Below are 57,671 nucleotides of genomic sequence, written 5' to 3'. Positions count from 1 at the left end.
AATGCCATATGATTAGTTTTAAAAACAAATATACTTTCTATTCTTAAAAGTTAGCTGCTAATTTGATTTGTTTTCTTTTAAAAGATAACAATAAACAGGGTAGTGATCACTATAACCTCCTAAATAATTACTCCCCGAAAAACTTCTTTTTGGACTTCCTTTATATTTACCTTTTTGCAAAGTCATGTAACTAGGGTTAAAAATGCCTGCCTTGTAAAATTTAAACTTTTGATAGTCTTTGTCTAAAGTGATATAATTTTCACTAAAAAAAATTTGATCAAACAAAAACAACTCACTTTTATAAGTCAACGTATTAAATCCTTCTTTAAACATTTTTTCGAAAGGATTATACAAATCTCCTGGTTTTAATTTTTTCTTAGAAGCTTTGGTATTTAATACTTTTTTAAAACTTTTATCAGTGGGACTGTCGTTAAAATCTCCCATCCCTATAATTTTAGCATTGGGTTCTTCTTTTCTGATTTTTGCGATAACATCTAAATTTCTTTGAGCAACATGTTCTCGTAAAATGCTGCTTTTTTTGGCTCCACCTCGTCTTGATGGCCAATGATTCACTAGTATATGCATCTTTTCATCCATTAAATAACCTGTAGTCCAAAGAATATCTCGAGTGTGAATTTTAAAATTATTGTGATAAAGATTGGCAGGAATGGCTTCGCTATGGGTAGGTTTAAAAATGTCTTTATTGTATAATAGAGCAGTATCAATTCCTCTTTGGTCGGGAGAGTCATAGTGAATAATACCGTAGTTATAATTGCTCAAAGGAGAGGTGGCTACTAAATCTTCTATAACTTTTCTGTTTTCAACTTCTGCAATACCAATGATGGTTGGAGGTAATTTGTTTTGCTCTTTCCCAATGTCACAAAGCACCTGAGCAAGTTTTGAAAGTTTGTCTAGGTAAATTTCTCTACGGTTAGATTTTATTTCCATCATGGGACTCAACTCATCCATTTTCTCAGGATCGTTAATCGTATCAAATAGATTTTCTAGGTTATAAAAAGCGACTGTTTGAACAATATAAGATTTCTGAGCAAACAAAGTGCTGCAACAGAAGGATAGAATAATGAGTGTTATTTGATTGATTTTCAGTAGCATTTTTTTTTAAGACTAAAAATAACTTAATTTTAGAAAAAAAGAAAAAGAAAATAAAATGCGATCAATTCACAACTTTTATTGTTGCTGTTTATGCTCTGTTATGATGTATGGTCAACAAGAAAAACAAGTTAGGGGAATGGTTAAAGATTTTGTCACCAATGAACCTTTAAAATCTTTTGAGCTAGAAATTCCCAACACAAGTAAACAATTTTTTTTCACGGAAACCAATGGGCTTTTTAAGCTCAATTTGTCTAATGAGGTAAAACAAATTATCATCAAAGCAAAAGAGTATCAGTCGCAAAGGGTTGATGTAAAGGAGTTAGAAATCAATACAATATTTTTAAAACCAATAGATAAAATTAAAGAGGAGTTTACTTTATTGAACTTAACGGATGATCAATTAGAAGATGAAAATGGAGAGGTAACTAACATTGCGGGAATTTTTTCAGCCTCGGATGATGTTTATTTAAATACTATAGGATTTGAGTTTCAAGGAGTTTTTTACAGTGCAAGAGGTTTAGGGTCTGATCAAAGAACTTTTTTATTAAATGGTGTACAGCAAAATCGATTGTATGATGATAGACCTGCTTGGAACAATTGGGGAGGAGTTGATGGAATTTATAGAAGCCAAGAAGTAACAGAGCCGTTGGCAGCTTCTGAAAAAACTTTTGGAAGGGCTTTGGGAGTTACATCACTCACTACAAGACCTTCAAAATATAGAACAGGAACAAGACTTGCTTATGCTCGTTCTGATAGATCATATCAAAACAAAAGCTCTTTAAGTCATGTAGGGAGTTTACCTAATCAATGGTATTATGTGGTTTCTGCTAGTAGACGTTGGGGAAACGAAGGGTATAGAGATGGAACTTTGTACGATGCCAATTCTTTAATGTTAAGTGTGGAAAAATATATGAATAGTCACAACAGTTTAACAGCTAGTTTTTTATATACGCCCAATAGGAGAGGAGTTGCAGGTTCTTATACAGATGAGGTGTTTCATTTAAAAGGAAATAGTTACAATGGAAATTGGGGATTTCAGAATGGAAACAAAAGAAATGCAAGAGTAAGAACTGTAGAGGAGCCTATGTTATTGCTTACGCATACCTATGAAAAAGAAAACAAAACGCGTTGGGAAAATTCATTCTTATTACAAAAAGGAAATATTGGCTATTCTAGAATAGATTACAATGGGGGAGCAAATCCTGATGCGGCTTATTATCAAAAACTACCCAGTTATTGGTTGTCAAGAAATAGGGTTGATTACGAGAATGTATATAGATACGAGCAAGCATTTTTAAATAATGGTCAGTTAGATTGGGATTTTATATATCAAGCCAATGCCGAAATGAAAGCCATCAATCAAAACGCTGCTTATGTTCTGTATGATGATAAAAGAGAGGAAAGCAGAATTCAGTTCAATTCTAACATCACTCAAAAAATAAAGGAAGATTGGCATTTCAATGCAAGTATAGATTATAGAAATACCAACGCTGAGAATTTTGCTGAGGTATTAGATTTGTTAGGGGGAGCAGGGTATTTAGATGTGGCAAGTTTTACGTTGGCACAGAGTGATTTAAACAATCCAAACAGAGTGGTTCAGGAAGGAGATAAGTTTAAATATCATTATAAGATCAACAGTTCAAGCCTAAGTGCATTTGCACAAACGAGTTGGAAAGGGAAAAGAATTGAATGGTCTGGAGCTTTAGGAACTTCCTACAGCTCACATCAAAGAGAGGGGTTGTACAATTATGAAAATTATGCAGATGCCGAAGGGAAAAGTGAAAAAGTAAGTTTGTTAGCCCACCAAGCCAAAGGAGAACTGCTCTATAAACTGTCGGGTAGAAATTTATTCAATGTCAAAACAGCTTATATACAAAAATCACCAAGTGTAAGACAAGTGTTTCCTAATGCTCGTGTGAGTAATGCTATTTTAGAAAATTTAGAAACCGAGAATTTATTTAGCAATGCGTTGAGTTATATCCATAGAGGCTTGAATTATAACATAAAACTAACAGGTTATTACAATTTGCAAAGCAATGTTACCGAAACAGGATTCTATTTTGCCGAAGGTTTTGGAACCGATGCAGAAGATGATCCTGATTCCGGTGATTTGTTAGATGAAAATAGTTTGTTTGTCCAAGAGGTATTGAATAATATTCAAAAAAAGTATGTGGGATTGGAGTTAGGAACTTCTTATGATATAACCTCAACTATAAAACTAACGGGAGTAATAGGATTGGGAGACTACACTTATCATAACAATCCTAATTTACTATTATATACAGAAGATGATGCAAGTGCACAAAATTTAGGATTTGTAAATGGAACTAAAGATTTAGGAACTGCAAACATTCAAGGAAAAAAACTGTCGGTTGGACCCCAAAAGGCATTCTCTATCATGTTGGCTTACAATGATCCAAATTATTGGAGAATTAGGGTGAGTGTCAATCATTTTAGAAATAATTATGTAGACATTGCTCCCATTCGTTATACTAGTAATTTTATCAATGAAATTAATGGAGATCCAATAGCCAATTTCAATGATGACTTGGTGAATTTGTTTAGGCAGCAAGAGCAGTTAAAGAATTTTACACTCGTCAATTTATCTGGAGGAAAATCATGGAGGATAAATACAGGTTATTTAAGTATTTATTGGAATGTTCAAAATGTGCTAGATATTAATTATAAAACAGGAGGTTTTGCTAGTGGGAGAGCCGCTAATTATAGCGAACAATTAAAAGAGTACAATCGTGAATTACCGCTGTTCGGAAATAGATATTTTGTAGGAAACGGAAGAACTTTTTTTACAGGTTTATACTATTCATTCTAAAATGAACATCATGAAAAAATATATTTTACTTTTTCTTTTGGTGCTGATGTTTTCTTGTGTAGAGGATATTCATCACAATGCTATTGATACAACAATTGTAAATCCAGATATGAGTCAAAAAACAGAAATTACTTTTAAACAACTCTATAACTTACATAATAATGAAATTGGAAAAGACACCATTGTTACAGGTTATGTGGTTTCTTCAGATCAGCAGGGGAATTTTTACAAAGAAATTTTTGTTCAAAATACTTTAGGTGTATCAGATTTAGGATTAGATAATCCTAGAATGGGAATGAGAATCCGTGTAGGGTTAACCACCACAAGTACAAAATATGCCAAAGGAAGAAAAGTAGTTATCAATCTTGAAGGGTTAAAGAGAACTACCAGCGATGATTTGTTAACATTAGGAAAACCAAGTGGTACATACATCAAAGATATTTTGGAGTTTGAGTTGGATGATTATATTTTAAAAACAGATGAAGTAGGAATTGTAATCCCTAAAACCTTAGAGCTATCAGATTTAAAAACTAATGATTTAAATACTTTGGTAAAAATACAAGAGGTGCATTTTAAAGAAAATCAAATAGGATTGCCTTTTTCGGGTTTGCCAACCGATAATTATGATGGGATTAGAACTTTAGAGTTTTGTAATTCAAAAAGAAGAGATACCATTCTTTTAGAGACTAGTAATTTTGCCGATTTTTCAGACAATATGATTCCAAATGCACAAGTAGATATTACCGCTATTTATAATATCAGTTTTGATAATGAACCTATTTTAGTGTTGAATCAAATAGAAGATTTAATAGAAATAGGAGCTTATGCCAATTGCGTTGAAATTGTAACCCCTAATTTAATGATTACCGAAGTAGCAGATCCCAAGGCGGGAACAGGGGAGGTGGTCAGATATGTTGAGCTATACAATCCTACCGAGAATACTGTTTCTTTAGAGGGATGGAGTTTAGTTCGTTATAACAAAACCAGTACGAATGATAATCTTTACAGCATTTCTTTAGATGGATTGTCCATTGCTGCTCATGCAACTTTAATCATTGCGAATAATGACGAAGATATTGTAACCAATAAAACTTGGTTTGAAGCTTATTTTGGTTTTGCTCCAGCCATGATCAATAGCAATGTGAATGGAAATGGAGATGATGCGTACGAATTGGTAGATCCTTTAAATGAAGTGAAAGATGTATATGGAGTTCCTAATGTTGATGGAACTGGACTGACTTGGGAATATGAAGATGGGGTAGCGGTAAGAAAAATAAATATATCAAAGCCAAAGGCTCTTTTTGATGAAGTAGAATGGATCATCAAAAAGGATGCTACTCAATTAAATACTAGCGGAGGAAATATAGATTTTACTCCTGGTATCCGATAGGTTTTATATCTTTGAAAAAAAGAAAAATTATGGCATTGACCCCTTCAAATATGATGAAAGTTGGAACTTTCGCTCCAGATTTTATGTTGCCCGATACCGTTTCAGGAGTTCAAATTCCTTTGGAAGCCATTCAGGGAGAAATAGGAACATTAGTCTTGTTTATTTGTAACCATTGTCCGTATGTAATTCACATCAATAAATTATTGGTCAAGTTGGCAAATCAATATCAGCCACAGGGAATCAATTTTATTGCCATTAGCAGTAATGATGTAGAAAATTATCCTCAAGACAGTCCAGAATTGATGAAAAAACATGCAATAGAGAACAAGTATCCTTTCCCTTATCTGTATGATGAAACTCAGGAAGTAGCAAAAGAATACAATGCTGCATGTACGCCAGATATTTATTTATTTGATGCGAATTTAAAGTTGTATTATCACGGTCAATTAGATGGTTCAAGACCCGGAAACAATATTCCGCCTTCAGGAGAGGATATCAAAACGGCTTTTGAAGATTTGTTAAATAACAAACGTTACACGCTTAGGGGAACACCAAGTGTAGGTTGTGGTATTAAGTGGAAAAAATAGAGTATTTCATTTAATTTTTTGGAAGGAATTTATCGTTTAGTATTTAGATTACTTGTTATGATGTCACTTCGAGTGAATTACATAATGTAATGAAGTAATTTGTATCGAGAAGGATCTATAAAACAAAAAGCTCGCTATGAAATTAGCGAGCTTTTTTATAGTGTAAAATAAATGTTATCCTAGAATTTCTAACTGACTGAAGTTTTTAGTAATTTCAAAAACTCTATGACCAATAGTAACTTCTTCTAAATTAATATCTTCATTATCAATTCTAACAGTCTTTACCTCAAAAGGTAGGCCTATCAAGTGAATCTTAAAAGTTTCATATTCAGTAATGAATGTTCCTGTCTTATGTTGTTTAATGGTTAAACTAGTTTTTTTACCAGTTGTGGTAAATTGTCTTAAGCTAAAACGTCCTTTGGTATAATCATAACCATCATTAGCATCTTCATAAACACTAGACTCTTCTTTACCATGTTTAAAATAAACATCAAGAGTTAATTGGTCAATCTTTTTTTCACCAACATATTGTTGTATAGGGTATTTAGGAATGATAGCACCTTCTTTTATAAAAATAGGCATGCTATCAATATCTGCATCTACCCACATTTCTTTTCCTCCTTCAACCATTTCATGATTCCAGAAGTTATACCAGTTTCCTCTAGGGATGTACATTCTTCTTCCTTTGGCATTTGGTTCTCCAATAGGACAAGCCAAAATATGTTCTCCAGCTAAGAATTCATCTGTTCTGTGGTGAGTTTGAGAATCTTCTTGATCAAACAATACCAAAGATTTTAACATTGGAATTCCTTCTTCAATGTACTTGTAAAATGTGGTGTACAAGTAAGGTAATAATTGGTAGCGAATTTCAATGAATTTACGAACCACATCAGTGATTTCTTGACCAAAAGTCCAAGGTTCTTGATCTCCGTGATCTCCTGAAGAGTGTGTTCTACAAAAAGGATGAAAAATACCTAATTGTATCCATCTTGCATATAATTCTCCGTTAGGTTGTTGTGCAAATCCACCAATATCAGATCCTACAAAAGAGAATCCAGACATGGCCATTCTTTGTGCTTGTACGTTGGCAATCCACAAATGTTCCCAAGAAGCTACGTTGTCTCCTAACCAGGTAGAAGTATAACGTTGTGTTCCTGAGTAAGCAGAACGAGTAATTACAAAAGGTCTTAATGGATAGTTGTATTTCTTTAATCCTTTATAAGTTGCTTTGGCCATTTGCATTCCGTAAATGTTGTGTGCTTTACGGTGCGAACATGGATTTCCATCATAGTCATGACGAACATCATCTGGGAAAGATTTTCCAGGAACGTCCATAACCGCAGGTTCATTCATGTCATTCCAAACTCCTTTTACGCCAATATCTTCAATTAGTTCTTGGAATAATCCAGCCCACCAATCGCGTACTTCTTTTTTAGTAAAGTCAGGAAAATAACATTCTCCTGGCCAAACTTTTCCTTTCATATAAGGTCCATCAGCCCTTCTACAGAAATAATCTTTTTCTAAACCTTCACGGAAGACATCATATTCCATGTCAATTTTAATTCCCGGATCAATAATAACAACAGTTTTGAATCCATCATCTGACAATTCTTTTACCATTCTTTTTGGGTCTGGGAAATAATCTTTACTCCAAGTAAAACAACGGAAACCTTCCATGTAATCGATGTCTAAATAAATAGCATCACATGGAATTTTTAAATCTCTAAACTTTTGAGTAACCTCTTTTACGTTTGATTCTGGATAATAACTCCATTTACATTGATGGTATCCTAAAGCCCATAAAGGGGGTAATTCAGGAGCACCAGTTAAGTTGGTATAAGATGCTACAACATCTTGCATGTTAGGTCCGTAAATGAAATAGTAGTTCATTTCTCCTCCTTCAGCCCAAAAACTGGTTACATTTCTTCTCTCAGAACAGAAATCAAAATGAGATCTAAAAGAGTTATCAAAGAAAACCCCATAGGCTTTTTTGTTTTGAATAGCTGTATAAAAAGGAATGGCTTTGTAAATAGGGTCTGTATGTCGTCCAAATGCATAGGAGTCTGTTGCCCAATTTTGGAAACGTTTTCCTTTTAAGTTGGTATGTTCGGGTTTATCACCTAATCCATAGAAACTTTCTCCTGTTGGAGAATTTTTAGTCATTTTTACGATGTTACCACCAAGCTCATAACTTTCTTCCCAGTGAAAACCTAGTTCGTCTTCAGAAATTAAAGTTTCGTCTACAGCATCGTAAATACGAGTTCTTAAATCTTCTTTAGAAATATAGCACACCAACTTAGAAGTAGTTACAATATACTTTTCTATGTCTTCAGTAATCTCTAATTTGTTATATCCCTTAACCGCTTCTTTAGAAATAGCGTATGAAAAATCAGGCTCAAATTTAGCATCAGTTGTAAATCTAAAACGTAACATACTATCTCTAAGTACAGTCATTTGTAGAATCACGCCATTTTCAGAATGAAAGTAAAGGGTGTCTACGTCTTTTTTGAAATCTATCACTTTGGCAGGAAAAGCATTCCCTTTATGTTCGATTCGTTCGTTTAAAATCATAGTATACAGTTCTTTATTGATTGTAAGTATTTCAATTTAGTAAAAAATGTTAACAAATATACGTTAATAAACTGTTTTTTATCAGGTATCATTTCTTTAACAAACCCTTGTAAATACTGGGCTTTTGTAATGAGTAAGAAACATTGTTAAATTGAGTTTTTAATAAAAAAACACTCTTTATTTTGTGTAATAAAGAGTGTTTAGGAATCTATTTTAAAAATATAATTTTATTTTACTTGAAAGATGACAATTCCTAGTGGAGGGATAGTAACTTCAGCAGAGTAGTCCTTCCAGTTCCAAGGTTTGTCAGAAACTTCAATTTGCTTGCTATTTTTGATACCACTACCTCCATATTTTTTCAAATCTGAGTTGAAAATTTCCTTCAATTTACCTTTTTTATGAACACCAATTAAGTAGTTTTCTTGAACAGTTGGTGTTGCATTACAAAGCACAATAATATCATTTTTTCCTTCGTGTCCTTTTCTAATATAACTTAAAACAGATTTTTCACCATCCTCGTGATTAATCCATTCAAAACCTTCTTGTGAGAATCCCTTTTCATATAAAGCAGGGGTCTCTTTTAAGAACTGATTTAAATCTTTCATGTAGGTTTGAATGGCTTTGTGTTCTGGGTTTTCTAACAAATGCCAATCTAAACTAGTAGCGTAACTCCATTCGTTTTCTTGTCCAAATTCAGCTCCCATAAATAATAAATTACCTCCAGGGTGAGAATACATGTATCCAAATAATAAACGTAAATTTGCTAACTTTTGCCATTTATCACCAGGCATTCTACCGATGATAGATCCTTTTCCATAAACTACCTCATCGTGAGATAGAGGAAGCATATATCTTTCAGTAAAAGCATAGGCCATGCTAAAAGTAATTTCATTGTGATGATATTTTCTATGGATAGGGTCTTTTTTAAAGTATCCTAAAGTATCGTGCATCCAACCCATCATCCACTTCATACCAAATCCTAAACCACCGTGCTCAACATCTCTGGTAACGCCAGAAAAAGCGGTTGATTCTTCGGCAATGGTTTGCACTCCTGGGAAGCTATTGTAAACTTCAGTATTAAAATCTTTTAAGAATTCTATGGCTTCTAAGTTTTCGTTTCCGCCAAATTTGTTAGGTTCCCATTCTCCTTCTTCTCTAGAATAATCTAAGTAAAGCATAGAAGCAACTGCATCTACTCTTAATCCATCAATATGATATTTATCTAACCAAAAACATGCATTTGAAATTAAGAATGAACGAACTTCATTTCTTCCATAGTTAAAAATCAAACTTTTCCAGTCTTTGTGATATCCTCTTCTTCTATCAGGATGTTCATATAAATGTGATCCGTCAAAGAATCCTAAACCATGGTCATCAGAAGGAAAGTGTGATGGCACCCAGTCTAAAATAACACCAATGTCATTTTTATGGAATTCATCCACCAAATTCATGAATTCTTTGGGGTGACCAAATCGACAACTCGGTGCAAAATATCCGGTTAATTGATATCCCCAGGACTGATCAAAAGGATATTCCATAATAGGCATAAATTCTACATGGGTAAAATTCATTTCTTTTACATATTGCACCAATTTTTTGGATGCTTCCCAATAACTTAAAGGTCTGTTTTCATCTACATTTTTCATCCAAGACTCAAAATGTACTTCATAAACAGCGTAGGGTTTGTCTAAATCATTTTTGTCTTTACGATACGTCATCCAATCTTTATCTTGCCATTCATAACCTTCAATGTCATAAGTTACTGAGGCGGTTTTTGGAGGGTGTTCGGTATGGTATCCATAAGGATCACATTTTTCAGTAACAATTCCATTGTTATTAGAGTGTATTTTGTATTTGTAAACTTCTCCCACTTTTACATGTGGAATAAATCCTTCCCAAATACCAGAGCTATCCCATCTAACATTTAAGACATGTTCACTGTCATTCCAAAAATTAAAGTCTCCAACCACAGATACTCTGTTTGCTGTTGGTGCCCATACAGAAAAATACATTCCATTTACGCCATCTACAGTAGCTGGATGCGCTCCAAACTTTTCGTAAAGTCTAAAGTGTTTCCCAGATTTAAAAAGGTATATATCAAAGTCTGTAAATAGACTGAATACTTGTACATGATTCATAAGCTGAATGATTATGTTGTTAAATAACACGACCAAGTAAGATTTACTTGGTCGCGTAGATTTGTTATTTTGTAATTTATATAATTACAGTTCCACTAGGCACGACGACACTACTTTTAATTACGACAATACCGTTTCTCACAGTATATAAATCGGTTTCAGTGTCTTGTAGATGATCTCCACCGTTAATCTTTACATCGTTACCTATAGAAGAGTTTTTATCGATGATACAATTGTTAATGTAACAACGTTCACCTATTCCTCGCAAAGGAATATTGTTGTATCGTTTATGAGCGATTTCATCAGCGCTTTCATATTTATCGTTACCCATTACATAGCAGTTAGATATAGTTGTTCCTACACCAATTCTTGCACGAATACCAATAATAGTTCTTTCTATTCTACTTGCGTTAATAATTCCTCCCTCTGCAATCAATGTTTTTTCTAAGGTGGTTCCAGAGATTTTAGTTGGGGGTAAAAAACGAGGACGAGTTAATACATTATTGTTGTTGTCAAACAAATCAAATTGAGGAATGTCGTCAGTAAGTCCTAAATTGGCTTCAAAGAAAGATCCAATGGTTCCGATATCTGTCCAATATCCTTCGTATTGATAACTAGATACTTTATTGGTTTTAATGGCTTGAGGAATAATTTCGCCTCCAAAGTCCATCGTTTCTTTATTCTTCATTAACTCAACAAGTAACTCTCGGTTAAAAATGTAAATTCCCATAGAAGCTAAGTATTCTCTTCCTTGTGATTTCATTTCATCAGTTACTTCAGAGGTCCACTCGCACAATTGTTCTGAAGACGGTTTTTCTATAAAAGAAGTTATTTCATTTGCTTCGTTGGTTTTTAAGATTCCAAAACCAGTTGCATCTTTTGCGTGTACAGGTAAGGTTGCTATAGATATATCTGCTTTGCTTTTTTCATGAGCTTTAACCATTTTGTTAAAATCCATTTGATACAATTGATCTCCTGAGAGAATCAAAGCATAGTCCCAGTCGTATGCCACAAAATGTTGCATAGACTGTCTAACAGCATCTGCCGTACCTTGGAACCAACCATCGTTTTCTGGAGTTTGTTCTGCTGCTAATATATCAACAAAAGCCCCTGAAAAATTCCCAAATGTATAGGTGTTTTTAATGTGTTTGTTTAAAGATGCAGAGTTGAATTGGGTTAGTACAAAAATTCTATCAATATCAGAATGTAAACAGTTAGAAATAGGAATATCAACCAATCTATATTTTCCAGCAATTGGTACAGCTGGTTTGGATCTTGTAGATGTTAGGGGCTTTAATCTAGATCCTTGTCCACCTCCTAAAATAATTCCTAAGACTTTTTTTTTCATATGCTTTTTTATTTAGCTATTAGGTTATATAATTCAATGTATTCTTTTGCTGAATTCTCCCATGAGTTGTCAATTTTCATAATTTCTTTTCGAATTCTTTTAAATTCATCAGTGTCATTATACAGCTTGTTAGCACGGGTGATTGCTAGAGCTACATCATCAACGGTTACATGTTCGTGGCGAATTCCAAATCCACCTTTTTCTCCAATATCTTTTACAGTATCTTTTAAACCACCAGTAGTTCTAACCACAGGAATGGTTCCATAACGTAATGCATATAATTGATTTAAACCACAAGGTTCAAAACGTGAAGGCATGATTAAAAAGTCTGCACCAGCATAAATTAAATGAGATAACTCTTCATCATAACCTATAAAAGTATTATATCTACCAGGGTATTTTTCTTTCAATTCGTTTAATAAAAATTCTGCATGAGGATCTCCTGAACCAAGTACCAATCCATTAATATCATTGGCATCTAAAGCCCTATCAAAAATTCCAGCCATAATATCTGCTCCTTTTTGATATACCAATCGACCGATAAAAGCAACTAAAGGTTTGTCTGGATTCAATCCGAATTTTTCGCAAAGAGCCAATTTATTCGCTTTTTTTCCTGCTTCAACAGTATTAACTGAATAGTTCTTAGCTATCATAGGATCCGTTGAAGAGTTCCAAACATCTGCATCAATTCCATTTAAAATTCCAACAGATTTTTCTCTTTCAGTGTCAAATAACCAATCTAATCCAGTTGAAGCATATGGGAGTTCATTCATATAGTTTGGAGAAACCGTGGTATATCTCCAGCAGGCTTTAATAGCAGCTGCCATCGGATTGATAGCATAATCCCACTCTAAAAGTCCAGAATATTCTAAATCGTATTCTGGAAGGTACGATAATTTTTCAAATGGAAATTCTCCTTGATACTCTGCATTGTGAATGGTAAACACAGTTGGAATACCTCTCATCGATTTATATTTAATGCATTGGGTTAGCATAAAAGGAATCAATCCTGTGTGATGGTCGTGACAATGAATAACCTCTGGAGCTTTTATAAACTGTAAAATCCAATCTAAGACTACTTTTTGGAAAGCAATAAATCGTTCAGTATCATCTTGGTAACCATAAACATTTTCTCTGTCTAAAAGGTCTTTTATTTTTACTTGATACAAGTGAAAGCCTAAATCTTCAAAACTATTTTCAACTTTGTAAACTACGGCTTTAAAGCTATTCTCAGCCAAATCGACATTACATTTAAAATCTGTAATGTATTTTGAGTTCTTGGCATACTTGTTGTTGTAGTACGGCATGATTACTGCCGACTCATAATCAAGATTGGTTTGGTATTTGGGCAGGGCTCCAACTACATCTGCGAGACCACCAACTTTAGCTGCAGGATAACATTCTGCACTAACGTGTATAACTTTCATAAAAAATCCATTTAATTCACATCCTAAACTTAATAAAAAAATCTGTTAACATATATTAATTCTTAAGTAAATTAATAAATAATTAATAGGGTTTTCATAGGAAGTGGATAAAACAGTGCTTAAAAATGAAGTATAAAAAAAGACCTTGCAAAGCAAGGTCTTTGATAATTAGTCGTTTAGTTTTAAAACGGCCATGAATGCTTCTTGTGGAATTTCAACATTTCCTACTTGTCTCATTCTCTTTTTACCTTTCTTTTGTTTTTCTAAAAGCTTACGTTTTCTTGAGATATCTCCTCCATAACATTTAGCAGTAACATCTTTTCTTAATGCCTTGGTGGTTTCTCTTGATATAATTTTTGCTCCAATAGCAGCCTGAATAGGAATGTCAAACTGTTGACGTGGAATTAATTCTTTTAATTTTTCACACATTTTTTTACCAATCTGATGAGCATTGTCTGCGTGAATTAAGGCCGATAGGGCATCTACAGAACTTCCGTTTAATAAAATGTCTACCTTAACTAGTTTTGAGGCTCTCATTCCTGTTGGATGATAATCAAAAGAAGCATATCCTTTTGATACGGTTTTTAACCTGTCGTAAAAGTCAAAAACAATTTCAGCCAAAGGCATGTCAAAACTCAATTCAACTCTTTCAGTAGTTAAATAAGTTTGGTTCACAATTTCTCCACGTTTTTCTATACATAAACTCATTACTTGTCCCACAAAATCTGACTTTGTAATGATAGAAGCTCTGATATATGGCTCCTCTACTCTGTCCATACTAGACGGGTCGGGTAAATCAGTAGGGTTGTTGACTAAAATAATAGTGTCTGGGTGTTTTTTTGTAAAAGCATGGTAAGATACGTTAGGTACTGTAGTAATCACCGTCATGTCAAACTCACGTTCTAAACGTTCCTGAATAATTTCCATGTGTAACATTCCTAAGAATCCACAACGGAAACCAAACCCTAGAGCAGCTGAACTTTCTGGTTGGAAAACTAACGAAGCATCGTTTAGTTGTAATTTTTCCATAGAAGCTCTTAGCTCCTCATAATCTTCGGTGTCTACAGGATAAATACCTGCATATACCATTGGTTTTACATTTTCAAATCCATCAATTCTTTCAGCTGTTGGATTTACCAAGCTAGTAATGGTGTCTCCAACTTTTACTTCAGAAGCAGTTTTAATACCTGTAATTAAGTATCCAACATCTCCTGTTTTGATTTCTTTTTTAGGACTTTGACGTAAATTTAAGGTTCCCACTTCATCGGCAAAATAATCTTTTCCAGTGGCCATAAATTTAATTTTTTCTCCTTTTTTAATAGAACCATCAATAATTCTAAAGTAAGTTTCTATTCCTCTGTATGAGTTGTATACAGAGTCAAAAATTAGAGCTTTTAAGGGAGCATCTGGATTCCCTGTTGGAGCAGGAACTCTTTCAATAATGGCTTTTAATATATTTGCAACACCAAAACCTGTTTTTCCACTTGCGTGGATCACGTCTTCGGGTTCACATCCTAAAAGATCTACAATATCATCAGTTACTTCATCAGGATTAGCACTTGGTAAATCAACCTTGTTTAACACGGGAATAATCTCCAAATCATTTTCTAAAGCCAAATATAAGTTAGAAATGGTTTGTGCTTGTATACTTTGTGCAGCATCAACAATTAACAAAGCTCCTTCACATGCAGCAATAGATCTAGATACTTCATAAGAAAAATCTACGTGTCCAGGAGTGTCAATTAAGTTTAAAATGTAATCTTCTCCTTCGTAATGATAATTCATTTGAATGGCGTGAGATTTAATGGTAATACCACGCTCTCTTTCCAAATCCATATTGTCTAACAATTGTGCTTGTTCTTCACGTTGGGTAACAGCACCAGTAAAACCTAATAGTCTATCTGCTAAGGTGCTTTTACCGTGGTCAATATGTGCAATAATGCAAAAATTTCTAATGTTCTTCATCTATCCTAAAATACTAGCTTGTTCAACTCGCAAAGATATAGTATTCAGTTGGGATAATAATCCCATCTAAATAAATTCCTTTATTAAAGGAATGAGATTTGTATATTAGCTCCAAAATAAATCATAAAAAAAATAATAATGAAAAAAGGACTTGTTTTGTTAGTAATGATATTGAGTTGTTTTGCTATAAATGCTCAAAGTTTTAAAGGATTAGATGTGAGTCCTATGGATGCGGTTTCTTATCCGATGAGTTATAAAACATCAGATAAAATAATTAAAATCATTTATAGTAGACCGCAGCTAAAGGGTAGAACAGTTGAAGCTTTAGCAAAACCAGGAGAGGTTTGGAGAATGGGAGCGAATGAGGCAACAGAAATTAGATTGTATAAAAATGTGGTTTTTGGAGGAGAAAAAGTTGAAGCAGGAACTTATTCTTTATTTGCTATTCCAGGTGAAAAAGAATGGACGATTATTTTAAATAGTGATACAGATGTTTGGGGAGCATATTCTTATAACGAAAAGCACGATGTAGTTAGAGTAAAAGCGGAGGTGTCTAAAAATGAAGAGAGTATTGAGGCTTTTACAATGGTTTTTGACAACAAAATGAATTTATATTTGGCTTGGGGAAATGAAATTGTAACCGTACCTATGAGCGAAGAATAAAAGATATAATTGTTTAAATGAAACAGCCTTTATAATAGGCTGTTTTTTTATGTCTAAATTTTAGCCGAAGGATAGCTTTCAACTCTCGTTTAAGAACTGTATTTTTGCCACTCGAAAAATAGTCTTTAGCCAATAGCTAACAGACAATAAGCTAAAAAATGGAATATAATTTTAACGAGATAGAAGCCAAATGGCAAAAATATTGGGCAGAAAACCAAACTTTTAAAGCAGAGAATACTTCTGACAAACCTAAGTTTTATGCTTTAGATATGTTTCCTTATCCTTCTGGAGCAGGGTTGCATGTAGGACATCCGTTAGGATATATTGCTTCAGATATTTTTGCTCGTTATAAACGTCATAAAGGTTTTAATGTATTGCATCCTCAGGGATACGATTCTTTTGGATTACCTGCGGAACAATATGCCATTCAAACAGGACAACATCCTGCAGTAACGACTGAAACCAATATCAATACCTATAGAAAACAATTAGATAAAATTGGTTTTTCTTTTGATTGGTCTCGTGAAATCAGAACATCAACACCAGAATATTATAAACATACCCAGTGGATTTTTACAGAATTGTTTAATGCTTGGTATAACAAAGCAGCAGACAAGGCAGAAAAAATAGATTCGTTAATTGCATTGTTCGAAGCAGATGGAACTGAAAACGTAAATGCGGTTTGTGATGAAGAGGTAGTTGATTTTACAGCATCTGATTGGAATGCTTTTTCAGATGTAGAAAAACAGCAAGTACTGTCAAAATATAGATTGACGTATTTGTCTGAAACAGAAGTAAACTGGTGTCCTGCATTAGGAACCGTTTTGGCAAATGATGAAATCATCAACGGATTGTCAGAACGTGGAGGTCATCCTGTGGTTCGTAAAAAAATGATGCAATGGTCTATGCGTATTGCAGCCTATGCACAGCGTTTGTTAGATGGGTTGAGTACTATTGATTGGCCACAACCATTAAAAGATGCTCAAACCAATTGGATTGGTCGTTCTCAAGGAGCATCAGTTAAATTTAAAGTTTTTTCAGAAGAACCAAGAACCAACAACCAACAACCAGCAACGATAGAAGTCTTCACCACCCGTCCTGACACTATTTTTGGAGTTACCTTTATGACTTTAGCTCCAGAACACGAATTGGTGTCGCAAATTGTAACGGATGAACAAAAAGAACAAGTAGAAGCTTATATACAGGCCACGGCAAAACGTTCGGAAAGAGATAGAATGGCGGATGTAAAAACCATTTCAGGGGCTTTTACAGGGGCTTATGCCATACATCCTTTTACAGGAGAAAACATTCCAATTTGGATTGGAGATTATGTATTGGCAAGTTATGGAACAGGAGCAGTGATGGCAGTTCCGTGTGGAGATCAACGTGATTACGATTTTGCAAAACATTTTGGAATTGAGATCAAAAATATTTTTGAAGGAGTAGATATTTCAGAAAGTGCTTGTGAAGACAAAACGGCTAAAATTGCCAATTCAGATTTCTTATCGGGCTTAAATGTAAACAAAGCAACCAAGTTGGCTATTTACGAAATGGAACAACGTGGTTTTGGAAAAGGAAAAATCAATTATCGTTTACGTGATGCAGTATTTAGCCGTCAGCGTTATTGGGGAGAACCATTTCCTGTATACTACAAAGATGGAATGCCTCAAATGATTGACAAAGAACATTTGCCAATTTTATTACCAGAGGTAGAAAAATATTTGCCAACAGAAGATGGACAACCACCTCTAGGAAATGCTGAGGTTTGGGCTTGGGACTGCGCAACTGCAGAGGTAGTTAATTGTGATAAAATTGATCATAAGACTGTGTTTCCATTGGAATTAAACACTATGCCAGGTTGGGCAGGTTCTTCTTGGTATTTTAATAGATACATGGATGCTAACAACGCTGATGAGTTTGCAAGTAAAGAAGCTTTAGACTATTGGAAAGAAGTAGATTTGTATTTAGGAGGATCAGAACATGCTACAGGACACTTATTGTATGCTCGTTTTTGGCAAAAATTCTTGTATGATTTAAATTATGTTCCCGTTGAGGAGTTTGCAAAAAAATTAATCAACCAAGGAATGATTTTGGGAACTTCTGCTTTTATACACTATGCAATAATTCATTTTACTAGTCCATCGACAGGAAATATAGCGATTGATACTAAAAGGCCTATTCTGGTTTTTTATTCCAAGAACACAGATTTAAAAAAATATGTTCAGGATAATTTTATAAAAGATTCAGATCTAGAATATACAATAGAAGATTTTAAAAGACATGTCGATGTTGTTTATGTTAATTCATCAGATGAATTAAATATTAAAGAGTTTGAATCAGATTCAAAATATTCTGATTTGTTTTCTGGAGTTTTTGAGTTTAGTTATTTGCTAGAAAATGATAAATATATAACTACTAGAGAAGTAGAAAAAATGTCTAAATCAAAATACAATGTGGTCAACCCAGATAGTATTTGTGAAGAATATGGAGCAGATAGTTTGCGTTTGTTCGAAATGTTCTTAGGACCTTTAGAGCAATCCAAACCATGGAATACAGCAGGAATTAGTGGAGTACATTCTTTCTTGAAAAAATTATGGAGATTGTATGCAAATGCAAACGATTTTAAAGGAGATGCAGGAGAACCAAGTAAAGAGGAGTTAAAAGTATTGCATAAAACCATCAAAAAGGTTCAAGAAGATATAGAGAATTTCTCATTCAATACTTCGGTAAGTACTTTCATGATTGCGGTAAATGAATTGGGAGCATTAAAGTGCACTAAAAAAGAAATTTTAGAACCTTTGTTGATTTTAATTTCTCCTTATGCACCACATATTACAGAAGAATTATGGTCTAAACTAGGAAATAATCAATCTATTGCAACAGCACCTTTCCCAGTTTTTGAGCCAAGTCATTTGGTAGAAAGCGCAAAGGAATACCCAGTTTCTTTTAATGGTAAAATGAGATTTAAATTAGAGCTGCCATTAGATTTATCAGCCAAAGAAATAGAAGATATTGTAATGGCTCATGAAAAAACACAAGATCAATTACAAGGAAGAACTCCTAAAAAAGTAATTATTGTACCAGGGAAAATCATCAATATAGTTGGTTAGTTTTTCTTGAATTAAAATAAAACAAAGGCGATGCATAGGCATCGCCTTTGTTGTTTATGGTGAGCTTTTGTGGTTATCTAAAATCAATTTCTTAGATTGGCTTGGCTTTTGATAACACTAAACCGTGTAAATAAACCAACCTAACTTATAGTTTTTCAGATGAATAGAGTTTCTTTAAGAATACGAATATTTTTAGCCATGCTGCTTTTGGTAGGATTAGCTTCAATATTTATAGCGGTAGTAACAGTAAGGCAGTATAAAAAACAAACCAAAGAATATTACGATTCTCGTTTTGAAAGAAAAGAAACAGCCGCTCAGAAGAACGTAAACTTTGAACTAGAAAACACTATTTATCCAGCATATCAACAGTTTTTAGGATTTATTTTTAGAGAAAGAATTCATGAGATTGCAACGGTGCATGATATGAAAATGAGTATATATGATTTGAATGGTAAATTACAAATTAACTCTTTTGATCCGTGGTTTAGAGTTTTTAAAGATAGAATGCCTATTCAGATTTTGGATAAACTAAAAGAAAAAGAGGAGTATAAAGAACCTGTAAATCTAGAAAACGGAAAAATTTCACAATCATCTTACTCGTATATTCACGATAGAAATATGAATAAGGTGGGGATTCTTAAAATAGAATACATACAAGATAATAGTCAAGAAGAAGAAGAATTAACCTCTTTTTTAAACAGACTTTTTGTGGTATACGCAGTAATGTTATTGTTGGCGGTTGCCTTTGCTTATTTCTTATCTAGCTACATAACTCGCTCCTTAAAATCTATTTCTGATAAAATTCAAGAAACCAAATTGTTGCAAAACAATCAAAAAATTGATACCAAAGATTCTACACCAGAAATTGCTTCTATTGTAGATGCATACAATCAAATGATTGATGAATTAGAAGAAAGTGCCGAAAAATTAGCGAAGAGTGAAAGAGAACAGGCTTGGAGAGAAATGGCCAAACAGGTAGCCCATGAAATTAAAAATCCACTAACGCCAATGAAGTTAACGGTACAGAACTTTGAAAGAACTTTTGACCCAAATGCAGAAGGAATTAGAGAAAAGGTAAAGGACTATTCTTTGATGTTAACTCAACAAATTGATGTCATGTCATCAATTGCAACTTCTTTTTCTGATTTTGCAAGAATGCCTCAAAAAAATATAGAAAGGGTAGATTTGGTAAGAACCATAAAATCAGCCATTGATATTTTTTACGATGATGCCATCGAATTTCAATCTAACCAAGAAGAAATCTTTTTAAACTTAGATAAAAATCAAATCACAAGGGTGATTAATAATTTGGTAAAAAATGCAACGCAGGCCACTGAAGCAGTAGAAGAGCCAATCATTCAAGTAAAACTTAAAGAAACCGATAAAGAAGTTGTTTTAACAGTAAAAGACAACGGTAAAGGGATTGCTGATGAAGACAAAGATCTTATTTTTGAACCTAAATTTACTACTAAGACTAGTGGTATGGGGTTGGGCTTACCGATGGTTAAAAACATTATAGAAACCTACAAAGGGGAGGTCGAGTTTAATTCTGTGGTTGGTTTTGGAACTGAGTTTAAAATTAGTTTTCCTAAAAATTAATAATTCATGAAAAAATACTTACTAATTGGTCTGTTCTTGTTAATAACAACCAGCATTAATGCTCAACAAGTTTCAGTTTTGGTTTTTTCTAAAACGGCGGGCTATAGACATGATTCTATAGAAACAGGGATAGAGGCTTTAAAAAAGATGGCAGAAGAAAATAACTGGAAAATGACCTTCTCCGAAGATGCTTCTATTTTTAATGACAAAGATCTATCAAGTTTTAGTACGCTATTCTTTTTAAACACCACCGGAGATATTTTAAATGAAGAGCAACAAAAGGCAATGGTAGTTTTTATTGAAAAAGGAAACGGTTTTGTTGGAATTCATGCGGCAACAGATACAGAAATGGAATGGGAATGGTACGGAGAAATGACAGGAGCTGTTTTTAAAAATCATCCAAAAATTCAAAAAGCCACAGTAAAACTAAGTAAAAATCATGATCATATAACAATAGCTCACTTAAAAGAACAAGAAGTTTTTTTAGATGAATGGTATAATTTTCATCTGCCTATAAGTGAAAAAATAGAGGTGTTGGCAACTTTAGATGAAAGTAGTTATACAGGAGAACAAATGGGGGTGAGTCATCCCATTATATGGTATCAAATCTTTCAAGGTGCTAGAGTTTTCTATACAGGTCTGGGACATACAAAAGAGTCTTTTTCAGACATTCGTTTTTTAAATCAATTAAAAAATGCTATTATTTGGACTTCAGGAAAAGAAGAGTCAGAAGATGTAAAATGAATTTTATCAAAATTTACAATTGAATAGCAATGGCTTGTTAATTACTTTTTTTATCTTAATGATGTTTTACAAAAGTAAAAAGGTATTGATTCTGAACTCTCTAAATTAAGTTTATAATGCAAATAGAAAATATTCAGTTTGAGCAAGAAGGAGCTATTATGTATATCACCATCAATCGTGAAAAGCAGCTCAATGCAATAAATAAAAAAACAATTTTAGAGTTAAATCATATACTTTGTTTATGTGAATCAGACGATACAATAAGAGTATTAATTATGACTGGAGCAGGTGATAAAGCTTTTGTTGCCGGAGCAGATATTAAAGAATTTGCCAATTTTAATAGAAGAGAAGGAACGGAATTATCGCGTTTTGGACACGAACTATTGTTTGATAAAATAGCAACGTATACAAAACCTGTCATCGCGGCTATCAATGGTTATGCTTTGGGTGGGGGATTAGAATTGGCTTTGGCTGCACAAATAAGAATTGCTTCTGACAACGCGAAAATGGGACAACCAGAAGTGACTTTAGGGGTGATTCCTGGTTATGGAGGAACTCAAAGATTGACTCAGTTGGTAGGAAAAGGAAAAGCGATGGAATTGATTTTAACAGGAGAGATGATTTCAGCGCAGGAGGCATTAAAAATAGGAATGGTGAACTACGTGGTGTCACAAGAGGATTTGTTGTTAAAAGCCATTGAAATAGCCAATAAAATAGTACAGAATTCTCCTAGAGCAGTAAGGAAAAGTATACAAGCCATAAACGCTACTTATGGGAATATTGGATTGTTAAAAGAGATAGAGTTATTTGGATCTTGTTTTGGAACCGAAGAATTTCAGGAAGGAGTTACTGCTTTTTTAGAAAAGAGAAAACCTAATTTTTAGAAAGCTATTTTAGGTTGACTTAATTCTTTGACTATTAGAAAAATTATTCAAGGTTAATTGTACTTTGAAAGTCAAACCTGTATTTTTGCAAAAAAAATAAAAGATGTACATATATAATGTAACTACAAATGTAGCAGATGGTATTCATGAAGATTGGTTGGTATGGATGAGAGAGTTTTATATTCCTCAAATGTTAGCTACAGGTAAATTTTCAGGGGCTAAAATGACTAGGGTTATGATTCAAGAAGAAATGGGAGGGAAAACCTATTCTGTACAATACGCAGTAAAAGATAAAAATACATTTAAAGCATTTTATATGGAAGATGCTTCTAAGATGAACGCAAAAATGCAAGCTAAATATGAAGATGGACAAGTTGTTTCTTTTCAAACAGAATTAGAAGTAATTGAAGACTTTTATTAAATTATATATTGATAATAACAAAAAAACGCTCCAAATTTGGAGCGTTTTTTTGTTATACAATTTGACTGAACAATTCTGGTTTTTCGTTTAAATATTCCCCATAAAATCCTTTTTCTTTCATTCTAAAAAGCAAAGGTTCAAAGTCTTCTTTATGACTCAATTCAATTCCTACAATAGCTGAAGCGGTACTCCTACTATTTTTTTTGGTGTACTCAAAATGAACAATATCATCTGTTTCCGATAGCACATCACCCACAAATTCTTTTAAAGCACCTGCTCTTTGTGGAAAACTCACAATAAAATAATGTTTTAAACCATCGTATAACAAAGCACGCTCTTTCATTTCTTCCATTCGTGTGATGTCGTTATTACCACCACTTAACACACAAACAACGGTTTTCCCTTTAATTTCTTTTGCATAATTGTCTAAAGCAGCAATAGAAAGTGCCCCAGCAGGTTCTGCAACAATGGCATTTTCGTTGTATAATTTTAAAATGGTTTTACAGATATGTCCTTCATCAATTAAAGAAACATCTTCTAAATAGTCTTTACAGATAGGAAAAGTATTGTCTCCCATTTTTTGTACGGCAGCCCCATCTACAAATTTATCTATATTGTAGATTTTGGTATTTTCTCCCTTTTCTAAAGAGGTTTTAAGTGACGGAGCTCCTTTGGGTTCTAAACCAATAATTTTGGTGTTAGGACTCAAATTTTTAAAAACAGTAATCATTCCAGAAGCCAATCCACCACCACCAATTGGAAGGAATAAATAGTCTATAGGCTGGCTGATAGCATCTAATATTTCCAATGCCACAGTTCCTTGTCCCGACATCACATCCCAATCATTAAAGGGATGTACATAAGTAGCATTGGTTTCTGTTTGATAGATTTCAGCAGCCTTAGAACTCTCGTCAAAAGTATCTCCGACCAATTTAACTGTAGTAAATTCTCCACCAAACATTTTAACTTGAGATATTTTTTGCTTTGGAGTAGTAACAGGCATAAAAATAACTCCATGTACCTCTAACGTATTACAAGCATAAGCAACTCCCTGAGCGTGGTTTCCTGCACTGGCACAAACCACACCGTTTGCCAATTCTTTTTTGTTGAGGTTTTTAATTCTATTATAGGCTCCACGAATTTTATAAGACCTCACCAATTGTAGGTCTTCTCTTTTAAAATAAATGTTAGCATCAAACTTTTTTGAAAAGTTATCCATGTAAGATAAAGGAGTGTTTTGTACAACTCCCTTGATGTTCATTTGTGCTTTGATGATGGATTCTAAGTTAACCATATAGTTGAATTGTTTACTTTGATAAAAATAAAAAAAGCCGTTGCATTTGCAACGGCTTTCTGTAATATTAAAAGATCGTAATTATGATACGATTTTTTTCATTGCCGTCATAGACTCACGTAATTCCTCACCAATATACTCAACTTCGTGTTCACGAATAGCTTTGTTTACAGCAATTAATTCAGCGTTGTCAACACCATTACTTCCTGTAGAGAATGGCTTACCAATTAAGTTGCTAGGTGCGTTTTTAACGTACTCAGCAATTAAAGGCTTACAAGCGTGGTCAAATAAGTAACATCCGTACTCTGCAGTATCAGAAATGACACGGTTCATTTCAAATAATTTTTTACGAGCAATTGTGTTTGCAATTAATGGAGTTTCGTGTAAAGATTCGTAGTAAGCAGATTCTTCAACAATTCCAGAGTCAACCATTGCTTCAAAAGCCAATTCAACACCAGCTTTAACCATCGCAACCATTAAAGTACCGTTGTCGTAGTATTCTTGTTCAGAAATCTGGAAATCTCCAGCTGGAGTTTTTTCAAAGTTAGTTTCTCCTGTAGCAGCTCTCCAAGTTAATAAGTTTACATCATCATTTGCCCAGTCTTCCATCATTGTTTTAGAAAAGTGACCAGAGATGATATCATCCATATGCTTTTGGAATAATGGTCTCATAATGTCTTTCAACTCTTCAGAAACTTTAAAAGCTTCAATTTTAGCTGGGTTAGACAATCTATCCATCATGTTGGTAATACCTCCGTATTTTAAACCTTCAGTAATTGTTTCCCATCCGTATTGGATTAATTTAGAAGCATATCCTGGGTCAATTCCTTCAGCTACCATTTTGTCAAAGCATAAGATAGATCCAGTTTGTAACAATCCACATAAAATAGTTTGTTCTCCCATTAAATCAGATTTCACTTCAGCAACAAAAGAAGACTTTAATACACCTGCAGTGTGCCCTCCTGTACCCACAGCATAAGCTTTAGCATAATCCCATCCTTTTCCTTCTGGATCGTTTTCAGGGTGTACAGCAATTAAAGTAGGGACTCCAAATCCTCTCTTAAATTCTTCACGAACTTCAGATCCTGGAGACTTAGGTGCCACCATAATTACAGTAATATCTTTACGGATTTGCATTCCTTCTTCTACGATGTTAAAACCGTGAGAGTAAGATAATGTAGCTCCTTTTTTCATCAATGGCATCACAGCAGTTACAACAGCAGTGTGTTGTTTGTCTGGAGTCAAGTTGATTAATAAGTCAGCAGTAGGAATCATTTCTTCATAAGTTCCTACAGCAAAGTTATTTTCAGTAGCGTTAAGGTAAGATTGTCTTTTTTCTTCAATAGCAGCTCCTCTTAAAGTGTAAGATACATCTAATCCAGAATCACGCATGTTTAATCCTTGGTTTAACCCTTGTGCACCACATCCGATGATAACGATTTTTTTACCTTTTAAAGCTTCAACACCGTTGTTGAATTCGCTTCTGTCCATAAATTCACACTGTCCTAATTGCTCTAATTGCTCTCTTAAAGAAAGTGTGTTAAAATAATTTGCCATTTTGCTTTTATTTTTATTCTAAATTGTTACTTGTTATTTCGCTAAAAATGAGCTTGATGAGATTAAATTTCTCACCAAGCTCAACATATTTTTATTGCGTTGCCAAATTTAGGGAATTCTATTGAACTATCTCTCCTAAAATTTTACGAATATTCATCGCTTCTTTTGAAATGGCTACTCTACCTGAGCGTACAAATTGAGCAATCCCAAAAGGTTTAAAAGATTCGTATATAGCATCTATTTCGTGTCTTCTTCCCGCTTTTTCTACTACAAAAAAAGTTCTGTTTACAGTCACAATATTCATACTGTGTTCTTTGATGATATTTTGAATTTGTGGATTTTCAAACAACAAATCTGATTTAAACTTAAACATAGCTGTTTCAGTAAAAATAATTTCATCTTCTGTATGATAATAAGCTTGAATGACTTCTACTTGTTTTTCTAACTGACCAATAATCTTTTTAACAGCATCTTCAGTCATGTTTACAACCAAGATAAACCTAGAAACATTTTCTATTTCAGAGTGAGAAACAGTTAAACTTTCTATGTTGATGTGTCTTTTAACAAAAATGGTAGAGATTCTGTTTAACAACCCTAAGTTGTTTTCAGAATAAACGGATATGGTATATGATTTTTTTTCCATGTCTTTAGTTTTCTAGCTTAATCTTACATCTGATACACTTGCACCTGTAGGAACCATTGGGAATACATTGTCTTCTTTTTCAACCATCACTTCTAAAAAGTAAGAGCTTTCACTAGCAATCATTTCATCAATAGCAGCTTGTAAGTTTTCGCGTTGGGTTACTTTTTTAGCAGGAATGCTGTAAGCTTCTGCTAATTTTATAAAGTCAGGATTAATCATCTCTGTAGAAGCATAACGTCTATCAAAAAATAATTGTTGCCATTGACGTACCATTCCTAGAAATTCATTATTCAAAACCACAATTTTAACAGCAGTTCCTGTTTGCAAAATAGTTCCTAGTTCTTGACAAGTCATTTGAAAACCTCCATCACCAATAATAGCCACAACATCTCTTGAAGGGGCTCCCATTTTAGCACCGATGGCTGCTGGTAAAGCAAATCCCATAGTTCCTAAACCACCTGAAGTTACATTACTTCTTGTATTGGTAAAGTTAGCATAACGAACCGCCATCATTTGGTGTTGACCTACATCAGACACTATCACAGCGTTGTCTTTAGTTGCTTTGTTAATACCTTGTAATACTTCACCCATGGTCAATCCTTCTTTGGTTGGATTTAACTGACCATCAATAACTTTTTCAAATTCTATTTGGTCAAAAGCTCTAAATTCATTTAACCAAGAAGTATATTCTTTTTGATCTACATATTCTAAGATTTTCCCTAAAGTGTCTTTTGCGTCACCTAAAACAGCAACGTCTGACTTTACGTTTTTATCTATTTCAGCAGGATCTATATCAAAATGAATAACCTTGGCTTGTTTTGCATATACATCTAATTTTCCAGTAACACGGTCGTCAAAACGCATTCCAATAGCAATTAAGACATCACATTCATTGGTTAATTTATTAGGCCCGTAGTTTCCATGCATTCCAACCATACCTACATTTAAAGGATGATTGGTTGCCAGTGCCGACAATCCTAAAACAGTCCAAGCTGATGGAATTCCAGATTTTTCAATAAAAGCTTTTAATTCTGCTTCAGCACTTCCTAAAATAACTCCTTGACCAAAAATAATCATTGGTTTTTTAGCACCATTGATAATTTCAGCAGCTTGTTTAACCTTTTCGATATCGGTTTCAGGAATTGGTTTATAGCTCCTTACTTGTGAACATTTTTCATAACTGTTGTAATCAAGTTCACCTTGTTGCGCATCTTTAGTAATGTCAATCAATACAGGTCCTGGTCTACCAGACTTGGCAATATAAAATGCTTTGGCAATGGCAGCAGGAATGTCTTCTGCTTTGGTTACTTGGCAATTCCATTTAGTAATAGGAGAGGAGATACTTATCACATCTGTTTCCTGAAAGGCATCTGTTCCTAAAAGGTGAGAAGCTACCTGCCCGGTAATACATACCACTGGAGTAGAGTCTATTTGAGCATCTGCAATTCCAGTGATTAAGTTCGTTGCACCAGGTCCTGAAGTAGCCAAGGCAACACCAACTCTACCTGAAGTTCTAGCATATCCTTGCGCTGCATGTGCAGCACCTTGTTCATGTCTAGTTAATACATGATGTAGTTGGTCTTGGTATTTATACAATTCATCGTAGATAGGCATAATGGCTCCTCCGGGATATCCGTAGGCAACATCAACTCCTTCTGCAATAAGACATCTTACTACAGCTTCGGCTCCTATGATTCTTTCTGTGTTTTTCATACTTCGTATGTAGTATTGAGTACTGAGTACTGAGTATTGAGTATAGGTTGTTGATTTAAACTTTGTACTTGATACTTTTTACTTGGTACTTTGATTAATATTTATCTGTTACACATCCTTCAGAAGCCGAAGCTACTGATCTGGCGTATTTAAACAGAATACCTTTATTGTGTTTTAAAGGTGGTTGGATCCACTTAGCTTTACGAGTGGCGATTTCTTCCTCTGAAACTTGTAAAGTAATTGAGTTGTCCTCTGCACTAATGGTAATGGTATCTCCCGTTTCTACCAATCCAATCAATCCACCGTCTTGTGCTTCGGGCGTTATGTGACCTACCACAAACCCGTGTGTTCCACCAGAAAAACGTCCGTCAGTAATCAAAGCAACTGATTTACCTAAACCAGCTCCCATAATTAATGATGTTGGTTTTAGCATCTCTGGCATTCCAGGGCCACCTTTAGGTCCAACATAACGAATAACGACGACGTCTCCTCTGTTTACTTCTCCATTAGAAATTCCGGTATTGGCAGCTTGTTCACCATCGTAAACAACCGCTCTTCCTTCAAATTTTAATCCTTCGTTTCCAGATATCTTTGCAACTGCTCCTTTCTCAGCAAGGTTACCATATAAGATTTGTAAGTTACCTGATGATTTTAAGGCTTTATCAGTTGGATGAACAACATCTTGATCTTCAAATTCCATAGCTTCTACATCAGCTAAGTTTTCTGCCAAAGTCTTTCCTGTAACAGTCATACAGTCACCGTGTAAATATCCTTTTTCTAATAAATATTTCATAATGGCTGGTGTACCACCAATACTATGCACATCTTCCATTAAATATTTACCAGAAGGTTTTAAATCTGCAATCAACGGAGTGTTATCACTTACTCTCTGAAAATCTTCTAGAGTAAATTCAATATCAGCTGCATAGGCAATGGCCAAATAGTGTAAAACAGCATTGGTTGATCCACCTAAAGCATTGACCAAAGCAACGGCGTTTTCTATTGATTTTTTGGTGACAATATCTTTGGGTTTTAAGTCTAGTTCTAATAAATTTTTCATGGCTTTAGCAGTTCGCTCAGCTTCTGATAATTTATTAGGGTTTTCTGCAGGAATTGAGGAGTTATACGGCAAAGCCATTCCCATACATTCTATAGAAGATGCCATGGTGTTTGCAGTGTACATTCCTCCACAAGCTCCAGCTCCTGGAATAGCAGATTTAATAATTTCTCTATATTCAGTTTCGTCAATTTCTCCTGCAACTTTTTGTCCTAAAGCTTCAAACGCAGAAACAATGTTCAATTTACGTCCTTTGTATTTTCCTGAAGCGATACTTCCTCCGTACACCATTAACGATGGACGATTTAAACGCAACATAGCAATAATAGCTCCTGGCATATTTTTATCACAACCAACAACACCCACCAAACCATCATAGCTTTGAGCGTTTACTACAGTTTCCATAGAATCTGCAATAATATCTCTTGAAGCCAATGAGTAATTCATTCCAGAAGTTCCCATGGAAATACCATCACTCACACCAATGGTGTTAAAAGTCAATCCAACTTGTTCGTTAAGGTTTGTATATTTCTTAATTTCTTGAGCTAAGTTGTTCAAATGCATGTTACATGGATTTCCATCATAACCAGTACTTGCGATACCAATTTGAGGTTTGTTCATGTCTTCATCTGTTAATCCTACTGCATACAACATTGCTTGTGAAGCAGGTTGTGATGGATCTTGAGTAAGTCTTTTACTGTGTTTATTTAATGCCATTCTTAAAGGTCTTTATTTCAAAATTTTCTCAATGAACACACAAAATTAGAATAGTAATTAAGGATAAAAAAAAAATCCTAAAAAACTTACGTTGTTCAGTGATTGTTATTTTTTATAAATAATTATAAATCAGAACATTAAATGTTTTAAGAAATGATGTTAAGACGTTTATAATCTCTTTATTTAATTTATTATAAAATGAAATAGTTGTTATATATTGTAAAGAAAAGAGGAGTTTTGTTAAACTACGTATGTTTACGTAGTGTAATTAAGTAATTTTATCTTTTGAAAAAAGGGATTTATTTGTAGATTTGTGAATCTCAAGTAAAAATATTAAGGAAATATTAAATTTTATATGTCAAACACAGCAATACTAGAAATAGAAGGAAAAAAGTACGAGCTTCCATTAGAGCGTGGTTCAGAGAACGAAGTAGCAATTGATATCAAACAGCTTAGGGCAGCAACTGAAGGTGTTACGACGATTGATCCAGGGTTTAAAAATACAGGTTCATGTAAAAGTGCTATTACCTTTTTAGATGGTGAGAAAGGAATTTTAAGATATAGAGGATATGCAATTGAAGAATTAGCAGAAAAAGCTTCTTTTTTAGAAGTTTCATATTTGCTTATTTTTGGAGAATTACCAACCACAGAACAATTGGATAAATTTGATCAAGACATCAAAAATAATTCAATGGTGGATGAAGATATTCACAAAATTTTAGATGCTTTTCCAAAGAATGCACACCCAATGGGAGTGTTGTCATCTTTAACTAGTGCTTTGACTGCATTTAATCCAAAAGCAGTTGACATTACTTCTGAACAGGATATGTACAATGCCATTGTAATTCTTATGGGGAAATTCCCAGTGTTGGTATCTTGGTGCATGCGTAAGATGAAAGGTGAGCCTTTAGATTATGGAGATGTTGATTTGAGCTATGAAGAGAATTTTGCAAAAATGATGTTCAAAAAGGCTAATAAAGAATATCAAATAAATAAAATTGTTATTGATGCTCTTGATAAGTTATTAATCTTACATGCAGATCATGAGCAAAACTGTTCAACATCTACAGTAAGAATTGTAGGGTCTTCTCATGCTGGATTATTTGCTTCAATTTCTGCTGGTATTTCTGCTTTATGGGGACCGTTACATGGTGGTGCAAACCAAGCTGTAATTGAAATGTTAGAAGAAATTAAAGCCGATGGTGGTGGTTTTGAAAAATATTTAGATAAGGCTAAAGATAAGAATGATCCTTTCCGTTTGATGGGATTCGGGCACAGAGTATATAAGAACTTCGATCCACGTGCAAAAATTATTAAGGTAGCTGCAGAAGATATTTTAAAAGATTTAGATATTCAAGATCCTGTATTAGACATTGCGAGAGGTTTGTCTGAGGCGGCGTTAAATGATGAATACTTTAAGTCTAGAAATTTATATCCTAACGTAGATTTTTACTCTGGAATTATATATCGTGCATTAGGAATTCCTGTAGAAATGTTTACAGTGTTATTCGCAATGGGACGTTTACCAGGATGGATTGCTCAATGGAAAGAAATGAGAGAGAATAAAGAGCCTATTGGTCGTCCTCGTCAATTATATGTTGGGGAAACATTAAGGTCGTATGTAGATATTGAAAAAAGATAATATCTGAGAAGATATATTGATATACATAAAACCTCCAAAACTAATTTAGTCTTGGAGGTTTTTTTAATGGCATAATTTTTTTCTTATGTGTATAAAAAAAGCCCTTTTTAATTTTAAAAAGGGCTTTTTTAGATATTGTAAAAGATTTATATCGCAGCTTTTGTTCTAATCTTGTTGTTTTGAATCAAGTCAATATATAAATTGATTTGTTTTTTTAGGTTTTTACGTTCGTAAATAGCATCTAAGAAACCATGTTCTAATAAAAATTCAGAGCGTTGGAAACCTTCTGGTAAATCTTGTCCTGTGGTATCTCTTACCACACGTGGACCAGCAAAAGCAACCAAGGCGTTAGGCTCTGCAATATTGATGTCTCCTAACATGGCGTATGAAGCAGTAGTTCCTCCAGTTGTAGGGTCTGTGCATAATGAAATGTAAGGTATTTTAGCTTCTGCCAATTGTGTTAATTTAGCAGAGGTTTTTACCAACTGCATTAAAGACAAAGGTGCTTCTTGCATACGAGCACCACCAGATTTAGAAATCATTAAAAATGGAGTTTTGTTTTCTCTAGCATAGTCAATTGCTCTTGCTATTTTTTCTCCAACCACAGATCCCATAGAACCTCCAATAAAAGCAAAGTCCATAGCAGCAATAACTATTGGTTTTCCATAAGAGTTCCCAACAGCCGTTCTTACTGCATCTTTTAAATTGGTTTTACTTTGTGCTTCTTTAATTCTTTCTGGATAAGGTTTGGTGTCTTCAAAATTTAAAGAATCTACAGATGTTAGGTTTTTGTCTAACTCAGTATATTTGTTATTATCGAATAATATTTCAAAATATTCATTACTACCGATTCTTACATGATATCCGTCTTCAGGACTTACATATAGGTTTCCTTTTAATTCATCTGTATCGATGATTTTTCCGCTAGGAGTTTTGTACCACAATCCTTTAGGCACATCTTTCTTAGCTTCTGTAGGGGTTTGAATTCCTTTATCACTTCTTTTAAACCAAGCTGTCATAATTATTCATTTAAATAGAGGGGCAATTTACTAAAAAAAATAGAGAAACTGCATAAAATCAGTTTCTCTATTCTGTATGATAAAACAAATATAATCTTGTTGATTATAAAGTGTTTACGTTGTTTAAGTCAGCAAAAGCTTGTTTCAAACGAGTTTTTAATGTCTCTTCTCCTTTACGTAACCAAACTCTTGGGTCGTAGTATTTCTTGTTAGGGGCGTCAGCTCCAGTAGGGTTTCCGATTTGAGATTGTAAAAAGTCTGCATTAGCAGCCATATAGTCTCTAATTCCCTCCATAAAAGCATACTGCAAGTCAGTATCAATGTTCATTTTAATAGCACCATATCCAATAGCTTCTCTAATTTCTTCTACAGAAGAACCAGATCCTCCGTGGAATACGAAATCAATTGGGTTATGTTCTAATCCATGTTTCTCTTCGATAAATTTTTGTGAGTTATCTAAGATTTTTGGAGTTAGTTTTACGTTTCCTGGTTTATAAACACCGTGCACATTTCCAAAAGCAGCAGCTACAGTAAATCTAGAAGATACTTGAGATAGTTCTTCGTAGCAGTAGTTTACCTCTTCAGGTTGGGTGTACAATTTAGATTCGTCAACGTTAGAGTTGTCAACACCATCTTCTTCACCTCCTGTAATTCCTAATTCAATTTCTAAAGTCATACCCATTTTGTCCATACGCTTTAAGTATTCTTTACAAATAGCGATGTTTTCTTCAATAGGCTCTTCAGATAAATCAATCATATGAGAAGAGAATAATGGAGCTCCTGTTTCTGCAAAGTGTTTTTCAGAAGCATCTAACAAACCATCAATCCAAGGTAATAAGTTTTTTGCAGCGTGGTCTGTATGTAAAATTACAGGCACACCATAAGCTAAAGATAATTCGTGTACATGTTTTGCTCCAGCAATAGCTCCAGCAATAGCAGCAGCTTGTCCGTCGTTAGACAATCCTTTTCCTGCATTAAAAATAGCTCCACCGTTAGAAAATTGAATAATTACTGGTGAGTTTAATTCTTTAGCAGTTTCTAAAACTGTGTTAATTGTGTTACTACCTGTTACGTTAACAGCCGGTAATGCAAATTGTTTTTCTTTTGCTAGTTTGAAAATTTCTTGAACTGCATCTCCTGTAGCAACTCCTGGTTTGATATTGTAACTCATTTTATAATTAGTTTATTGAATTAATCACAACAAAAATAGTCATTTTTATGTAATGAATGGGGGGCAAGTCAACTAGTTTATACGAAAACGATATCGTACTAAAAAGGATAGTTGATACCGATGTTTAATACGGACTGATCTAAAGAGTAATTGCTGAACCATTTATTTTCAGTTAAATAGGGTTCATATGTTTTAAAAGCCAAGTCCAAACGAAGTACTAAAAAGTTAAAGTCATATCGGATACCGGTTCCTGTTCCTATAGCAATATTTTCCAAGGATTTAAATCCTGAAAAAAGTTCTTCTTCGGAAGCGGTAGAGGAGGCATTTGGTAAGTTCCAAATATTACCTGCATCCATAAAAATAGCACCGTGAATACTGTTAAAAATTTTAAATCGATATTCTAAACTAGAAAGAATTTTAAAGTTACCAATGTTAAATTCTAAACCGGAATTGGAGCTACCAGGTCCTAATTCATAGGTTTTCCAAGCCCTAATATCATTAGATCCTCCTGCAAAATAACTGCTGATAAAAGGAATATCTTTATTTTTTCCAGTAGGGATGGCAACGCCTACAAAGGCTCTAAAAGCTAATGAGTTGTTAGTAGACTTGCTCCAGAATTTTCTAAAATCAACATCAAACTTCACAAATTGTGAAACTGGAATGTTTTCAAAAACCTTTTGATCATTTTGAGTTTCAAACAAAAAAGAATTGACATTTCCAGCGGAAGTAATTTTAGCTTTAAAATAATTATATCGAGTGTCTGAAAGTCCTCTTTTGCTATTGTGTTCAAAAGCATAAGAGGCGGATGGAATAATGTTGTTGCTTGTAATAATACTCCTTCTTTTTTGGATGTTTTTTAGTGTTTTATAATCTGTTGGATTGCTGTTTTGGAAGCCAGAAGGAATACTTTGTATAAAATCAGAGGCATTATCTTTGGTTAAGTTGTAAGAAGGAAATTCTGATTCTTGAATACTTTTGATTTGATTGTATTCTGAGCTATAAATATTAAAATAAGAATTAACATTTAAGTTTTTAATATATTGTGCGTTTAACAACTCAACTGTATGTTTGTTTTTTAATGAAGATTTCCAAGTGTAATCAATTACTCCAGTCACTTTTTGTTTGTCTAATCCTATGTTTTTCTGAAAACTAGTACCAAGGGTTATTTTGGTTCTAGGAGTCATGGTTCTAGGGATTAAATTACCTAGCAAAGGAAAAATAAACTTAGGGAATTCTAAAGAAGCATCAATTCCTAATTCGTATGCATCAAAAGTCCCCGTATTAGAGCTCCTACTTTTGGTGGCGGTGTCAAAAATACTTCCTTGTAAAGAAAGTTGAAAAATTTCGGCACCTCTAAAAAGATTTCTGTTGATAAAGCTAAATCCTCCAGACAAACCAACTTGTTTGATGTTGGAGTGTATAATTTCGGAGTTAATTCCAACTCCAAATTTCTTTAAAGGAGTTAAAATAATAGTTGTGGCTAATTCGTTGTTTGGGAGTTCTTTTTGGCTAATTTTTACCACTCTAAAGTTATTTAAGGACTTTAAGTGTCTTCTGGTAGCCTCTATAGCATCATCATTATATATTTGATTGGGCTCTATAAAAATAGAGTTGGCTAAAGTTTTTACTCGATATTTTAATTTTTCATGTGCGTAAAACTCAACATCATTGTAGTTTTTCTTTGTGTCATACACGTTGTTTCTAGTCTCGAAACTATAATCTGTAAAAACGCTTATTTTTTTGATGGTTTGAACATTTGTTGGAATTTCTTCAATCACATTTCCTTTTTTAATTTTTCTGTGATCGATGTGAAAATCAACAGGAGTAATATGATTTTGAGCAAGTGTGTCTATGTTTCTAAAACTAATCAAACTTTCTGTAAAGTGATAAAAACCATTGTTCCTTAACAGTTGGGTGATGGCACTTACAGTTTCTTGAAATTTTTCCTGATGATATTGATCTCCTTTTTTAATTAAAACTTGATCTTTGTTTTGCTGAACAATAGAATCAATCTCTTTATTTTTGATAAAATAATGGATGTCTCCAATATAGTAAGGATCTCTCTTAACTATGTTATAGTAAATGTCTGCTTTTTTAAGATTTGTGATCATTTCAGTTTTAACGGTAGCATCAAAATAGCCGTTGTTAAAAAAATGTGTTCTTAAATTTTCTGCGGTGTTGGCTGTTTTTTTAGCGTCTACAATTACAGGAGCCTCTCCTTTGGTTAAAAGCCAGTCGTTAAACTTCTTTTTTCGATAAATGCTTTTAAGGGTTTGCTTTTTTGAAAGTAATCGATCCCAAAAATTATTTCTATCCTCAAAAGCTTTAAGTTTTTGTTGATGGATAGAATCATAATTTAAATTTCCCAAATTATAAATCAACAAACCTACAGGCATAGTTAAAGCTCTGTTGTTGGGTCTTTGGATTAAGTAGTCTGTAATCGTATAGTCTGATGTTTTTTTATCATCAATCCTAATGGTGTTTTTTGTTAGTAAATGTTCGTTTTCTTTTACATACTTAGTCATACTACAGGCAGTTAATAGAAAACTGAGTAGGAGGTAAAATAGAAAAAAATGTGATGTTATTCTCAAGAAACTAATGTATTGGTGATTCAAAAATAAGCATTAAATATGTTTAGAAGTAATGCTTGTTGATTTTTAGTTTAAATTTGAATCCAAAATGCCACAGCATGCCAATATCTAAGAATCAAATTAAATTGATAACGAGTTTACAACAAAAAAAGTACCGTGTAAAAGAAGGGCTTTTTGTTGCAGAGGGAAAAAAAGTAGTGAATGAGTTTTTAAATTCTGAAATCGTGTTGCATTCTTTGTTTTGTGTAGAGGATGTAGTTGAGGATTATAAAAATCATCACTACGAAGTCATCACAGAAAGTGAATTAAAAAAAGTAAGTGTATTAAAATCACCTAACAAAGTATTAGGGCTTTTTAAAATTCCATCAGAAAAAACTTCTCAAGACAATGGGTTAAAAGTAGTGTTAGATACAATTAATGATCCAGGGAATTTAGGAACTATTATAAGGTTGTGTGATTGGTTTGGAGTAAAAGAATTGATTTGTAGTAAAGAAACAGTGGATTGTTACAATACAAAAGTGGTACAGTCTACCATGGGTTCTTTAACTAGAGTAGTGGTAAAATATGTAGATTTAATTCCTTATTTAAATGAAACTCAGCAGCCTGTGTATGTAACAGATATGGAAGGGGAGAATGTATACACCGCTTCTTTACCTGAAAATGGAATTATTATTATGGGGAATGAGGCCAATGGAGTGAGTGATGAAATCAAACAAATAATAAATAAAAAATTAACCATTCCGAGATTTGGTGAGCTTCAAGCAACTGAAAGTTTAAATGTAGCTACGGCAACAGCAATTTTGTTAAATGAGTTTAGACGTGCTACTGGAAAGTTAAAGTAAGAAAAACGCCTCTGGTTCTTAATTCACTAATATTGGCTTTTGCAATAGTTCCTAGACCAATAAATTCGTTTTGAAATCCGTAAATGCCTCTAATAGATGGCGAAAATTTAAAATAAGGGAAGTAAAAACTAGCTCCGATCCCTATTTCTCCCATCAAAGTATGTTGTTTTAATTCAAAATCTCTAGGGTTTGCACCATTATCATTGTTGTTTTTGTTAGCAGTAAAATTGTAGTTATAAGAAACGCCTCCTATAACAAAACCTCTAACGTTATTAAGTCTTCTGGTGCTGAGTTTTATGGATACTGGAAGGTGAAAATAAGTAGCAGGAACTTCCGTTTTTTCTCCATCAAAAGTAAGACTATTGGTGCTACTAATAATTCCAGGCTCTGTTAAAAAGCTAACAAAATCAGAGGCTTTCAAATCGGCTAAAACCCCTAGATGAAATCCTGCTCCACTAGACAATATTACATCAGGAGAAGATTCTATTGCGTATCCTTTCGTGTGTAAACCCAAATAAAACCCATAACGGATGGGTCTATTGTCAAAGCTTTGTAGTCGTGATATTTTTTCAGTTTGCCCATAGGAGATGGAGCAAAGACAAAAGAATAGATATACAACGAACTGTTTCATTTTTATTTTGTGGCTTTATAAATAGTTGAGACACCAAAAGTGACTGGAATATCTATAACGTTAATAAAGTTATTTTCTTTTAAAATAGTATTGAATTTTTCTCCATAAGGAAAGGAATTAGCAGATTCTGACAAATAAGAATAAGCGGTTTTATCCTTAGAAAACAAGCCTCCAATCAAAGGTAAAAGAACTTTACTGTGAAATTGATATCCTTGTTTAAAAGGAAATTTAGTAGGTACAGAAGTTTCCAAAACCACAAAAATTCCTCCTGGTTTTAAAACCCTGTTAATTTCTCTTAAACCTTTGTTTAAGTCTTCAAAATTACGAACCCCATAAGAAACAGTAATAGCATCAAAAAAGTTATCTTCATAAGGAATGTTTTCAGAATCTCCTAAAACCATTTCTATGTTAGACTGTAATCCTAAAGCTTTAATTTTTTCTTTACCTACTTGAAGCATACCAGAAGAAATATCCAAACCAATTATTTTGGCAGCAGGCATTTGTTGACTGTGCATAATAGCCAAATCTCCAGTTCCTGTAGCAATGTCTAGAATATTTTTAGGTTGACTAGCTTTTACAAGCGCAACTACTTTTTTTCGCCATTTGATGTCTATTCCAAAAGTCATGATCCTGTTTAAGCCATCATAATTTCCGGAAATATTGTTAAACATATCGGCTACTTGTGTCTTTTTAGTAGCGTCTGAATCTTTGTAAGGTTTGATGATTTTTGACATGGCAAGATTATCCGTTAACAGCAATAACGTTATTTACTTTGTTAGGTAACATTTCTTTTAACATGGTTTCAATACCATTTTTTAAAGTAATGGTAGAAGATGGACATCCGCTACAAGCACCTTGTAAAATAACATACACATCTTGTTTTTCTTCATCATAAGATTGAAAAACGATGTTCCCACCATCATTGGCAACGGCAGGTTTTACGTATTCTTCTAAAATATTAGCAATTTCTAAGGGAACTCCAGCTAAATCTTGAATAGGAGTCGTAGGAATTTCTACTGTTGGCTTTGCGATAGAAGTATCAATAATGGTTTTTCCAGATTGAATGTATTCCTTTAAAAAAGTTCTTAATTGTACGTTGATTTCTCCCCATTCAATCATTTCGTTTTTAGTAATAGACACGTAGTTTTCTGAAATATAGACTTCTTTTACAAAAGGAAATTCAAATAAGACTTGAGCCAACGGTGAGTTTTTTGTTTCTTCGGCAGATTTATATTCATGATCATCTGGCGTAAGCATTTTGTTACAACCAAACTTCATTACCATTGGGTTTGGAGTACTTTCTGCATAAATTTCTATGGCAACTTTTCTTGTTTCTGCTTTGTCAGTTACAATCGTGTTACCTTCGTTCAAGTAGATTTCTATCAACTCTCTAATGTCGTTCTGAATATCACTCCACTCAACGATGTCGTATTTTTCTATGGCGATAAAATTAGCACTAATAAACACTTTGCTAACAAACGGAAGTTTGAATAATTGCTGAGAAATAGGAGATTCTTTGGCTTCATCAATATTGTTAAATTGATAGCTTCCTCCTTTAGTTACTTGCTCATTACTAACAAACTTAACAATAGATGCATTGTTTGTTCCTTCTATACTTATACGATGTGTATTCATTCCTCAAAAAAATTTATACAAAAGTAGTTTATTTAAATTTAATTGACTCTTAATTTAGCACGAGGATGTAATCAAATTTTGGTGTTTTTCTTTAAAAGGAATAAGTATAAGTAGCAACAATTCTTGAGTTATTGTTATTAATAGTAGATGTGTTTACATTTTGGTATGGGTCATAAAAATCGTAAGCTGTTTCTTGCTGTGTTCTTCTGTAAGCAATATCTAATCTTGAAGCTCCAAAACGAATTCCAGCCCCTAAAGAGGCACTATATCTGTTACCTAGTTTAAGCACGTCTATGTTTCTTGGGTCTAATTTTGATTTGAAAGGACTTTGTTCGTAGCCAAATCCTCCTCTTAAACTTACGTTTTGTAAACGAAATTCCCCTCCTAAATTAATGTTTTGAGTATTATGTAATACATCAGTGAAGTATTGATTATTGTTTTGAAATTCAATAATATTGTTTTGAGAGCTACCTTTTAAATTTAATGAATTATAGGTTTTATACATATAATCAATATTTATAAAGCCTGATTTACCAATAACAATTGCCCCACTTGCAGTTATTTTACTTGGGGTTCTTAATTTGTATTCTGCATAAGATGGATCTTCAATAATCGTAATACGATCAAGATTTTTAGAAGGAACTCCTCCGTCAATAATTATTTTAGAATTAAAATCTTCTGTTACATTATAGTACCAGTTAGGAGATTCATACGATAATCCTAAACGAACTTCATTTATGGGTTTGTAAATAAATCCAAGATTGATAGAAATACCATCAGCTGTTTGAGAGTTGTTTTGCACTGATGATGCATTTAGTGTGTTACCGCTATTATCATTATTGAACTCATTTAGTCTTGTAGATTGTGAGAAATTCAAGTTATGTAAATTCAAGCTAAAACCAGCATAAAAATTATGTCCATATTGTCCTGCCAAGGCTAAGTTAATTTTAGAGGTTTTACCGTCGGTGTAGTTGTAAAAAACTTGATTTTGAGCATCATTATACTCATAGTTTTCGTCATCAGGATGGTAGTTAAAACTAGATTGGCCACCGTTTCCTGAAAATAAATCCCTTGAGTGGAAGTTATTCATTTTTTGGTAGTTGACTGCAAAGCTAACTTTAGACCAATCATTGGTGGTGATCGCATCTCTAAAAACAAATACAGCCCCCACTTGATCAGTGTTAAAAGTCGTAGATTTATTATTCATGCTTGAATTGTAATAATCTGTACTATTGTTGTAGTTATAAGATCCTAAGGTTAAATTAACCTCGTTATTATTGTAAATAGCAATTCCTGCGGGGTTGATGTTGATACTGCTCAAATCCCCTCCTACAGCTCCCATAGATCCGTTTAAACCAGCAAATCTTGCTGTACCAGAAACATCCTCACTAGAGAATAGAATTCCCATGTCTGTGTAGTTGTAAACTTGAAAGTTTGGCGGAGCATCTTGTGCTTGTGAAACAAGACCAAAAAGAGATATGATATAGATTAATTTTTTCATAAGATTTGTTTTTAACGTCTTCTATAGGTATTGCTATTACTTCTGTATGAGCCGCTTGAGCTATTTGAGCTGTTGCTTCTTGTTGATCTTGAACTATTATAGCTAGGAGTATTATTTGTTTGTGGGCTGTAAGTTCTGTTGGTTTGAGTCTGGTTAGTGTTTTGTGGTGCAGCTCTTTTATATGTTTTATGAGTACTATTACTATTATTATAATATTTGCTGTTACTGTTATTTGAGTTATTATTGGTGTTGTTGTAGTATTTGTTGTTAGAACTGTTTGTTCTGTAAGAATTACTATTGTTTCTATAGGTCTGGTTTCTTTGAGTTCCTACATAATAAATAGGTCTTCCCCAGTTCCAATTGTTGTAGCCGTAACCATACCAATTATTATAGGGAGTTGCATAGCCATAATAAGGATAGTTCCATCCCCAGTTGTAAAAAGGATCATAAAAATTTGATCCCCAGTAAAAATTATTCCAACCAAAAGAGTTCCATCCGTACCTGTTCCATCTATTGTTTATTCCCCAGTAAGGATCATTCCAACCATTGTTCCAGTAGGGATTCATATTGTTGTCAATGTATATGTTTACATTTGGGTTTGAATTATTATGGGAAGCTGATGAACCTTGATTAGTATAGTTTTGATAGTTAGCATTTGGATTGATATCATTATTTTGAGGAACGATTTGGTAATTACTTGGATCTATAATTTCAATATTATTCAATCCGTTCACACGATTCATCTCTTCGGAAAAAACAGTGTTGGGTACATGTACAGGTTCTTCATAAATACCATCGTAATAAGTATAGTATTGATTACTACTACAAGAAGTGTATATAAATGCAACACAACCTAGTAATAGGTATTTTATCCAACCATTATATAGAACTTTTAGGGTATTCATAATACTTGCGTTTTTATTGTTGAACAATGCAAAAAATAGTAGTTTTGCTCCTTGTAGGTATTAGTGCCTTATATTTTAATAAAATTACAATTTTTGTGCCAAAAAAATATATATGGGGTCAAAATTAACAAGTAGGAGTACGGATTACTCAAAGTGGTATAACGAGTTGGTTGTGAAAGCTGATTTGGCTGAGAATTCAGCGGTTAGAGGATGTATGGTGATTAAACCTTATGGATATGCCATATGGGAAATGATGCAGAAGGAGTTGGATAGAATGTTTAAGGAAACGGGTCATGAAAATGCATATTTTCCTTTGTTTGTTCCCAAAAGTTTATTTGAAGCGGAAGAAAAAAATGCAGAAGGTTTTGCGAAAGAATGTGCTGTGGTCACTCATTATCGTTTAAAAACTGATCCCGAAAACCCTGGTAAGTTAATAGTAGATCCAAATGCGAAATTAGAAGAAGAGCTAGTAGTTCGTCCTACTAGTGAGGCAATTATATGGAATACCTATAAAGGATGGGTAGAATCTTATAGGGATTTACCTATTAAAATAAACCAATGGGCGAATGTGGTGCGTTGGGAAATGAGAACAAGGTTGTTTTTAAGAACTGCCGAGTTTTTATGGCAAGAGGGACATACGGCACATGCAACCAAACAAGAAGCTATTGAGGAATCTGAATTGATGCAACAGGTGTATGCAGATTTTGCTCAAAACTTTATGGCAATGCCTGTTATCAAAGGCGTAAAATCAGAAAGTGAAAGGTTTGCAGGAGCAGATGATACATATACCATTGAAGCATTGATGCAAGATGGAAAAGCATTACAAGCTGGGACTTCTCATTTTTTAGGGCAGAATTTTGCCAAAGCTTTTGATGTAAAGTATACTTCTAAAGAAGGAAAGCAAGAATATGTATGGTCTACCTCATGGGGAGTGTCTACTCGTTTGATGGGAGGATTAATTATGACGCATTCTGATGATTTAGGATTGGTGTTGCCCCCAAAATTAGCACCAATTCAAGTAGCTATTGTGCCTATTTATAAAACGGAAGAGCAATTACAAGCAATTACGGAGAAGGTAAATGTAATTGCAGATGAATTAAAAGCAAAAGGAATATCTGTAAAGTTTGACAATAGGGATACTCATAAACCAGGATGGAAGTTTGCGGAGTATGAGCTAAAAGGAGTGCCGGTGAGAATTGCAATAGGGGCTAGAGATCTAGAAAACGGTACCTTAGAGGTGGCGAGAAGAGATACTTTAGAGAAACAAAGTATTCAACAGTCTGATGCAGTTGAGTTAATTGAGCAGTTGTTAAAAGACATTCAAGAAAACTTATGGAAGAGAGCATTGGAGTATAGAGATGATCATATTACCTATGTAGAAACCTTTGAAGAGTTTAAGGAAGTAATTGAAAATAAAGGTGGTTTTGTGGCTGCGCATTGGGATGGTACAGAAGCAACTGAAGAAAAAATAAAAGAATTAACAAAAGCAACTATTCGTTGTATTCCTTTGGAATTCAAGGAGGAAGAGGGGCTTTGTGTGTTTACTGGGAAGTCTTCTAACAAGCGAGTTTTGTTTGCAAAAGCCTACTAGTAAAAAAAGTTTAAAAAAGTTTTACAAAAACTTTGTGATATTGCAAAACGTGTGTATATTTGCAACCGCTAAAGCAAAAAGCAATAGCTTTTAGACTTAAAGCAATGGTCCGTTCGTCTAGGGGTTAGGACGCATGGTTTTCATCCATGTAACAGGGGTTCGATTCCCCTACGGACTACAATTTTTTTTGAATAAGATAACACATTAATAAGATGGCAAATCATAAGTCAGCATTAAAGAGAATAAGAAGTAACAGCGCTAAGCAGGTAAGAAACAAATACCAGCACAAGACAACTAGAAACGCTGTTAGAGCTTTACGTAACATGACAGACAAGACAGAAGCTGAAGGGCAATTGTCTAAAGTTGTAGGGATGTTACAAAAGTTAGCTAAGAATAATATTATTCACAAGAATAAAGCAGCTAACTTACAGTCTAAATTGACTAAGCACGTAGCTTCTTTATAAGAACAATATAATGGTCCGTTCGTCTAGGGGTTAGGACGCATGGTTTTCATCCATGTAACAGGGGTTCGATTCCCCTACGGACTACTAAAGCCTTACTGATATATCAGTAAGGCTTTTGCCGTTTTCTATATATAAGCAAAGTCAGTACTGGAGTTTTAGTAAAAAACAACTACTTTCCTAACTCCTAACTCCTAACTACTAACTTCTCACTTCACAATTTATTCCTTAATATTGTTCTATCTCAAAAAATAGACAGTGGAAAATACTTTTATAATAGGACTCATGTCTGGAACTTCTTTAGATGGAGTGGATTTGGTGTATGCCGAGTTTTCGGGAGTAAAAAAGTTTAAGATCTTAGAGGCAGAGACCATTCCTTATTCGGAGTATTGGAGGTTGCGGTTAAAAAACATTGCTTCTTATCCAAGAGGGCATAAAGAGTTAAAATCCTTAGATGTGGAATTGGGTAGATATTTTGGAGAATTATTGTTGAGCTTTATCAATCGTCATAAAATCAAAAAAGTAGACTTGATTGCTTCTCATGGTCATACAGTACATCATCAGCCTGAAATAGGGTATACTTTGCAAATTGGTTCTGGAGAGGAGATTTTTAGCAAGACAAATATCAAAACGATATATAATTTTAGAGAACAAGATGTTTTATTAGGAGGACAAGGGGCTCCTTTGGTTCCAATAGGAGACCAATTGTTGTTTTCAGAATATGATTATTGTTTAAATCTAGGAGGATTTTCAAATGTATCTTATGATGAAAATGGTGTGAGAAAAGCATTTGATATTTGCCCAGTTAATACAGTGTTAAATTTTTATGCCAATCAATTAGGTTTTGAATATGATAAAAATGGAGCACTTTCTATAAAGGGAAAAATGAATGAAACTCTTTTTTCTGAGTTGAATCAATTGACTTTTTACCAAGCAACAACTCCTAAATCTCTTGGAATAGAATTTTTGCAAAATGAGGTGTATCCTATATTGGAGAAATATAAAATTTCTGAGAGAGATATCCTGAGAACTTTTGTAGAGCATATCGCATATCAGTTAACCAATAAACTAAAAAAAGGAACTGTATTGATTACAGGGGGTGGAGCGTATCACTCTTTTTTAATATCAAGAATCCAACAGTTGAACCCTAGTTTAACCTTGGTCATTCCCTCTAAGGAAATAGTGGAGTACAAAGAGGCTTTGGTGTTTGGATTGTTAGGTTTGTTAAAAAATGAAGGATCGATAAATTGTTTGGCAAGTGTTACTGGAGCAAAAAAAGATCATGCTTCGGGAGTGATTTGTAATTAGTAGCGGTTTTCTTTAAAAATGATATTGATTTAAATAGGTCAAAGGAAGTTTTAATACTGATAAATCAAACATATGTTAGAATCCTTGTTAAATATTTGTAAAATTAATTCAGCTTTGTTAAATAATTGTTGTTTTAAAGGAATTACTGAATTTTTAACAAGTATAAATACCTAGTAAAACTATTAAAATGTTATTTTAGCTTTCGAATTTTTAAAATACAAAATAAAATGAAATATTTTCTAGGGTCTAGCCCTAAGTGGTTCAAGCTTGTAATGATATTTTTCTTATTGATAAATATTCCAATTTCAATCTTTGCTCCTCATGTAGGTGCGTGGTTATTTATTGGAGAGTTTATTTTTACCTTGGCAATGGCTTTAAAATGTTATCCTCTTCAATCTGGAGGATTGTTAGCAATAGAGATCATTGTTTTAGGGTTAACTTCACCAGAGAAGGCATATCATGAAGTAGATCAAAATTTAGAAGTCTTATTATTATTGGTGTTCATGGTAGCGGGAATCTATTTTATGAAACCTTTATTAATGTATATTTTTAGTAAAATTTTTACTAAAATAAAATCAAAAATAGTATTGTCTTTACTGTTTGTTTTTTTAGCAGCTTTATTATCTGCTTTCTTAGATGCTTTAACGGTAACAGCGGTATTAATTAGTGTAGCAGTTGGATTTTATGGGATTTATCACAAGATTCACTCAAATTTTAGTGATTATAATGGTGATGGTATTTTAGATAAAAATGAATTAAGCGGAGAGACTTTAGAACAATTTAGAAGTTTCTTAAGAAGTTTAATCATGCACGGGGTAGTTGGTACTGCCTTAGGAGGAGTTTGTACTTTGGTAGGAGAGCCTCAAAACTTATTGATTGGAGAAAGATTAGGGTCTAATTTTGTTGAATTTTTTGTACACATGGCACCTATTACGATGCCTGTATTGGTTTGTGGTTTATTAACTACCGTGCTTTTAGAAGTAACTGGTACATTTGGGTTTGGAGCAAAATTACCAAGAATTGCAGATCAAATTATTCAGGGATACGCTAAAGAAGAAGATGCAAAGAGAACATCAAAAGAGAAATATGCTTTAATAGTACAAGGAACTGCTGCAATATTATTAATTGCTGGTTTGGCTTTACACATTGCTCCAGTAGGTCTTATTGGATTGGCTTTAATTATTTTACAAACAGCGTTCATGGGAATTATTGATGAGCACCAAATTGGACATGCTTTTGAAGAAGCTTTACCTTTTACGGGTCTATTAGTGGTTTTCTTTGTGGTGGTAGCTATGATTCACGATCAACATTTATTTTCTCCAATTGTACATTGGGCATTACAACAAAGTCCTGAATCTCAACCAGGATTGTTTTATATAGCTAACGGGGTGTTGTCTGCAATTAGTGATAACGTATTTGTAGCAACTGTTTACATTAGTGAAGTAGAACAAGCGTTTAAATCTGGAGCGATTTCTAGAGAGCATTTTGAACATTTAGCAATTGCCATTAACACAGGAACAAATTTACCGAGTGTAGCAACGCCAAACGGACAAGCAGCGTTTTTGTTTTTACTAACTTCTGCATTGGCACCATTAATCAATCTATCATACGGTACGATGGTAAAAATGGCTTTGCCATATACCATTGTATTAGGAGGAGTTGGGTACATAATGGTGAGAATTGTATTGTAATCAATAAGTCAAAATATCAAAAAGGAACCTTAGGAATAAGGTTCCTTTTTTTGTTTATGGAGATGCAATAATAAATTGTATTTTCGTTACATAAATAAGCATTTATAATTATGATTCAGAATCAAGAAGAAGTTTTGCCACTAGTAGAGGCAAGTCAAGAAAAAACCATATCAATCGTTCAGTTAATCATGGATGGAGGTACTGGTGGGCAAATTATTATGGGAATTTTATTTGTTTTACTAGTAGTAGCGGTTTACATATACATTGAAAGATTTTTAGCCATTAAAGCAGCCAATAAGGTAGATAAAAACTTTATGAACCAAATTAGGGAGCAAATTAGCGCTGGAAATATAGAGGCTGCCAAAATGTTATGTACGAAGGTTGATTTACCAGTGGCGAATTTGGTGCAAAAAGGAATTTCTAGAATAGGGAAGCCCTTAGAAGATATCAATACAGCTATTGAAAATGCAGGAAAACTAGAGATTTATAAATTAGAAAAAAACGTAAGTGTTTTGGCAACCATTTCTGGAGCAGCACCTATGATTGGGTTCTTAGGAACCGTAATTGGGATGATTGTTTCTATTCATGAAATAGCCAATGCTGGTGGACAAATAGATATTAAAATGTTGTCTGATGGTTTATATACAGCGATGACAACTACCGTAGGTGGACTAATTGTCGGGATTATTTCTTACATCGCCTATAACCATTTAGTAGTAAGAACAGATAAGGTTATTTATCATATGGAAGCTACTTCAGTAGAGTTTTTAGATTTACTAAACGAACCCGTGTAAGTATTAAGGTTTTATATTTGGTTATTAAGCGGGGGCATCGAGCGGAGTCGTTGAATCAATAATGGTCACCGAGCGGCGGTTGCTGAGCTTGTCGAAGTAAGGCGAGATGCGATTCTCGAACACCAAACACCGCTTATCGAAGTCAGTCGAGATGAGGAAAAAACATAGGGAAAAGCAAGTGAAACCTTAAACAAACAATGTCACTTCGATTGAATTTTTGAAACTAGTATACAGAACGAAAATTAAATAAATGAATAAAGAGGAGAACCTTGGCATAATTAATAAATCCGTAATATTTGCAGAGAGCTCTCTTGAAAATTTTAGGCTGTTTGAATGTTGATAAAATTGTTATAGTGAAAATAATGCAACCACGAGTTCCTAAAATTTAAGAGAGGAGGAATAATTAAAAAATAGAGTAATCAAACAATGTCACTTCGAGTTAATTTCTGAAAAGAAATGGAAGAAATTAGTATCGAGAAGTAGTTAGGGAATAAAAACAAAAGCTCATAGCTAGTCGAGCATCGACCACTGAACAAAATTGGTCATTGAGCGACTTGTGTTGAGCGTAGTCGAAGTATCAAGACAAAATAAAAAACATCAAGAAGAAAACTGTGACACAATGATGAAGATTTATTAGTATTCAACAATTAAACAGATTAAAAAATCAACATAGAAATATGAACATCAGAAGTAGAAATAAAGTAAGTGCAGATTTTAACATGTCGTCTATGACAGACATCGTGTTTTTGCTGTTAATATTCTTCATGCTAGCATCTACCTTGGTCACAGTAAACGCCATTGATGTTTTATTGCCAAAAGCAGGAGGCAAAACAGAAAACAAAGGAATTGTATCCGTTTCTATTACCAAAGACGGTAATTATTTTATAGATGCCGATAAGATAGAATTCAATCAATTAGAGAATTCTTTGTTAACAAAAATGTCATCAACCAAAGAGGGATCTTTAGTCATTAGAGGAGATCAAGAATCACCTTATAAAAATATCATGCAAGTCATAGATATTGCAAATAGAAACAAAATCAAAATGATTTTAGCGGTAAAAGGTCAATAATTTATGATGTTTACAACCACATATCAAAAGCAATCAGCAATCATCACTGCCGTCATCATGGTTTTGGTGGTGTTTTTGATGTTTTTCTGTGGATTAAGATATTTAGATCCACCAGAAGAATATGGAGTAGCAATCAATTTTGGAACATCTGACACTGGTTCAGGACCTCCGAAATTGAATGAAAGCATTCAGTCCAATCCAACACCAAGTCAAGCGGAACCTGTAACGGAGAAAGTTGAAAATAACACAGTAGCAGAAAAAGTCATTACTCAGGCGGATGCAGAAGCTCCGGTGATAAAACCCAAAGAGAAAACAATAGAGAAAACAGTCAAAGCTCCTGAGAAAAAAGTAGAAGAAAAAAAGGTCGAGAAACCGGTAGAAAAAAAAGCTCCGACACCAACAAAGGAAACTCAGAGTATAATGAATAGTTTGTTTGGAAATCCATCAAAAGGAGAAGTGGTTCAAGGAGAAGGAGATGATTCGGGACAAGGGGTGAAAGGAAGTACTTCGGGAGATCCAAAGAGTGATAAATATTACGGAAATGATGGTTTAGGAGGAGATGGAAACTATTTATTAAAAGGAAGACGAGCTTTATCTAAACCTATAAGAAAACCCGATTGCAATGAAGAGGGAATTGTAGTGGTAAGAATTGAAGTAGATACCAATGGGAAAGTAATTAGTGCAGTACCTGGGGTAAAAGGAACGACCAACAATAGTCCTTGTTTATTAGAGCCAGCAAAAAAAGCGGCCATGGCAACTCAATGGAATCCAGATGGAAATGCTCCGAACAAGCAAGTAGGATTAATCAGATATAAATTTATTCTTTCTGAATAAGGAACTACAAAATAGGTAATAGCTACAAAAAAAACTTAATACTCAGTACTCAATACTCGGTACTATTTATGAATTATCAAGAAACATTAGATTGGTTGTTTAACCAATTGCCCATGTACCAAAAAGACGGTGCAAAGGCTTATAAAAAAGATTTATCAAACACACTTTTGTTGATGGATTACTTAGGGGATCCAGAACAACACATCAAAGCCATTCATGTTGCGGGAACCAATGGAAAAGGTTCAACCAGTCATATGTTGGCTTCAGTGTTACAAGAACAAGGATATCAAGTAGGGTTGTATACTTCTCCTCATTTAATTGATTTTAGAGAACGTATTAAAATCAATGGTAAAGAAATAGCAGAGGAATATATTGTTGATTTTGTAGCAAAACACAAAAGCTTTTTTGAACAAAATGCCTTGTCTTTTTTTGAAATGACGGTGGGTTTGTCTTTTGAATATTTTAAAGATTCAAAAGTAGACTACGTAGTATTAGAAACAGGTTTAGGCGGAAGATTAGATTCTACCAACGTTGTAACACCTTTAGTATCGGTAATCACCAACATAGGGCTAGATCATACCCAGTTTTTAGGAACCACTTTACCTGCCATCGCTGCAGAAAAAGGAGGAATCATCAAACAGACCAGACCAGTGGTAATTGGTGAATATCATGAAGAAACTTTTCATGTATTTCAAGAAATAGCCAATCATAAAAATGCTCCATTATACAAAGCTTTTGATTTGGAAGCTGTTATTTATGAATGTGAACTAAAAGGAGTTTATCAAAAACACAATTTAAAAACCGTCATTCAGACCATAAATGTTTTAAAAACTTTAGGAGTGAATATTGCAGACAAGTCCATTGAGATGGGATTGTCTAAAGTGATTCAGAACACAGGTTTGTTAGGGAGGTACCAAGTAGTACAAGAATTCCCTAAGTTGATTTGTGATACAGGACATAACAAAGAAGGGATTTCACTAGTCATCTCACAATTGTTAGAGGAAGAGTTTGAAACATTACATATCGTCTTTGGTGTGGTTGATGATAAAGATTTAAGTGGAGTCTTACCGCTATTGCCAAAAGAAGCAATATATTATTTTACCAAACCATCTATTGCAAGAGGGTTGTCAGAAGAAAAATTAAAAGCATTTGCACAGGAATATCAATTGACAGGTGAAAGTTATACCACAGTCGAGCAAGCAGTTGAGAGAGTGTTGCTGAATGCAAATCCAAATGATTTGATATACGTAGGAGGAAGTACTTTTGTGGTGGCAGATTATTTGAGTTCAATAAACAATAAATCATAGGTCATCGATGGGTGGTTGCTGAGCTTAGTAGAAGTAGGTTGAGATGCAAAATGAATAGAATACTATGAGGTTGAATTATAAAGTGTTGAATGTTTGTGTGTTTAGTCTTTTTTAAGAGAGCGTATGTCCTTAATCAATTCATAGTTGAAATTTCTCAATTCGTTATTAAATAAATATGTTTGTGTATGGTCATCGAGCGCAGTCGAGATGCACTGTCTATACCAATAAGAAACAGTTCTTAAACCGATAAATCTAAGGAAAAAATCATGTAGTCATGAAATTCTTCATCGTTGAATTTTAAAAGTTGAATCTTAAACTTTGAACTTTAAACATCAACCCCGCCCCTTGAGTAGCGAACATCGAACATCGAAGAACTTCTCTCAAAAACAGACAACTTATAACTGAGAACTTCTCACTTCTCACCACTCACTTCTCACTCTTCACTAATCCTCGCCATCGGTCATCGAGCGCAGTCGAGATGCACTCTCTATACCAATAAGAAACAGTTCTTAAACCGATAAATCCAAGGAATAAATCATGTACTCATGAAATTCTCCATCGTTGAATCTTAAACTTTGAACTTTAAACATCAACCCCGCCCCTTGAGTAGCAAACATCGAACATAGAAGAACTTCTCACTTCTCATTTTTCACTAATCCTCGCCATCGGTCATCGAGCGGCCTGTTCTGAGCTTGTGGAAGTATCAAGACAAAATGAACATAAGAAGCTAGTATTGATAACAATTAATAGAAGAATGGAATTTATTGATAAATCTAAGAAATAAGTCATGGAGTCATGGAATTGCGTAGCATAGCTAAAGAGCATGGAATGATGGAATGACTGTTACGTAGTAATTTCATAAGATTTATCTTGATTTTTTGGTTCGTTTTTGATCAAGCAAAAATGAACATAAGAAGTTAAAAGAAAATGTAAAAGTTTGAAGTTAGAGAAAATTTAAAACATAGGATGAATTTATGCAGCCTAGATTTTTTCGTTCGTTTTGCACTTGTGCTGAGCTTATGGAAGTATTAATGGAGAATTTAATTGGCATAAAAGGGTGTTGTGTAAAAAATTCAATTGAAATGGCCGTAAAAACAAAAGCTGTTTGAACGCAGAGAGTTCTTTTGTTTTCGGTTATGAGATTAGAATTTTAGCGATGTTCTTTTAGAGTCTTGACTTTTGCGTACTTTGTTTCAAGACAAAGTATGAGAATTAAAAAAGCATCGTGATGGTTAGTTTATTTAGCAGGCGGTTCTTTATTTTTCACTACTCACCACTCACTCCTCTACTCACTATTCCCTTTCATTATGAACTTCCCTAAATAGAGTTGATTGATATTAAAGGTTAACTTCGTTGTTAAAAATAGTAGATGTTTATTTGGCATCATAAATACATCCCTAAAATTTAAGAGAGGAACAAAAATATAGGAAGTATTTATGCAGTCTAGATTTTTTTGGTTCGTTTTTTCATCGATAGAAAAAATGAACAAATCAAGTTGAATTGAGATATTATGCTTTAAATATGAGATTTTGTATTATCGACCAAAACTTCTAAAACCCTTCACCACTCAATAAACAATTTAACCAAAACCTAATATCAAAGCAGGAAACCTAAAAAACAATATCATATATTTGTTTTACAATTAATTTGTATATGAAAATATTAGTTACGGGGGCAGCAGGATTCATAGGATATCACTTAACGGAGTTGTTATTAAGTAGAGGATATCAGGTAGTGGGAATTGATAATATCAATGATTATTATGATGTCAACCTAAAATATGCTAGATTAAACCAACTAGGAATTGATAGAAAATTAGCTTCAGATTTTTCAAGTGAAGTGATTTCCCAAAAAACGGATAATTTCAAATTCATCAGAATTAATTTAGAAGATAGAGAGGCAATCAATCATCTTTTTGAGAAGGAACAATTCGAAGTGGTTTGTAACTTGGCTGCGCAAGCGGGAGTACGTTATAGTATTGAAAATCCACATGCTTATGTGGAAAGTAACATTGTAGGGTATGTCAATTTGCTAGAAGCCTGTAGAAATAACAATGTAAAGCATTTGGTTTACGCAAGCAGTTCTAGCGTGTATGGGTTAAATGCAAAAATTCCGTTTTCAACAGAGGATACGGTAGATACTCCAATTAGTTTGTATGCTGCGTCAAAAAAGAGCAATGAGTTAATGGCACATACCTATTCTCATTTATATGGTTTTGCAACTACTGGATTAAGATTTTTTACGGTCTATGGGCCATGGGGAAGACCAGATATGGCTGCTTATTTGTTTGCAGAAGGTATCAGAAACAAGCAACCGATAAAAGTTTTTAATCACGGAAATATGGAACGTGATTTTACTTATGTAGGAGATATTGTAGAAGGAGTGATGAGGATTATTGAAGGAGAGGTTGAGACTAGAACGCAAAAAGGAGGACTATATAAAGTATATAATATAGGAAACAATAATTCAGTTAAGTTGACGGATTACATAGAGAATATAGAGAAAAACTTAGGGAGAGAAGCAGAGAAAATCATGATGGACATGCAGCCAGGAGATGTGGCTAAAACATGGGCAGATGTATCGGCTTTAATTCAAGATTACCAATACAGTCCAAACACTTCTGTGGAAGAAGGAGTGAAAAAATTTATTGATTGGTATAAAGATTATAACAACTTAAATATAAAATAATAGCTATGGGGAAAATTATCAATATCGTATTAAGTGGAGGAGTAGGGTCTAGATTGTGGCCAATTTCAAGAAAAAAAAGTCCGAAACAATTTTTACAAATTTTCGAAGGAAAATCTTTGTTTCAGTACACGGTCTTGAGAAATAAAAAATTAGTAGATGACTATATGTTGGTAACCAACGAAAGTCAGTTAACCATGGCGGTGAGTCAATCTAAAGAATTAGGGGTTAAAATTGATAAAAAAATCATTGAATCTGTTGGTAGAAACACGGCTCCGGCAATCACATTAGCAGCTTTGAGTTTGGCTCCTGACGACATTATGTTTATTACGCCTTCTGATCATATGATAGGAGATGAAAAAGAATATAAGCTAGCGGTTAAAAATGCGATTAGATTAGCCAAAGAGGGAAATATTGTGACTTTTGGAATCCAGCCTTTAAAGCCAGAAACGGGGTATGGGTATATAGAATATGATGCGGAAGATGTAAAATCGTTTAGAGAGAAACCGAATCAAGATTTGGCAATTAAGTACATTCGTTCAGGAAATTTTTGTTGGAACAGTGGAATGTTTTGTTTCAAGGCCTCTGTGTTTTTAGAGGAAATTAAAGAATATCAACCCGATATCTATGAAGCTTCTGTAGCTGCTTATGCAAATAGCAAAGATGGTTTTGTGGAGAAAGAAGACATGGAGAAAATTCCTGAAGACAGTATTGATTTTGCAGTCTTAGAAAAGTCTAAAATCATCAAAATGGTAAAGTCACATTTTATCTGGTCAGATTTAGGTTCTTTTGATTCCTTAATTTCATATGCCAAAGATTTTCAAAACGATGAGTTATTTCAGATGATGAAAGGGGAGAATATAGTGAATTCTTATGCCATGTGTTCAAAACCTGTATATGCAACAAGAGGAATTGATCATATTGTTTTGATAGAGGCTGAAGACTGTATTTTGTTGATTACCAAAGATAAAAGTGAAGAGGTAAAGCAAATACGTGAGTTTGCTGGTTGTGCGGATAAAAATTTATTGTAATTTTTCATAAATAAGTGTTTGACAAATGAAATAAAGTTTTATATTTGCACCCGCTAAGGGCAATTAGCTCAGTTGGTTCAGAGCACCTCGTTTACACCGAGGGGGTCGGGGGTTCGAATCCCTCATTGCCCACCAAAGGTTTCCTTAATACCTTCAAAAAAATTAGGGCAATTAGCTCAGTTGGTTCAGAGCACCTCGTTTACACCGAGGGGGTCGGGGGTTCGAATCCCTCATTGCCCACCATACAAAACCTATCCCTTATCGGATGGGTTTTTTGTTTTATAGTTAGTTTATACAACTTTTGAGCTTGATCCAGAAAGAATGCTAGATTTTTGATCCTAAATAAACATTCATTATTTAGTCTGTTGACCAGTAGTTCTTTATTTTTCACTACTCACTTACAATTCGTAATCAACATATTTCTTTATAATAGTTTTATCTCTTAATTCTCTTTTTCTATATTTGAAAGTTCGTGGTAGGATTGTGCTAAACAAGAGCCATGTCAGTTCGAGTGAATTTCGCAACGTAGTGTAGAAATTAGTATCGAGAACAGTTTGTTGAAATTAAACCGAACCCCGAACATCGGTCATCGAAGTAGAGTCGAGATTGTAGGATATATAAAAAAATAAACACTCATAGAACAGGGTAATAAATTATGAAAAAAAACTTTGCCTTAATTGGAGCTGCAGGATACATTGCTCCAAGACATTTAAAAGCAATAAAGGATACGGAGAATGTTTTGTTGGCAGCTTTAGATAAAAATGATAGTGTAGGGGTAATTGATTCCTTTTTTCCGGAGGCTTCTTTCTTTGTTGAGTTTGAAAGGTTTGATAGGCATATCGAAAAACTAAAAAGAGAGCAAGGTTTACAGCTAGATTATGTAAGTATTTGTACGCCAAATTATTTACACGATGCACATATCAGAATGGCCTTAAGATCTGGAGCAAACGCCATTTGTGAAAAGCCTTTGGTGTTAAATCCATGGAATATAGATGCGCTCCAAACCATTGAAAAAGAAACGGGGAAAAAGATATTTACCATCCTTCAATTAAGACATCACCAAGCAATTTTAGAGTTAAAAAAGAAAGTAGAAGAAGCTCCTAAAGACAAGGTGTTTGAGGTGGATTTAACTTATTTAACCTCAAGAGGGAAGTGGTATTATGCTTCTTGGAAAGGAGAACAGTCAAAGTCTGGAGGAATTGCTTCTAATATTGGAGTGCATTTTTTTGACATGTTAGGCTGGGTGTTTGGGGAGTTAAAAGAAAACTTAGTCTATGAACATTCACATGACAGGGCATCTGGATATTTGGTGTTTGATAAAGCCAGAGTTAAATGGTTTTTGTCAATCAATTATGATTTAATTCCTGAAGAAATCAAAGAGAAGGGGCAAAGAACTTATAGATCTATTACGGTTGATGGTGAGGAGGTTGAGTTTAGTGGAGGGTTTACGGAATTACACACGGAAAGTTATAAACATATTATAAAAGGAACGGGCTTTGGGTTAGAGGATGCCAGAAAATCTATTGAGATTGTACATGAGATAAGAAATGCAGAAATGAAAACACCTGAGGAAGGAAAAGTACATGACTTATTTTATAAACCCAAAACCAAGCATCCATTTGCGTAGGGATACATATGTTTTTTAACAGTTTAGTGGAGAATACTTATTTCTTATGACATTTGTTATAAAGTTTTAATTTATATTTGACTTTGAAAAAAGAAAGAAAAAGAATGAAAATAGGAGTGGTTGGTTTAGGGTATGTAGGCTTGCCTTTAGCAAGACTTTTTTCGACCAAATATGCCACTATTGGTTTTGATATCAACCAACAGAGAGTAGTTGAGTTGAACCAAGGAATAGACACTACTTTAGAAGTAAGTAAAGAAATCTTACAAAAAGTTTTAACAAATACTGTTGTCAGTTCAGAGAGCCAAAAAGGCCTCTTTTGTACTTCAAATTTAGAAGACTTAGCCAGATGTAACTTTTACATAATTACAGTACCTACGCCTGTAGATAAAAATAACAGACCTGTATTAACCCCCTTAATCAAAGCGAGTGAAGCCATTGGAACTGTCTTAGAAAAAGGAGATATTGTGGTGTATGAATCTACTGTATATCCAGGAGCAACAGAAGAAGATTGTATTCCAGTTTTAGAAAGAGTTTCAGGTTTAAAATTTAATCATGATTTTTTTGCAGGGTATTCGCCTGAGAGAATCAATCCAGGAGACAAACTTCATACAGTTGATAAAATATTAAAAGTAACTTCGGGTTCTACCCCTGAAGTAGGAAAGAAAATTGATGAAGTTTACAAGTCAGTAATTTCAGCAGGAACCCATTTAGCACCCACCATAAAAGTAGCCGAAGCGGCAAAAGTAATAGAGAATTCTCAAAGAGATATCAATATTGCCTTTGTGAACGAATTGTCTAAAATATTCAATTTAATGAATATTGACACGAATGATGTGTTAGCTGCTGCGAGTACCAAGTGGAATTTTTTACCATTCAAGCCGGGGTTGGTTGGCGGACATTGTATCGGGGTAGATCCATATTACTTGGCTCAAAAAGCCCAAGAATTTGGATATCATCCTGAAATTATTTTGGCAGGAAGAAGAATGAATGACAGTATGGGAGCTTACGTAGCCTCTCAAGTGGCAAAATTGATGATTCATAATGACCTAAAAATCAAAGGAGCCAAAGTTTTGGTTTTAGGAATTACATTCAAAGAAAATTGCCCAGACGTTAGAAATACCAAAGTAGTAGATGTGGTTAGAGAATTACAAGATTACGGAATGCATGTTGATATTTATGATCCTTTAGCAAACGGAAGAGAGGTAGAAAAAGAATATCAATTAAAAACAGTAGAAAAAATTCCGACTCAAAAATATGAAGCCATTGTTTTAACAGTTGCTCATCAAGAACTTTTGTCTTTAAATTTTAATGAATTTTTGATAAAAGACGGGGTGATTTACGATGTAAAAGGAGTGTTAAAAAAAGAAATGAGTCACGGAAAATTATAAAATTAAAAACGACCATCGAAAATCGAATGATTATGTCAGTTCGAGTGAATTTCGAAACAAAGTGGAGGAATTAGTATCGAGAACAGGTACAGAAATAAAAAAATATAAATAGACAACCGAAAATCGACCATCGGTCATCGAAAAACTAAAATATATGAACATTACAGTAGTAGGAA

At 33.8% G+C, this 57,671-nt stretch carries 44 protein-coding genes and 4 tRNA genes (2 of these 48 running past the window's edge); 28 read left to right on the top strand and 20 right to left on the bottom strand.

What is annotated here, in order from left to right; genetic code table 11:
* Both tsaB and QVZ41_RS02395 read right to left on the bottom strand, forming a co-directional pair.
* Positions 1–8, bottom strand: partial view of a tRNA (adenosine(37)-N6)-threonylcarbamoyltransferase complex dimerization subunit type 1 TsaB gene (gene tsaB, locus QVZ41_RS02400; RefSeq protein WP_302882946.1) — the beginning only. It extends 664 nt beyond the left edge of the window; only the first 8 of its 672 coding nucleotides appear in the window; its start codon is at positions 6–8; the stop codon falls past the left edge of the window.
* Between the two features lie 49 nt (positions 9–57).
* Entirely contained in the window at positions 58–1,113 is a 1,056-nt protein-coding gene (locus QVZ41_RS02395; protein WP_302882945.1) for an endonuclease/exonuclease/phosphatase family protein, read from the bottom strand.
* A 136-nt stretch (positions 1,114–1,249) separates the two neighbouring features.
* Here QVZ41_RS02395 and QVZ41_RS02390 point away from each other — a divergent pair, with 136 nt between their 5' ends.
* From QVZ41_RS02390 to QVZ41_RS02380, 3 genes are read left to right on the top strand one after another with little or no spacing between them, the layout of a single operon-like run.
* Positions 1,250–3,943 (top strand): TonB-dependent receptor, encoded by a 2,694-nt coding sequence (locus QVZ41_RS02390; protein ID WP_302882944.1) that lies wholly within the window; start codon positions 1,250–1,252, stop codon positions 3,941–3,943.
* Between the two features lie 10 nt (positions 3,944–3,953).
* Complete coding sequence (locus QVZ41_RS02385; protein WP_302882943.1) at positions 3,954–5,333, top strand: DUF5689 domain-containing protein; 1,380 nt, start codon at positions 3,954–3,956, stop codon at positions 5,331–5,333.
* A gap of 29 nt (positions 5,334–5,362) precedes the next feature.
* Entirely contained in the window at positions 5,363–5,920 is a 558-nt protein-coding gene (locus QVZ41_RS02380; RefSeq protein ID WP_302882942.1) for a thioredoxin family protein, read from the top strand.
* A gap of 174 nt (positions 5,921–6,094) precedes the next feature.
* Here the strand turns inward: QVZ41_RS02380 and QVZ41_RS02375 are convergent, their stop codons facing one another.
* The 5 genes from QVZ41_RS02375 to lepA form a co-directional block, all read right to left on the bottom strand.
* Positions 6,095–8,491, bottom strand: coding sequence for a glycoside hydrolase family 31 protein (locus tag QVZ41_RS02375; RefSeq protein WP_302882941.1), 2,397 nt, complete (start codon positions 8,489–8,491; stop codon positions 6,095–6,097).
* A 227-nt stretch (positions 8,492–8,718) separates the two neighbouring features.
* Complete coding sequence (gene glgB / locus QVZ41_RS02370; protein WP_302882940.1) at positions 8,719–10,629, bottom strand: 1,4-alpha-glucan branching protein GlgB; 1,911 nt, start codon at positions 10,627–10,629, stop codon at positions 8,719–8,721.
* Between the two features lie 76 nt (positions 10,630–10,705).
* Complete coding sequence (locus tag QVZ41_RS02365; RefSeq protein WP_302882939.1) at positions 10,706–11,977, bottom strand: glucose-1-phosphate adenylyltransferase; 1,272 nt, start codon at positions 11,975–11,977, stop codon at positions 10,706–10,708.
* Positions 11,978–11,985: 8 nt separating this feature from the next.
* The gene (locus QVZ41_RS02360; RefSeq protein ID WP_302882938.1) at positions 11,986–13,404 is read right to left on the bottom strand and encodes a glycogen synthase; all 1,419 of its coding nucleotides are present in this window, start codon (positions 13,402–13,404) and stop codon (positions 11,986–11,988) included.
* A 168-nt stretch (positions 13,405–13,572) separates the two neighbouring features.
* Positions 13,573–15,369, bottom strand: coding sequence for a translation elongation factor 4 (gene lepA, locus QVZ41_RS02355; protein WP_302882937.1), 1,797 nt, complete (start codon positions 15,367–15,369; stop codon positions 13,573–13,575).
* 138 nt (positions 15,370–15,507) lie between these two features.
* Between lepA and QVZ41_RS02350 the strand changes: the two genes are divergently transcribed.
* From QVZ41_RS02350 to QVZ41_RS02325, 6 genes are all read left to right on the top strand, one after another.
* Positions 15,508–16,032 carry a DUF2911 domain-containing protein gene (locus tag QVZ41_RS02350; RefSeq protein WP_302882936.1) on the top strand — a complete coding sequence of 175 codons (525 nt, stop codon included), beginning with the start codon at positions 15,508–15,510 and terminating at the stop codon, positions 16,030–16,032.
* Between the two features lie 158 nt (positions 16,033–16,190).
* Positions 16,191–19,142, top strand: coding sequence for a leucine--tRNA ligase (locus tag QVZ41_RS02345; protein ID WP_302882935.1), 2,952 nt, complete (start codon positions 16,191–16,193; stop codon positions 19,140–19,142).
* A gap of 159 nt (positions 19,143–19,301) precedes the next feature.
* Positions 19,302–20,741, top strand: a complete 1,440-nt coding sequence (locus QVZ41_RS02340) for a sensor histidine kinase (RefSeq protein ID WP_302882933.1) — start codon at positions 19,302–19,304, stop codon at positions 20,739–20,741.
* A gap of 6 nt (positions 20,742–20,747) precedes the next feature.
* Positions 20,748–21,485, top strand: a complete 738-nt coding sequence (locus tag QVZ41_RS02335; protein WP_302882932.1) for a ThuA domain-containing protein — start codon at positions 20,748–20,750, stop codon at positions 21,483–21,485.
* Positions 21,486–21,601: 116 nt separating this feature from the next.
* Positions 21,602–22,369 (top strand): enoyl-CoA hydratase/isomerase family protein, encoded by a 768-nt coding sequence (locus tag QVZ41_RS02330; protein ID WP_302882931.1) that lies wholly within the window; start codon positions 21,602–21,604, stop codon positions 22,367–22,369.
* A 103-nt stretch (positions 22,370–22,472) separates the two neighbouring features.
* Positions 22,473–22,790 (top strand): DUF4286 family protein, encoded by a 318-nt coding sequence (locus tag QVZ41_RS02325; protein WP_302882929.1) that lies wholly within the window; start codon positions 22,473–22,475, stop codon positions 22,788–22,790.
* A gap of 52 nt (positions 22,791–22,842) precedes the next feature.
* On the opposite strand, the gene ilvA is transcribed toward QVZ41_RS02325, so the two are convergent.
* The 5 genes from ilvA to ilvD form a co-directional block, all read right to left on the bottom strand.
* Entirely contained in the window at positions 22,843–24,084 is a 1,242-nt protein-coding gene (gene ilvA / locus QVZ41_RS02320; RefSeq protein WP_302882927.1) for a threonine ammonia-lyase IlvA, read from the bottom strand.
* Positions 24,085–24,165: 81 nt separating this feature from the next.
* Entirely contained in the window at positions 24,166–25,641 is a 1,476-nt protein-coding gene (ilvC, locus tag QVZ41_RS02315; protein WP_302882926.1) for a ketol-acid reductoisomerase, read from the bottom strand.
* A gap of 118 nt (positions 25,642–25,759) precedes the next feature.
* Complete coding sequence (ilvN, locus tag QVZ41_RS02310; RefSeq protein WP_302882925.1) at positions 25,760–26,284, bottom strand: acetolactate synthase small subunit; 525 nt, start codon at positions 26,282–26,284, stop codon at positions 25,760–25,762.
* A 12-nt stretch (positions 26,285–26,296) separates the two neighbouring features.
* Positions 26,297–27,997 (bottom strand): biosynthetic-type acetolactate synthase large subunit, encoded by a 1,701-nt coding sequence (gene ilvB, locus QVZ41_RS02305; RefSeq protein ID WP_302882924.1) that lies wholly within the window; start codon positions 27,995–27,997, stop codon positions 26,297–26,299.
* Positions 27,998–28,091: 94 nt separating this feature from the next.
* Positions 28,092–29,771: a dihydroxy-acid dehydratase gene (gene ilvD / locus QVZ41_RS02300; RefSeq protein WP_302882923.1), complete on the bottom strand. Its 1,680-nt coding sequence runs from the start codon at positions 29,769–29,771 to the stop codon at positions 28,092–28,094.
* A gap of 355 nt (positions 29,772–30,126) precedes the next feature.
* Here ilvD and QVZ41_RS02295 point away from each other — a divergent pair, with 355 nt between their 5' ends.
* Entirely contained in the window at positions 30,127–31,413 is a 1,287-nt protein-coding gene (locus QVZ41_RS02295) for a citrate synthase (RefSeq protein WP_302882922.1), read from the top strand.
* A gap of 146 nt (positions 31,414–31,559) precedes the next feature.
* Here QVZ41_RS02295 and accD read toward each other — a convergent pair whose 3' ends face one another.
* From accD to tamL, 3 genes are all read right to left on the bottom strand, one after another.
* Positions 31,560–32,432: an acetyl-CoA carboxylase, carboxyltransferase subunit beta gene (gene accD, locus QVZ41_RS02290; protein WP_302882921.1), complete on the bottom strand. Its 873-nt coding sequence runs from the start codon at positions 32,430–32,432 to the stop codon at positions 31,560–31,562.
* A gap of 103 nt (positions 32,433–32,535) precedes the next feature.
* Complete coding sequence (gene fbaA / locus QVZ41_RS02285; protein ID WP_302882920.1) at positions 32,536–33,603, bottom strand: class II fructose-bisphosphate aldolase; 1,068 nt, start codon at positions 33,601–33,603, stop codon at positions 32,536–32,538.
* 98 nt (positions 33,604–33,701) lie between these two features.
* Entirely contained in the window at positions 33,702–36,194 is a 2,493-nt protein-coding gene (gene tamL / locus QVZ41_RS02280) for a translocation and assembly module lipoprotein TamL (protein ID WP_478221190.1), read from the bottom strand.
* A gap of 98 nt (positions 36,195–36,292) precedes the next feature.
* On the opposite strand from tamL, the gene QVZ41_RS02275 reads away from it, so the two are divergent.
* On the top strand, positions 36,293–37,036 hold the full coding sequence (locus QVZ41_RS02275; RefSeq protein WP_302882918.1) for a TrmH family RNA methyltransferase: 744 nt from the start codon (positions 36,293–36,295) through the stop codon (positions 37,034–37,036).
* Here the strand turns inward: QVZ41_RS02275 and porT are convergent.
* The 5 genes from porT to QVZ41_RS02250 form a co-directional block, all read right to left on the bottom strand.
* Positions 37,017–37,667, bottom strand: a complete 651-nt coding sequence (gene porT / locus QVZ41_RS02270) for a type IX secretion/gliding motility protein PorT/SprT (RefSeq protein WP_302882917.1) — start codon at positions 37,665–37,667, stop codon at positions 37,017–37,019. The genes QVZ41_RS02275 and porT overlap by 20 nt on opposite strands.
* A gap of 2 nt (positions 37,668–37,669) precedes the next feature.
* A complete protein-coding gene (ubiE, locus tag QVZ41_RS02265) occupies positions 37,670–38,401 on the bottom strand; it encodes a bifunctional demethylmenaquinone methyltransferase/2-methoxy-6-polyprenyl-1,4-benzoquinol methylase UbiE (protein ID WP_302882916.1) in 732 nt (243 codons plus the stop codon).
* A 7-nt stretch (positions 38,402–38,408) separates the two neighbouring features.
* Complete coding sequence (locus QVZ41_RS02260; protein ID WP_302882915.1) at positions 38,409–39,302, bottom strand: NifU family protein; 894 nt, start codon at positions 39,300–39,302, stop codon at positions 38,409–38,411.
* A 91-nt stretch (positions 39,303–39,393) separates the two neighbouring features.
* Positions 39,394–40,803 carry an OmpP1/FadL family transporter gene (locus QVZ41_RS02255; RefSeq protein WP_302882914.1) on the bottom strand — a complete coding sequence of 470 codons (1,410 nt, stop codon included), beginning with the start codon at positions 40,801–40,803 and terminating at the stop codon, positions 39,394–39,396.
* Positions 40,804–40,814: 11 nt separating this feature from the next.
* Positions 40,815–41,708 carry a hypothetical protein gene (locus QVZ41_RS02250; RefSeq protein WP_302882913.1) on the bottom strand — a complete coding sequence of 298 codons (894 nt, stop codon included), beginning with the start codon at positions 41,706–41,708 and terminating at the stop codon, positions 40,815–40,817.
* Positions 41,709–41,820: 112 nt separating this feature from the next.
* Between QVZ41_RS02250 and proS the strand changes: the two genes are divergently transcribed.
* From proS to QVZ41_RS02165, 17 genes are all read left to right on the top strand, one after another.
* Entirely contained in the window at positions 41,821–43,299 is a 1,479-nt protein-coding gene (proS, locus tag QVZ41_RS02245) for a proline--tRNA ligase (RefSeq protein WP_302882912.1), read from the top strand.
* 106 nt (positions 43,300–43,405) lie between these two features.
* Positions 43,406–43,477: transfer RNA gene (locus tag QVZ41_RS02240), tRNA-Glu, on the top strand.
* Positions 43,478–43,511: 34 nt separating this feature from the next.
* On the top strand, positions 43,512–43,763 hold the full coding sequence (rpsT, locus tag QVZ41_RS02235; RefSeq protein ID WP_068824054.1) for a 30S ribosomal protein S20: 252 nt from the start codon (positions 43,512–43,514) through the stop codon (positions 43,761–43,763).
* A 12-nt stretch (positions 43,764–43,775) separates the two neighbouring features.
* Positions 43,776–43,847: transfer RNA gene (locus QVZ41_RS02230), tRNA-Glu, on the top strand.
* 171 nt (positions 43,848–44,018) lie between these two features.
* Positions 44,019–45,068, top strand: coding sequence for an anhydro-N-acetylmuramic acid kinase (locus tag QVZ41_RS02225; protein WP_302882911.1), 1,050 nt, complete (start codon positions 44,019–44,021; stop codon positions 45,066–45,068).
* A 215-nt stretch (positions 45,069–45,283) separates the two neighbouring features.
* Positions 45,284–46,759: a sodium/proton antiporter NhaB gene (gene nhaB, locus QVZ41_RS02220; protein WP_302883468.1), complete on the top strand. Its 1,476-nt coding sequence runs from the start codon at positions 45,284–45,286 to the stop codon at positions 46,757–46,759.
* A gap of 110 nt (positions 46,760–46,869) precedes the next feature.
* Entirely contained in the window at positions 46,870–47,553 is a 684-nt protein-coding gene (locus QVZ41_RS02215; RefSeq protein WP_302882910.1) for a MotA/TolQ/ExbB proton channel family protein, read from the top strand.
* A gap of 677 nt (positions 47,554–48,230) precedes the next feature.
* Positions 48,231–48,623: an ExbD/TolR family protein gene (locus QVZ41_RS02210; protein ID WP_302882909.1), complete on the top strand. Its 393-nt coding sequence runs from the start codon at positions 48,231–48,233 to the stop codon at positions 48,621–48,623.
* A gap of 3 nt (positions 48,624–48,626) precedes the next feature.
* Entirely contained in the window at positions 48,627–49,457 is an 831-nt protein-coding gene (locus tag QVZ41_RS02205; RefSeq protein WP_338140787.1) for an energy transducer TonB, read from the top strand.
* Positions 49,458–49,525: 68 nt separating this feature from the next.
* The gene (locus QVZ41_RS02200; RefSeq protein WP_302882908.1) at positions 49,526–50,764 is read left to right on the top strand and encodes a bifunctional folylpolyglutamate synthase/dihydrofolate synthase; all 1,239 of its coding nucleotides are present in this window, start codon (positions 49,526–49,528) and stop codon (positions 50,762–50,764) included.
* 1,653 nt (positions 50,765–52,417) lie between these two features.
* Positions 52,418–53,452, top strand: coding sequence for an NAD-dependent epimerase (locus tag QVZ41_RS02195; RefSeq protein WP_302882907.1), 1,035 nt, complete (start codon positions 52,418–52,420; stop codon positions 53,450–53,452).
* Between the two features lie 5 nt (positions 53,453–53,457).
* Positions 53,458–54,480, top strand: coding sequence for a mannose-1-phosphate guanylyltransferase (locus QVZ41_RS02190; RefSeq protein ID WP_302882906.1), 1,023 nt, complete (start codon positions 53,458–53,460; stop codon positions 54,478–54,480).
* Positions 54,481–54,537: 57 nt separating this feature from the next.
* Positions 54,538–54,615 (top strand) — tRNA-Val (locus QVZ41_RS02185).
* A 30-nt stretch (positions 54,616–54,645) separates the two neighbouring features.
* A tRNA-Val gene (locus tag QVZ41_RS02180) sits at positions 54,646–54,723 on the top strand.
* A gap of 412 nt (positions 54,724–55,135) precedes the next feature.
* Positions 55,136–56,107 (top strand): Gfo/Idh/MocA family protein, encoded by a 972-nt coding sequence (locus QVZ41_RS02175; protein ID WP_302882905.1) that lies wholly within the window; start codon positions 55,136–55,138, stop codon positions 56,105–56,107.
* Between the two features lie 104 nt (positions 56,108–56,211).
* Positions 56,212–57,495, top strand: a complete 1,284-nt coding sequence (locus tag QVZ41_RS02170) for a nucleotide sugar dehydrogenase (RefSeq protein ID WP_302883466.1) — start codon at positions 56,212–56,214, stop codon at positions 57,493–57,495.
* 154 nt (positions 57,496–57,649) lie between these two features.
* A protein-coding gene (locus QVZ41_RS02165; protein WP_302882904.1) for a UDP-glucose dehydrogenase family protein crosses the window boundary here: on the top strand, positions 57,650–57,671 show its beginning. It continues 1,304 nt past the right edge of the window; 22 of the gene's 1,326 nt are visible here — the first part of the coding sequence; it begins with the start codon at positions 57,650–57,652; its stop codon lies off the right edge, out of view.

The sequence above is a fragment of the Wenyingzhuangia gilva genome (assembly GCF_030519655.1).
GTDB lineage: Bacteria > Bacteroidota > Bacteroidia > Flavobacteriales > Flavobacteriaceae > Wenyingzhuangia > Wenyingzhuangia gilva.
This window is presented reverse-complemented; position numbering and strand designations above follow the sequence as displayed.

Bases quoted from the DNA above. Each gene is read 5' to 3' on its own strand.
- QVZ41_RS02395 (WP_302882945.1), bottom strand. From the start codon at position 1,113: ATGCTACTGAAAATCAATCAAATAACACTCATTATTCTATCCTTCTGT.
- QVZ41_RS02390 (WP_302882944.1), top strand. From the start codon at position 1,250: ATGGTTAAAGATTTTGTCACCAATGAACCTTTAAAATCTTTTGAGCTA.
- QVZ41_RS02385 (WP_302882943.1), top strand. From the start codon at position 3,954: ATGAAAAAATATATTTTACTTTTTCTTTTGGTGCTGATGTTTTCTTGT.
- QVZ41_RS02380 (WP_302882942.1), top strand. From the start codon at position 5,363: ATGGCATTGACCCCTTCAAATATGATGAAAGTTGGAACTTTCGCTCCA.
- QVZ41_RS02375 (WP_302882941.1), bottom strand. From the start codon at position 8,491: ATGATTTTAAACGAACGAATCGAACATAAAGGGAATGCTTTTCCTGCC.
- glgB (WP_302882940.1), bottom strand. From the start codon at position 10,629: ATGAATCATGTACAAGTATTCAGTCTATTTACAGACTTTGATATATAC.
- QVZ41_RS02365 (WP_302882939.1), bottom strand. From the start codon at position 11,977: ATGAAAAAAAAAGTCTTAGGAATTATTTTAGGAGGTGGACAAGGATCT.
- QVZ41_RS02360 (WP_302882938.1), bottom strand. From the start codon at position 13,404: ATGAAAGTTATACACGTTAGTGCAGAATGTTATCCTGCAGCTAAAGTT.
- lepA (WP_302882937.1), bottom strand. From the start codon at position 15,369: ATGAAGAACATTAGAAATTTTTGCATTATTGCACATATTGACCACGGT.
- QVZ41_RS02350 (WP_302882936.1), top strand. From the start codon at position 15,508: ATGAAAAAAGGACTTGTTTTGTTAGTAATGATATTGAGTTGTTTTGCT.
- QVZ41_RS02345 (WP_302882935.1), top strand. From the start codon at position 16,191: ATGGAATATAATTTTAACGAGATAGAAGCCAAATGGCAAAAATATTGG.
- QVZ41_RS02340 (WP_302882933.1), top strand. From the start codon at position 19,302: ATGAATAGAGTTTCTTTAAGAATACGAATATTTTTAGCCATGCTGCTT.
- QVZ41_RS02335 (WP_302882932.1), top strand. From the start codon at position 20,748: ATGAAAAAATACTTACTAATTGGTCTGTTCTTGTTAATAACAACCAGC.
- QVZ41_RS02330 (WP_302882931.1), top strand. From the start codon at position 21,602: ATGCAAATAGAAAATATTCAGTTTGAGCAAGAAGGAGCTATTATGTAT.
- QVZ41_RS02325 (WP_302882929.1), top strand. From the start codon at position 22,473: ATGTACATATATAATGTAACTACAAATGTAGCAGATGGTATTCATGAA.
- ilvA (WP_302882927.1), bottom strand. From the start codon at position 24,084: ATGGTTAACTTAGAATCCATCATCAAAGCACAAATGAACATCAAGGGA.
- ilvC (WP_302882926.1), bottom strand. From the start codon at position 25,641: ATGGCAAATTATTTTAACACACTTTCTTTAAGAGAGCAATTAGAGCAA.
- ilvN (WP_302882925.1), bottom strand. From the start codon at position 26,284: ATGGAAAAAAAATCATATACCATATCCGTTTATTCTGAAAACAACTTA.
- ilvB (WP_302882924.1), bottom strand. From the start codon at position 27,997: ATGAAAAACACAGAAAGAATCATAGGAGCCGAAGCTGTAGTAAGATGT.
- ilvD (WP_302882923.1), bottom strand. From the start codon at position 29,771: ATGGCATTAAATAAACACAGTAAAAGACTTACTCAAGATCCATCACAA.
- QVZ41_RS02295 (WP_302882922.1), top strand. From the start codon at position 30,127: ATGTCAAACACAGCAATACTAGAAATAGAAGGAAAAAAGTACGAGCTT.
- accD (WP_302882921.1), bottom strand. From the start codon at position 32,432: ATGACAGCTTGGTTTAAAAGAAGTGATAAAGGAATTCAAACCCCTACA.
- fbaA (WP_302882920.1), bottom strand. From the start codon at position 33,603: ATGAGTTACAATATCAAACCAGGAGTTGCTACAGGAGATGCAGTTCAA.
- QVZ41_RS02275 (WP_302882918.1), top strand. From the start codon at position 36,293: ATGCCAATATCTAAGAATCAAATTAAATTGATAACGAGTTTACAACAA.
- porT (WP_302882917.1), bottom strand. From the start codon at position 37,667: ATGAAACAGTTCGTTGTATATCTATTCTTTTGTCTTTGCTCCATCTCC.
- ubiE (WP_302882916.1), bottom strand. From the start codon at position 38,401: ATGTCAAAAATCATCAAACCTTACAAAGATTCAGACGCTACTAAAAAG.
- QVZ41_RS02260 (WP_302882915.1), bottom strand. From the start codon at position 39,302: ATGAATACACATCGTATAAGTATAGAAGGAACAAACAATGCATCTATT.
- QVZ41_RS02255 (WP_302882914.1), bottom strand. From the start codon at position 40,803: ATGAAAAAATTAATCTATATCATATCTCTTTTTGGTCTTGTTTCACAA.
- QVZ41_RS02250 (WP_302882913.1), bottom strand. From the start codon at position 41,708: ATGAATACCCTAAAAGTTCTATATAATGGTTGGATAAAATACCTATTA.
- proS (WP_302882912.1), top strand. From the start codon at position 41,821: ATGGGGTCAAAATTAACAAGTAGGAGTACGGATTACTCAAAGTGGTAT.
- rpsT (WP_068824054.1), top strand. From the start codon at position 43,512: ATGGCAAATCATAAGTCAGCATTAAAGAGAATAAGAAGTAACAGCGCT.
- QVZ41_RS02215 (WP_302882910.1), top strand. From the start codon at position 46,870: ATGATTCAGAATCAAGAAGAAGTTTTGCCACTAGTAGAGGCAAGTCAA.
- QVZ41_RS02210 (WP_302882909.1), top strand. From the start codon at position 48,231: ATGAACATCAGAAGTAGAAATAAAGTAAGTGCAGATTTTAACATGTCG.
- QVZ41_RS02205 (WP_338140787.1), top strand. From the start codon at position 48,627: ATGATGTTTACAACCACATATCAAAAGCAATCAGCAATCATCACTGCC.
- QVZ41_RS02200 (WP_302882908.1), top strand. From the start codon at position 49,526: ATGAATTATCAAGAAACATTAGATTGGTTGTTTAACCAATTGCCCATG.
- QVZ41_RS02195 (WP_302882907.1), top strand. From the start codon at position 52,418: ATGAAAATATTAGTTACGGGGGCAGCAGGATTCATAGGATATCACTTA.
- QVZ41_RS02190 (WP_302882906.1), top strand. From the start codon at position 53,458: ATGGGGAAAATTATCAATATCGTATTAAGTGGAGGAGTAGGGTCTAGA.
- QVZ41_RS02175 (WP_302882905.1), top strand. From the start codon at position 55,136: ATGAAAAAAAACTTTGCCTTAATTGGAGCTGCAGGATACATTGCTCCA.
- QVZ41_RS02170 (WP_302883466.1), top strand. From the start codon at position 56,212: ATGAAAATAGGAGTGGTTGGTTTAGGGTATGTAGGCTTGCCTTTAGCA.